The organism is Staphylococcus sp. HMSC062A01, from assembly GCF_001836805.1.
Classification (GTDB): Bacteria; Bacillota; Bacilli; order Staphylococcales; family Staphylococcaceae; genus Staphylococcus; species Staphylococcus haemolyticus.
On sequence record NZ_KV830603.1, the window covers coordinates 57,672 to 100,489 of the forward strand.

The following is a 42,818-nucleotide window of genomic DNA, read 5'->3' on the forward strand; positions in this document are numbered from 1 at the left end:
TATCGACATGACGTTCAAATTATGAACACAGTACTAAGCGCTGATCCAGATTGTTCCCCTGAAATGGCTGCAATGATAGGTTCTTCAATGGCATTAAGTGTTTCAGATATTCCTTTCCAAGGACCAATTGCTGGTGTTAATGTAGGTTATGTTGATGGTAAATATGTAATTAACCCTACCGTTGAGGAAAAAGAAGTTTCACGTCTAGATTTAGAAGTTGCCGGTCATAAAGACGCTGTAAACATGGTAGAAGCTGGTGCAAGTGAAATAACTGAGAAAGAAATGTTAGAAGCTATTTTCTTCGGACATGATGAAATCAAACGTTTAGTAGCATTCCAAGAAGAAGTGGTAGCTCACATTCAACCTGTTAAAAAAGAATTTGTACCTGTAGAACGTGATGAAACACTGGTTTCAAGAGTTAAAACACTTACTGAAGAAAAAGGCTTAAAAGAAACAGTTTTAACATTTGATAAACAACAGCGTGACGAAAACTTGGATTCGTTAAAAGCTGAAATTGCAACTGAATTTGTTGACGAAGCAGATCCTGAAAATGAATTGTTAATTGATGAAGTTTATGCAATTTTAAATGACTTAGTTAAAGAAGAAGTACGTCGTCTTATCGCTGATGAAAAAATTAGACCTGATGGGCGTAAACCAGATGAAATTAGACCACTAGAATCTGAAGTTGGTTTATTACCACGAGCACATGGTTCAGGTTTATTTACACGTGGACAAACACAAGCTTTATCTGTACTAACATTAGGAGCATTAGGTGATTATCAACTTATTGATGGACTAGGTCCTGAACAAGAAAAACGATTCATGCATCATTACAACTTCCCTAATTTCTCTGTTGGAGAGACAGGACCAGTTAGAGCACCTGGTCGTCGTGAGATTGGACATGGTGCATTAGGCGAGAGAGCATTAAAATACATTATTCCAGATACAACTGAATTCCCTTACACTGTACGTATTGTAAGTGAAGTATTAGAATCTAACGGTTCATCTTCACAAGCATCAATTTGTGGTTCAACTTTAGCTTTAATGGATGCTGGTGTGCCAATTAAAGCGCCTGTTGCAGGTATAGCAATGGGGCTAGTTACACGTGAAGATAGTTATACGATTCTTACGGATATCCAAGGTATGGAAGATGCTTTAGGGGATATGGATTTTAAAGTTGCAGGTACAAAAGAAGGTATCACTGCGATACAAATGGACATTAAAATTGATGGTTTAACACGTGAAGTCATTGAAGAAGCTCTAGAACAAGCACGACAAGGTCGATTAGCGATAATGGATCACATGTTACAAACAATTGATCAACCACGTAAAGAATTAAGTGCTTATGCTCCTAAAGTGGAAATAATGCATATTAAACCTGATAAAATTAGAGACGTAATTGGACCAGGTGGTAAGAAAATTAATGAAATCATAGATGAAACTGGTGTTAAATTAGATATTGAACAAGATGGTACAATCTTCATAGGTGCAATTGATCAAGACATGATTAACCGTGCTCGTGAAATTATTGAAGATATCACACGTGAAGCGGAAGTAGGTCAAGTTTACAATGCAAAAGTTAAACGTATTGAAAAATATGGTGCTTTTGTAGAATTGTTTGCCGGTAAAGATGCTTTATTACACATCTCTCAAATTTCAAAAGAACGTATTAATAAAGTAGAGGATGTATTAAGTATAGGCGATTCAATTGAAGTGAAAATAACTGAAATTGACAAACAAGGTCGCGTAAATGCTTCTCATAAAGCATTAGATGAAAATAAATAATATTTTAAGACTAGGAGATTATCTTCCTAGTCTTTTATTAGTTTATAGGAATCATTAAAATTAAGAATTATATAATATCTAATACTAAATTCGATTGTTACTATAATGCCTCAAGAAATACTTTAATAGTGTACATCCAACATAAATTAAACTATAATAAATTATGAGTTTATATGGACGGGGATTTTATAATAGGAGGTAACATTTTGAGTTTAGTGAAAAAAAAGAATGACGATATTCGCATCATTCCACTTGGTGGTGTCGGCGAAATCGCAAAAAATATGTATATCGTTGAAGTAGACGATGAAATGTTTATGTTAGATGCGGGGTTAATGTTCCCAGAAGATGAAATGTTAGGTGTAGATATTGTAATTCCTGATATTCAATATGTCATTGAAAATAAAGAAAAACTAAAAGGTATCTTTCTAAGCCATGGTCATGAACACGCTATTGGTGCAGTTAGCTACATTTTAGAACAAATTGATGCACCAGTATATGGCTCTAAATTAACGTTAGCACTTGTTAAAGAAAATATGAAGTCACGTAATGTTAAAAAGAAAGTACGTTATTATACTGTAAATCATGATTCAGTAATGAGATTTAAAAATGTTAATATTACGTTCTTTAACACTACACACAGCATTCCTGATAGTTTAGGAATTTGCATTCATACTTCATACGGTTCAATCGTTTATACAGGTGAATTTAAATTTGATCAAAGTTTACAAGGACATTACACACCAGATATCAAACGTATGGCTGAAATAGCTGAAGATGGTGTCTTCGCATTAATCAGTGACTCAACAGAAGCTGAGAAACCTGGATATAATACACCTGAGAATGTTATAGAATCGCACATTTATGATGCTTTTGCGAAAGTACAAGGACGCTTAATTGTGTCATGCTATGCTTCAAACTTTATTAGAATTCAACAAGTATTGAACACTGCAAGCAAATTAAATCGTAAAGTTTCATTTTTAGGTCGTTCACTTGAAAGTTCGTTTAATATTGCACGTAAAATGGGATATTTTGACATTCCTAAAGACTTGTTAATCCCTATTAACGAAGTTGGAAATTATCCTAAAAATGAAGTCGTAATTATTGCCACTGGTATGGAAGGCGAACCTATCGAAGCATTGAGCCAAATGGCCCAACAGAAACACAAAATAATGAATATTGAAGAAGGCGATTCAGTATATTTAGCAATTACAGCATCAGCTAATATGGAAGTTATCATTGCTGATACACTGAATGAATTAGTGCGCGCAGGTGCATATATTATTCCTAACAATAAAAAGATTCATGCATCTAGTCATGGTTGCATGGAAGAATTAAAAATGATGATTAATATTATGAAACCTGAATACTTTATCCCTGTTCAAGGTGAATTTAAAATGCAAATTGCGCATGCTAAATTGGCTAACGAATCTGGTGTGGCGCCGGAGAAAATTTTCTTAGTCGAAAAGGGAGACGTTATTCATTACGACGGTAAAGATATGGTATTAAACGAGAAAGTTAATTCTGGCAATATTCTTATCGATGGTATTGGTGTAGGAGATGTCGGTAATATCGTATTGAGAGATCGTCATTTACTTGCAGAAGATGGTATTTTTATTGCAGTTGTTACATTGGATCCGAAAAATAGACGAATTGCTGCTGGTCCTGAAATTCAATCACGTGGCTTTGTATACGTCCGTGAAAGTGAAGAACTAATGAAGGAAGCAGAAGATAAGGTTCGTGAAATTGTTGAAGCAGGTCTTCAAGAGAAACGTATTGAGTGGTCTGACATCAAACAGAATATGCGAGATCAAATCAGTAAATTACTATTTGAAAGTACAAAACGTCGTCCAATGATTATTCCAGTTATTTCAGAAATTTAAGATATATACAATCCAAAAGAGGTCGGGACAACATCACAGTTGTGTAATAATTTAAAAGGTTATGTAAACTCATTACTTAAATTATTCACTTTAGTTTATGACGATAAGTCTAAATGTGGTTGGTATTGTTCCAACCTCTTTCATACTTTTAAAAATACTATTAATACATATCGGAATACTATAAATATTTGTATAAAAAGAAATACTAAGTGAGAAATAAAGAAGGTGTACTATTTTGCCACAAACTAAGAAAAAAACAACAACTCGTAAAAAGGGTGCAACAGCTCGTAAATCGACTAAGAAAAAGCAACAGAAAAAAGATAGCTCAATTCGCTATATCGTTGCAATCATTATAGTCATTTTGTCGGTTCTGGGAATGTTCCAATTAGGAATTGTTGGTCGAATGATTGATAGCTTTTTCAATTATTTGTTTGGAATGAGTCGCTATTTAACATACATATTACTAAGTTTGATTACAGTCTATATTGCAATGCAGAAGAAATTTCCTAAAACAAGACGGACTTTTGGGTTAATATCATTACAATTTGTCTTATTAATTACAACACAAATTATTTATCATTTTCAAAAAGGTGCAGTATCTGAAAGAGAACCTGTTTTATCCTATGTCTATAAGGCTTATGAACATAGTCATTTTCCGAATTTTGGTGGGGGATTAATAGGATTTTATTTACTTAAAATATTTATTCCACTCATTTCAATTGCCGGTGTCATCATTCTTACATTAATTTTATTAAGTTCTAGTATTATTTTATTGCTTAAACTTAGACATAGAGATGTTGTTAAAGCATCAATTGATAAAATGAGAAACTCAAGTCAAAGTGCATCATCTAATTTCAAAGTAAAAAGAGAACAAAACAAACTTAAAAAAGAAGAACGTCAACGTGAAAAAGAAGAAGAGCGTGAACGTCTACGACAACATAAATTAGAACAAGAACAACTTAAGTCAGAACAAATCAAAGATGTTAGTGATTTCCCTGAAGTTAGTACTGAACCAGAAGATATTCCTATATATGGACATAGTGAATCGCAAGAAAGTAAACAAACAACAACTAATAAACGTAAGAAAAGACGTTTTGGTTTAAATAGTGAAGATATTGATAAAGAGAATAGTAGTAACGATGAAACAAATCTAGAGGATGAAAATTTACCAGAGTCGAATTCAAATGATAATCATCAAATGAAAGGAACAATTTCCGAAGCTGGTGAAGAGTCAAATATGGCATATCACATTCCTCCATTATCATTACTTAATCAGCCAGCTAAGCAACAATCTACATCTAAGTCTGAAGTTCAACGTAAAGGCCAGATACTCGAATCAACAATGAAAAATTTTGGTGTAAATGCAAAAGTTAAGCAAATTAAAATTGGTCCAGCTGTTACACAATATGAAATCCAACCAGCCCAAGGAGTTAAGGTTAGTAAAATTGTTAATTTGCATAATGATATTGCACTCGCTTTGGCAGCGAAAGATGTACGAATTGAAGCACCAATTCCAGGTCGATCAGCTGTTGGTATAGAGGTACCCAATGATAAGATTTCTTTAGTTACGCTTAAAGAAGTTCTTGAATCTAAATTCCCAGCGAGTAATAAGCTGGAAGTTGGACTTGGTAGAGATATTTCTGGTGAACCAATGACAATTCAATTAAATGAAATGCCCCACCTATTAGTTGCAGGATCAACTGGTAGTGGTAAGTCAGTATGTATCAATGGCATTATTACTAGTATTCTTTTAAATGCAAAACCTCATGAAGTTAAACTTATGTTAATTGATCCTAAAATGGTGGAATTAAATGTTTATAATGGGGTGCCACATTTATTAATACCGGTAGTTACAAATCCACACAAAGCTTCTCAAGCATTAGAGAAGGTAGTTGCTGAAATGGAACGACGATATGATTTATTCCAGCATTCATCTACACGTAATATTGAAGGGTATAATAAATTTATACGCCGTCAGAATGAAGAACTTGATGAAAAACAAGCAGAATTACCTTATATAGTAGTCATTGTAGATGAGTTAGCTGATTTAATGATGGTTGCAGGCAAAGAAGTAGAGAACGCAATTCAACGTATCACTCAAATGGCTAGAGCAGCAGGCATTCATTTAATTGTTGCTACTCAAAGACCATCTGTAGATGTAATCACTGGTATAATCAAAAATAATATACCATCACGTATTGCGTTCGCAGTAAGTTCTCAAACTGACTCTAGAACAATTATAGGCTCTGGTGGAGCTGAAAAATTACTTGGTAAAGGTGATATGTTATATGTAGGAAATGGTGAATCAGCTCAAACGCGTGTACAAGGTGCTTTCTTAAGTGATCAAGAAGTGCAAGATGTAGTTAACTATGTTGTTGAACAACAAAAAGCAAATTATGTGAAAGAAATGGAACCAGATGCGCCAGTAGATAAATCAGAAATGAAGAGTGAAGACGCTTTATATGAAGATGCATATATATTTGTAATTGAACAACAGAAAGCTAGTACTTCACTATTGCAACGACAATTTAGGATTGGCTATAATCGTGCTTCTAGATTAATGGACGATTTGGAACGTAACCAAGTTATCGGACCACAAAAGGGTAGTAAACCTAGACAAGTATTAGTAAATTTAGATGATGAAGAGGTGTAAATGATGACAGAGTTAAACTCAGCTTTTAAAGTGAAAGAATATATTCTTAAGCAGATTAAAGAACAATCTTTAAAACCTGGTGATAAACTACCTAGCAATTTATCTATTGCTAGAGAATTAAATGTAAAAACTGATGATGTCTATGAAGCGATTGGTGAACTCATAACTGAACAAGTCTTGACAGATAACTTTGAAGAAGGACCAAGCGTAAAAACATTGCACCCCTTCTTCTATCCATTGAATAAATTATTTAGCATCAACGATATGATTAAAGAAGCTGGCTACCACTCAGGCACGGAATATTTAAGTTTAGAGCAACAACCTGCCTCCGTACTGGATGCACAAATGTTAGGTATCAATGATAAACAACCTATTACAATCATTGAACGACTGCGTACTGCCAACCACCAACCAGTAATTTATTGTTTAGATAAAATCGCAGAAGATTATCTAACATGTGCAGACTATCAAGTGAGCGATGGTTCTATGTTAAATGCAATAGAGACTAATACGGGACATAAAGTCGCTTCAGCTGAAACAGAGGTTGAAGCCATTAGTTATGAACCACATATTTCTGATATTCTAAACGCATCTCCACATGAAGGTTTAATGCTATTAAAGGTTGTACATTATGACGAAATGGGTAAACCTATTTTATACTCATTAAATTATGTGAAAAGCAGTCTAGTTAAATTTAAATTGACGCGTACAAAAATATAGAAACAATATTAAGGAGTGTGGATGAATGTTAGAACAACAAACTAATAATGAGCATCAAATACATATTGATGTGTTACCTACAGATAAATTTAAGACAACTTTGATTACCTTTAAATTTATGGCACCTTTAGAATATGAAACTATTACAGCACGATCATTGTTAAGCAAGTTGTTAATACGTGCTACAAAAAAATGGTCCACGGATAAAGCATTTAGTAAACATCTATCTGAACTATATGGTGCATACATACATAGTTTTGTCTCAAAATTTAAAGATAAACACGTTATCACTATCTCGTTAGAAATAGTTAACGAACGCTATTTAAAAGATTCACCCCCCTTATTTGAAAAAGGATTAAATGTACTATATGAAGTGATAATGAATCCACTTATAGAGAATAATGCCTTTAACACAACGTTTGTAAATCAAGAAAAATCATTATTATCAAAGAAAATTGAAGCTGTAATTGATAATAAAGCACAATATTCTTTCTTGAATTTATTAAAATATATGTTTAAAGATGAACCTTATCGTCATTTAGCGACAGGTCAGATTGAAAAAATTAGTACAATCACACCTGAAAATTTATATAATACATATCAAAACATGATTAGTAATGACCTATGTTCCATTTATGTAGTAGGTAACGTAAATAAACAAGAAGTTAAACAATTAATTCAATCTAAATTTACGATTAATCCATTTACAATAGCGAAAACTAATCAACTTAATTTAAAAGATTCAAGTTCAGAAACACAATATATAGTTGAAGAAGATGAAGTTGATCAAGCTAAATTAAATATGGGTTATCGTTTTCCAACACGATTCGGGGCAAATGATTATTATGCATTGGTTGTATTAAACACGATGTTCGGTGGCGATCCATCATCTGTATTATTTAATGAAGTGCGTGAAAAACAAAGTCTAGCATATTCAATACACTCTCAATTAGATGGTAAAAACGGTTATCTTTTTGTATTAAGCGGTGTTTCAGCAGATAAATATGAACTTGCTAAAGATACAATTTTAGAGGAGTTTGATAAGTTTAAACGCGGTGAATTTGATATAGATAAATTAGAACTTGCTAAAAAAATTATCATTTCTCATAGGCACGAAATAACCGATCGACCTAAAAGTATCATTGAGGTCATGCAAAATCAACTACTGTTAGATTATAAACAAACAGATGAAAACTACATAGATCACATTCAAAAAGTAACAAAGGATGATGTGATATCAATGGCTAATAAAGCAGAACTAGATACCATATATGTACTTACAAAGGGGGATCATTCTTAATGAGGGAAACATACTATGAACTGATTGATGAACGTGTTTTTGAACATGAATTAACTAATGGTTTACGTTTATTTGTTATCCCCAAAAATGGATTCCAAAAGACATTTGTAACGTATACTACTCAATTTGGCTCTCTTGATAATACTTTCAAACCTCATAATCAAAATGATTTTGTGACCGTACCAGACGGTGTCGCTCACTTTTTAGAGCATAAGTTATTTGAGAAAGATGATACTGAAGATTTATTCACTGCATTTGCCAATGACAATGCTCAAGTAAACGCATTTACTAGTTTTGATCGCACTAGCTATCTGTTCAGTGCAACAGATAATGTTGAAAGGAATATTTTAAGATTACTAGAAATGGTTGAAACGCCTTTCTTTTCTAAGGAAACGGTAGATAAAGAAAAAGGTATTATTGCTGAAGAAATAAAGATGTATCAGGAGCAACCTGGTTATAAAATTATGTTTAATACTTTACGTGCTATGTATCAAAAGCACCCTATTAAAGTTGATATAGCAGGAAGCGTTGAAAGCATTTATAACATTACTAAAGATGATTTATATTTATGTTATGAAACATTTTATCATCCATCAAATATGGTGTTATTTGTCGTCGGAGATGTCAATCCTGAAAACATACGTGACATAGTTGAAACTCATGAAAATAAAAGGGATAAGACGAATCAGCCTAGCATTGAACGAGCAACTGTTGATGAACCAACAAATGTTATAACACCTTTTGTTTCAGAAGAAATGAAATTACAATCTCCTAGATTAATGTTAGGTTTTAAAAATGAACCAACTGAAGCGTCACCACATGAATATGTACAACATGATTTAGAAATGACACTATTTTTCGAATTAATATTTGGTGAGGAAACTGAATTTTATCAGACTTTATTAAATGAAGATTTGATAGACGAAACTTTTGGATATCAATTTGTACTCGAACCTACATATTGTTTTTCAATTATTACAAGTGCAACGCAATATCCAGATAAGTTAAAAGAAGTGTTGTTAAGTGAGCTAAACAAGTATTGTGGTAATCTTGATGATCAAGAAGCATTTGAATTGTTGAAAAAACAATTTATTGGGGAATTTATTTCAAGTTTGAATTCACCTGAATATATTGCAAACCAATATTCTAAATTATACTTTGAGGGCGTCAGTGTATTCGATATGTTAGATATTATAGATAATATAACATTAGATAGTATTAACGAAACTGCCACTAAATTTTTAAATATCAATAATATGGTTGATAGTCGATTGGAGCCTAAAGCTTAATGAGAGCGTTAGTACTTGGTGGGTCAGGCACTATTGGAACAGCAATTGTAGAGCGTTTATTAGAAGAAGGTAATGAAGTAATTATTCAATATTTTCAATCAGATTTAAAAGCATTACAAGATAAGTACAAAGGGGAAGCAGTCGAATTTATACAAGCTGATTTGACGCAAAATATTGATTTGGAAACTACCTTTGCTCATATCAAATATTTAGATTGTTTGATATACAGTAGTGGTACAGCTTTGTATGGCTTATTGCAAGATATGTCAGATATAGATATTGATCTTAGTTATAACATTCATGTTAAGCAGTTAATTAGATGTTGTCGTTATTTTATAGACTTAATACGTCAAAGTGAGTTTGGTCGAATTATTGTTATTTCATCCATTTGGGGTGAAACAGGTGCGAGTATGGAAACAATTTACTCGGCAATGAAAAGTGCACAAATCGGTTTCGTAAAAGCGTTAAGTCAAGAATTAGCGATGACTAATGTCACTGTTAATGCTATCACGCCTGGTTTTGTAAGTGGAAATATGTCACAAGTTTTTAATTCAGATGAATTGAAAGCTATATTAGAAGAATTACCTCAGCAAAGAATGATCAATCCTTGTGAAATTGCGCATACGTGTGCTTATCTATGGAATCCTTTGGCGAAAAGTATTACTGGAACTGTTCAAAAAGTAAACGGCGCTTGGTACATTTAAGTTGTGACAATTGAGGATGTGATAGCATTTAACGTCACTATTCTATTAGCTATAGTAAATTTCCCTTACACATTAAAAAAAGATTTTTGAACCAAGTTCTAAATGCTATAATATGATTACTAATTTTAATATTCCGATGGTAGGTTACCATTTAAAACAAGGGGCGGATATTGATGACAGTAGCCGAAAAGAAAGAATGGTATCTTGAATATGAAATCACAGTTAACCGAGCAGGTTTACTGGGTGATATTTCGAGTTTACTTGGTATGTTAGGTATAAGTATCATTACGATTAACGGGGTTGATCAAGGTCGACGAGGGTTATTAATTAAAACGGACAGTCTTGAGAAAGTTAATCGCTTTGAACATATAATCAATGAGCTTAGTGAGATAGAAATTACTAAATTAAGAGTACCTGAATTACGTGATAGATTGGCTGTTAGACATGGACGTTATATTGAACAAGACGCCGATGATAAAAAAACTTTTCGTTTTGAACGTGAAGATTTAGGTTTATTGGTAGATTTTTTGGCAGAACTTTTTAAAGAGGAAGGTCATAAATTAATTGGTATCAGAGGTATGCCACGTGTCGGAAAAACGGAATCAATCGTAGCAGGAAGTGTATGTGCGCATAAGCGATGGCTATTTATTAGTTCTACATTGATTAAGCAAACTGTACGAAGCTCTCTTATTAAAGGAGAATATGATTCTAACCATGTTTATATTATTGATGGCGCTGTCACTGCTAGAGAATCAAACCCTAAGCATCAAGAATTAGTGCGTGAAGTAATGACCTTACCATCAATCAAAGTGGTTGAACATCCAGATTTATTTGTGGAATCGGGTAATTATAGCATGGATGATTTTGATTATATTATTGAATTAAGAGAAAATGAAAATCAAGAAATTGAATATGATCAAATGAAACAACAAACAGTTAAAAGTAAAAACTCGCTAGACTTTGGAGAAGACATGTTTGGCGGAGGATTTGGATTTTTTGAATAGTGGTTGTGGAGGCTTTTAAAAGTGAAGACAATTGGTGAAACATTAAAAGGTAGACGTGAAAGGCTAGGAATGACGTTAGCAGAATTAGAAGAGCGCACTCAAATTAAACGTGATACGTTGAAATTAATCGAACAAAATCAGTTTGATAAATTAGCTAAAGTTGATTACGCAGAGGGTTTTATTCGACGTTATGCGAGTGTGGTAAATATTGATTCACAACAACTGATTCAAGCGCATCAAGAGGAAATACCAGATAGTCAACATCAATTGAATGAACTTTTATATAGATATCATAATGATGACGCGCCTACATATCGTACTAAGAGTAAAGAACATTTACAATTAATGATAATTATTGGTGGCATTATTATAATAACTTTTATCTTATGGGTCTTAGCTGTGTTACTATTATAAAATGAGAGATAAATTTAGAAATGAGGCTTTAACATGAATATTCCAAATCAAATTACGGTTTTCAGAGTAATATTAATTCCGCTTTTCATATTATTTGCTCTAGTAAACTTTGGATTTGGCAATGTATCTATTTTAGGTGGATTTGAAATCCGTATTGAACAACTTATTGCTGCTATCATTTTCATTGTAGCTTCTTTAAGTGATTTCCTAGATGGGTACTTAGCTAGAAAATGGCAACTTGTAACTAATATGGGTAAATTCTTAGATCCCCTAGCTGACAAATTATTAGTTTCCAGTGCATTAATTGTTATGGTTCAATTAGGACTTACAAATTCAGTAGTAGCAATCATTATAATTGCACGTGAATTTGCTGTTACAGGATTACGTCTATTACAGATTGAACAAGGGTTTGTTAGTGCTGCTGGTCAATTAGGTAAAATTAAAACTGCTGTAACTATGGTTGCAATTATTTGGATTTTATTAGGTGATTTGTTAGCAACATGGATAGGCATTCAAATTGGACAAGTATTACTTTATATTGGTGTTTTATTCACGATTTTATCTGGTATTGAATACTTTTATAAAGGTAGAGATGTTTTCAAACATTAAATTAGTGAAATACAACCAAGAATGATAGTGATAGAAAGATAATTCTATTCCTATTTATTCTTGGTTTTTTAGTTCAATTTTTAGAATAAATGTCATACTTTGCATTATAATGATAGATGTTGTGCAAGAATTATCGTTAGGGGGATAAATGGACATGAATATTTCAATAATAGCTGTTGGATCTGAGTTATTATTAGGACAAATTGCTAATACGAATGGACAATATTTATCAAGATTATTTAATAGTATTGGTAAAAGCGTAGTCGAACATACTGTGATTGGCGATAATCCTCAAAGATTAGAGTATGTTATCAAAGAGGGGTTAAAACGTTTTGATACACTCGTGTTTACTGGGGGATTAGGACCTACAAAAGATGACTTAACAAAGCATACTGTTGCGAAGGTGCTTGGTAAAAATCTTGTGACAGATACGAATGCATTAGAATATATTGAGAATTATTTTAAAGAACAAGGACAAGAAATGACGCCCAATAATAAGCAACAAGCTTTGGTTATTGAAGGTGCAAAAGTATTACAAAACAATTATGGGATGGCACCTGGTATGTTGGTGGAATATGAAGATAAGAAAGTCATTTTGTTACCTGGCCCACCAAGTGAAATGCAACCAATGGCAAAGAATGAGTTATTACCTTATTTAATGGATGAAGATAGAGTTATACACTCAGAACAATTAAGATTCGCTGGAATTGGAGAATCTCAAGTTGAAACAGAGTTAATGGATTTAATTGATAGTCAAGAAAATCCAACTATTGCTCCATTAGCTGGTACGCATGAAGTTTATATTAGATTAACTGCTAATGCCAATACAGAAAATGAATGCAAAAAGTTAATTGAACCTACTAAAGAGAAGATTCTTGCAAGAATAGGTGACTATTATTACGGTTCGGATGATATCGTTATAGAACAAGCTTTGATGAATATTATAAATAAAAGTTTCAGTATATATGATGGTGTGACAAATGGTGCACTATATACACGTTTGAAAAACCAAGATTTAAATCATTTATTGAAAGGACAACTACCTGATTCATCAGTCTTTGTTTCTGATTTTGATGATATTCTAGATAAATTAAAATATGTATCTCAATATGTAAAAGATTTATATAAAACTGATTGGGGTATAGCGTTATTACACAATCAAGAACAAGTTTATCTTGGGTACTATGATGACAGTGTGTTTAAATATGAGACATTTAAAATGCCTCTAAAACGAAATATTTTAAAAAGCAGAAGTCAAAATTATGCCATGATAAATTTAATAAATTGGTTTAAATAGTTAATATTTTTGAAAACTAGAGCACTTATTTAGTACGTTTGTTCGATTTTGTCTTGTCTTTTATCGTTAAAAGCGAACAAATATTCGCAAAATACTTGTAATTAGATTCAATTAAATGTATAGTATTAATTAAGATATTAATACGATGATTAACTCGTTAATAGGAGGTTTCGCTTTGGATAATGATCGTCAAAAAGCTTTAGATACAGTTATAAAAAATATGGAAAAATCATTCGGTAAAGGTGCCGTTATGAAACTAGGCGATAATAAAGGACGCCGTGTTTCAAGTGTTTCAAGTGGTTCAGTTACATTAGATAACGCATTAGGTGTAGGTGGCTATCCTAAAGGTAGAATTATAGAGATTTATGGACCTGAAAGTTCTGGTAAAACAACAGTAGCTTTACATGCTATTGCAGAGGTACAAAAGAACGGTGGCGTTGCTGCATTTATCGACGCTGAACACGCGCTTGATCCGGTATATGCAGAAGCATTAGGTGTAGATATTGATAATTTATATCTATCACAACCAGACCATGGTGAACAAGGTTTAGAGATTGCTGAAGCTTTCGTTCGAAGTGGTGCGGTTGATATTGTAGTAGTTGACTCTGTTGCCGCATTAACACCTAAAGCAGAAATTGAAGGTGAAATGGGCGATACGCATGTAGGACTTCAAGCTCGTTTAATGTCACAGGCGTTACGTAAATTATCTGGTGCAATTTCAAAATCAAATACAACAGCCATTTTCATTAATCAAATTCGTGAAAAAGTTGGTGTAATGTTTGGTAACCCAGAAACTACACCTGGTGGACGTGCATTAAAATTCTATAGTTCTGTTCGTTTAGAAGTTCGTCGTGCTGAGCAGTTAAAACAAGGCCAAGAAATTGTTGGTAACAGAACTAAAATTAAAGTTGTCAAAAACAAAGTTGCACCACCTTTTAGAGTCGCTGAAGTAGATATTATGTATGGTCAAGGTATCTCTAAAGAAGGTGAATTGATTGATCTTGGTGTTGAAAATGACATCGTAGATAAATCAGGTGCATGGTACTCATATAATGGTGATCGAATGGGTCAAGGTAAAGAAAATGTAAAAATATACCTTAAAGAAAATCCTCAAGTTAAAGAAGAAATCGATCGTAAGTTACGAGAGAAACTTGGTATTTTCGATGGAGATGTTGATGAAAAAGAAGATGCACCGCAAACCTTATTCGATGAAGAATAGTATTTACAATTTTAATTATTGAAGTGAATATTTCGCTAACTATATAGCAATAAAGTTTTAGTAAAATACGTCAGTTCACTAAAATTCACTTTTATTATATGAAATAAGCCTGCTACATTTGATAAGATACCCTAGTATTAAGCATTGAATAAATGAAATACTAGGAGGCATTTTTTATCACTTAACATTGTAGTAGGATTTTTGTTTTTATATAAACTTACATATAGTAAGTAATATATGTAAATTCGAAATACAGTGCAATTTCATATCTTGACACTAACAAGTTAATAAACGTACAATTAATATGTATAATTATTATACATTTATAAAAATCATAAAGAGATTTTGATATACAAAGCAAATACCTAGAAAAAGGAGGTGTTTATGTGAATTTATTAAACCTCCTACTCATTTTGCTGGGGATTATTCTAGGGGTTGTTGTGGGGTATTTTGTAGCCCGAAATTTATTGCATCAAAAGCAATTACAAGCTAGACAAACTGCTGATGATATTATCAAGCAAGGTCAAAAAGAAGCTGATAATATCAAAAAGGAAAAATTATTAGAGGCAAAAGAAGAAAACCAAATCATAAGAGAACAAACTGAATCAGAACTACGTGAAAGACGTGGTGAGCTTCAAAGACAAGAAGCCCGACTTCTTCAAAAAGAGGAAAATTTAGATCGAAAATCTGATCTTCTCGATAAAAAAGATGAGATTTTAGAACAAAAAGAATCTAAACTTGAAGAAAGACAACAACAAGTAGATGCAAAAGAGAGTAGTGTTCAGACATTAATAATGAAGCATGAACAAGAACTAGAACGCATCTCCGGTCTCACTCAAGAAGAAGCTGTAAATGAACAACTTCAAAGGGTTGAAGAAGAACTGTCACAAGATATTGCAGTACTTGTTAAAGAAAAAGAGAAAGAAGCTAAAGAAAAAGTTGATAAAAAAGCAAATGAATTATTAGCTACTACCGTTCAAAGATTAGCTGCTGACCATACAACTGAATCAACAGTTTCAGTAGTTAATTTACCAAATGATGAGATGAAAGGTCGTATCATTGGTAGAGAAGGTAGAAATATTAGAACTTTAGAAACATTAACAGGTATTGATTTAATCATTGATGATACACCAGAAGCGGTTATTTTATCTGGTTTTGATCCAATTAGACGTGAAATCGCGCGTACAGCATTAGTTAATTTAGTCTCAGATGGACGCATCCATCCAGGCAGAATTGAAGAAATGGTAGATAAAGCTAGAAAAGAAGTAGATGACATTATTAGAGATGCTGGTGAACAAGCAACATTCGAAATCAATGTTCATAATATGCACCCAGACTTAGTTAAAGTCTTAGGTCGTCTAAATTATAGAACTAGTTATGGTCAAAACGTCTTGAAACATTCTATTGAAGTGGCGCATTTATCTGGAATGCTAGCTGCTGAACTAGGAGAAGATGTTAGCTTGGCCAAACGTGCTGGATTACTTCACGATGTTGGTAAAGCGATAGATCATGAGGTTGAAGGTAGCCACGTAGAAATAGGTGTTGAATTAGCTAAAAAATATGCAGAAAATGAAACTGTAATTAATGCTATTCACTCTCATCATGGTGATGTTGAACCAACTTCTATTATTTCAATTCTGGTAGCAGCTGCTGACGCATTATCTGCGGCTAGACCAGGTGCTCGTAAAGAAACGCTTGAAAACTATATACGTAGATTAGAACGCTTAGAAACACTTTCTGAAGGTTATGATGGTGTAGAAAAAGCATTCGCTATTCAAGCAGGTCGAGAAATTAGAGTTATTGTTTCCCCTGATGAAATAGATGACTTGAAGTCATACAGACTGGCTAAAGACATTAAAACGCAAATAGAAGATGAATTACAATATCCTGGTCACATCAAAGTGACAGTTGTAAGAGAGACAAGAGCAGTAGAGTATGCGAAATAGTTTTTAACAGATCCAAATTTTGGGTCTGTTTTTTCTTTTCAGTTAAAATTCAATTATTAATTGAATTTAATAAAGTAGGTGAAATGTTGTCATTAAAAAAGAGTGAGATTGAATTCATTACGAATTCATAGTCTCACTCCAAATAAATGACTAGAACCAAAAAGTACAAACTGATTGAGGACATACTCAAAGTTCAATCATTTAATATAAATTTTCATTGTAAACTTAAACTATTTGATGTTCATGCTTATCCTTAATTGATAGTCTTATAAATTATTTAAGTTGTAAATCTGTTTTTCTTAATTCAGAAATTATTTCTGCTGTATCATAGCAATTAGTAGCAATATTTGAATATCTTTCAGCTAAACGATAAGCGTTGATGTATAATTCAAGACTTTCTTTAGCGATATCTTCTGCATCTTCAGATTTAGATGGATTAGATTTTACCACTAATTCTGCAAACTTCTCTGGATCAATATTAATTGACATGTAAATTTTACAACTCCTATTACTTTTGATAAACCTATCTTAACATATGTTGTATACATGCTAAAGAAAATAGATATCAAATTTAAAAAGAGTATGAATATCCTCTTTTATTATAGACCTATATGAATTAAACTATTTTTATGAGAGGATGAACATTCAATGAGGATATTATTTATTGGAGATATCGTAGGTAAAGTTGGAAGAAATGCGATTGCTGAATATTTACCTAAAATAAAAAAATCATATAGACCTACTGTAAGTATCGTTAATGCTGAAAATGCAGCGCACGGTAAGGGTCTAACTGAAAAGTTATATAAACAATTATTAAGAGATGGCGTTGATTTCATGACGATGGGTAATCATACATACGGCCAACGTGAAATTTATGACTTTATTGATGATGCAAACAGAATGGTAAGACCCGCTAATTTTCCAAGTGAAGCACCTGGTGTAGGCATGAGATTTATTCAAATTAATGATATTAAATTAGCAATTATTAATTTGCAAGGCCGTTCATTTATGCAAGATATCGACGACCCTTTTAAAAAAGCTGATCAACTTATTGAAGAGGCTAAAAAAGAGACTAATTTTATATTTGTTGATTTTCATGCAGAAACGACATCAGAAAAAAATGCAATGGGATGGTATTTAGATGGTAGAGTAAGTGCGGTAGTTGGTACGCATACACACATTCAGACTTCAGATGAACGTGTACTACCGAATGGCACAGGGTATATTACTGATGTTGGTATGACAGGATATTACGATGGTATATTAGGTATTAATCGTGATGAAGTAATAGAGAGATTTATCACAAGCTTACCACAGCGTCATGTTGTGCCGGATGATGGAAGAAGTGTTCTATCTGGTGTTATTATAGATTTAGATAAAGATGGAAAAACAAAGCAAATTGAAAGAATTTTAATTAATGATGATCATCCATTTAATAAATAATTTAAAAGAAATTTATAGATGAATGAATATAGTCCATTAGTATGAATTTAAATAATTGCCACTGTTGTCATAGTAAGACGGTGGTTATTTTTGTTATGATTTATTATGAATTAATTCCACAGGAGGCATATGATATGAAATCACAAATATCATGGAAAGTGGGCGGACAACAAGGTGAAGGTATCGAATCGACTGGAGAAATCTTTGCCACAGCAATGAACCGTAAAGGTTATTATTTATATGGATATAGACATTTCTCAAGTCGTATAAAAGGTGGACATACTAATAACAAAATTAGAGTATCTACTGCACCTGTACATGCAATCAGTGATGATTTAGACATTCTAGTGGCTTTTGATCAAGAAACGATTGAATTGAATCATCATGAAATGCGTGAAGATAGCATTATTATTGCTGATGCAAAAGTTAAACCGACAAAACCTGAACAATGTCGTGCTCAACTTATTGAATTACCTTTTACTAGCACAGCTAAAGAATTAGGTACTGCATTAATGAAAAACATGGTTGCTATAGGAGCAACATGTGCAATCATGGATTTAGATACTGCAACATTTGAAACCCTTATAACTAATATGTTTACTAAAAAAGGTGAAAAAGTTGTAGAAATGAACATTGAAGCTCTAAATCAAGGTTATACATTGATGAAAGAACAATTAAATGATTTACAAGGAGACTTCAAACTACAAACGACTGAAGAGAATCCACACTTATATATGATTGGTAATGATGCTATTGGATTAGGTGCGATTTCAGCTGGTTCTCGTTTCATGGCTGCTTATCCAATTACACCGGCATCTGAAATTATGGAATATATGATTGCAAACGTCCCAAAAGTAGGCGGTACCGTAGTACAAACTGAAGATGAAATTGCTGCAGCCAATATGGCAATTGGTGCTAATTATGCAGGTGTCAGAGCATTTACTGCTAGTGCTGGTCCAGGTTTATCACTTATGATGGAAGCCATAGGCCTATCAGGTATGACTGAAACACCTTTAGTCATTATTAATACTCAACGTGGTGGACCATCTACAGGTTTACCAACCAAGCAAGAACAATCAGATTTAATGCAAATGATTTATGGTACGCATGGAGATATACCTAAAATAGTAGTTGCTCCTACAGATGCTGAAGATGCATTCTATTTAACTGTTGAGGCTTTTAATTTAGCCGAAGAATATCAATGCCCAGTAATTATATTGAGTGACTTACAATTATCGTTAGGTAAACAAACAGTCGAACGCTTAGATTATAATAAAATTCAAATACATCGTGGCGAGTTATTACAATCTGATATTGAACGTGAAGAAGGCGATAAACAATACTTTAGAAGATATGCATTAACAGGAAATGGAATATCACCTAGACCAATTCCAGGCGTTAAAGGTGGCATACACCATGTAACTGGCGTTGAACATAATGAAGAAGGTAAACCGAGTGAAGTGGCTGAAAATAGACGTCAACAAATGGAAAAAAGAATGCGTAAAACATCAAATATACTAATTGAAAAGCCTGTTGAGTTAGATGAGCATCATGAAGAAGCGGATATTCTATTTATAGGATTCATATCTAGTAAAGGTGCAATTCAAGAAGGCGCAGAAAGACTAAATGCTCAAGGTATAAAAGTAAATACAATGCAGATTCGACAACTACATCCTATGCCGAAAGATGTCATTCAAGCAGCTATCGATAAAGCATCTAGAGTTATTGTTGTTGAACATAATTATCAAGGTCAACTTTCAAATATCCTTAAAATGAATACAACTATTCAAAATAAATTAATAAATCAAACTAAGTATGATGGAACACCTTTCTTACCTCATGAAATTGAATCTAAAGGACAAAAAGTAGTAAGCGAAAGTAAGGAGTTGGTATAATTGGCTACATTTAAAGATTTTCGAAATAATGTGAAGCCAAATTGGTGCCCCGGTTGTGGTGATTTCTCAGTTCAAGCAGCTATTCAAAAGGCGGCAGCTAATGTAGGGTTAGAGCCAGAGGAAGTAGCAATTATTACTGGTATAGGTTGTTCAGGACGACTATCTGGTTACATTAATTCATACGGTGTACATGGCATACATGGACGTGCTTTACCATTAGCGCAAGGTGTTAAAATGGCTAACAAGGATTTAACAGTTATTGCTTCTGGTGGTGATGGCGATGGATACGCTATTGGTATGGGTCATACCATACACGCATTAAGACGAAATATGAATATGACTTATATTGTTATGGATAATCAAATTTATGGCTTAACTAAAGGTCAAACGTCGCCTTCATCTGCAGTAGGTTTTGTTACTAAATCTACCCCTAAAGGTAATATCGAGAAGAATGTTGCACCACTCGAATTAGCTTTATCATCAGGCGCTACATTTGTAGCACAAGGCTTTTCTAGTGATATTAAAGCATTAACTAAACTAATTGAGGATGCGATTAACCATGATGGTTTTTCTTTTGTAAATGTCTTTTCACCATGTGTAACATACAACAAAGTAAATACATATGATTGGTTTAAAGAACATTTAACTAGTTTAGAAGATATCGAAGGCTATGATACTTCAGATAAACAATTAGCAATGAAGACTGTTCTAGATCATGAATCACTAGTTAAAGGTATTGTATATCAAGATACTGAAACACCATCATATGAGTCTCAAATTGAAGAATTAAATGAAAGTGCATTATCTAAACGCGATATTCATATAACAGAAGAAGATTTTAATAACTTAACTGCTCAATTTGTATAGAAATTGTATGAGCTCACTTTAAAACGCCTTAAGTTTTGAAGTGAGTTTTTTTATAACTTTAGATTTTTTTATGGAAAATAATAACACCATAGCTTAATGATGTATAGAAAATATTAAAATATTTTAGTTTAAGTAATCATTGTTAAAAATCATTTAAATACTTATTAGAATTTATAAAATGGGAAAGAATAATAATAACATTATACTTAAGAGAGGTTTTTACAATGGATAAATATCATTCTATGAAAGAATTACAAAATGAGACAATTGAGAATGAGGATTGGGAGATAATTACTGAAGATAGAGATAGTGACGTAACGATTTTGGCAATACATGGTGGTGGAATTGAACCAGCCACTTCTGAAATTGCTAGGGTCATTGCTAATGAAGGGCAATTTAATTATTTCGCCTTTAACGGTATTCGAACAAAAGGAAACAATGAATTGCATGTGACATCTATAAACTATGATAATGATATCGCAATGAACTTTGTAAAATCTAGTGAACGTGCTGTGACAATTCATGGATGTCTTGGTGAAGAAGACGTTGCTTATATCGGTGGTAAAGATAATCAATTAAAAGAGCGTATTGCTAATGAATTAAATCAAATAGGTGTAGAAGTTAAAGAAGCACCGAGTCACATGTCTGGTGTTCAAGATGATAATATAGTTAATTGCACCAAAAATGAAGTTGGGGTACAAATAGAATTAACATCTAGTTTAAGAAAGTCTTTATTTAAAAATAATAAGTTTAATCGTAAAAGTAGAATGGATGAATCAAATTGGGATGATAAAATGTATGATTTTGGCCAAGCAATTAACTCGGCAATTAATTAAGGAAAGTTAAATAAAGGCGTGGTAAAATTAAGGTAATAATATTGAATGAGGTGATTGTTGATGCAAGACACATTAATGAGTATTCAAATCGTTCCGAAAACGCCAAACAATGAAGACGTTATACCTTATGTAGATGAGGCAATAAAAATTATTGATGATTCTGGATTGCATTTTAGAGTTGGCCCGCTTGAGACCACAGTTCAAGGTGATATGAGCGAGTGCTTAATTTTAATCCAAAAATTGCATGAACGAATGGTTGAATTAGAATGTCCGAGTATTATAAGTCAAGTTAAGTTCTACCATGTACCAGCTGGCATCACAATTGAAACGTTAACAGGAAAATATGATAACGAGTAAGTAAAGGTTAAATGAAATAAGCCTAAGACATAAATCTGTGTCTTAGGCTATATTTTTTATAATGGCAGTAGTTGACTGATCTAAAAACACCTATAACAAGCTTTTTTAATGCTAGTCAATCTTGCTTTGCTAAGATTATATCTAAATAAATATTGTAAAAATATTATTTCTATCCCACCCCATTCCACTTTTTAAATGACAAATTTATTAACTATTTCAACTCTTTTTGCACTTTATTATTAATTTTAATATAATGAACTAATGATATAAGGGCATATAGAAAGGAATTTTTTAAAGTGAACGAAGAACAAAGAAAAGCTGGTACGATAAATATCCTTGATGAACGCGATAGAAAAGTAGAAAAAGATTATAGTAAATATTTCGAAAAAATTTATCAACCACCTAGTTTAAAAGAAGCACGTAAACGTGGAAAACAAGATATAAATTATAATCGTGACTTTCATATAGAAGACAAGTTTGAAGGGATGGGCAAAGGTCGCACATTCTTAATAAAAACATATGGCTGCCAAATGAATGCACATGATACTGAGGTAATGGCAGGAATATTACAAGCCTTAGGATATACTGCCACAGAAGATATCAACGAAGCGGACGTTATTTTGATAAATACATGTGCGATTCGTGAAAACGCTGAAAATAAAGTGTTTAGTGAAATTGGTAACTTAAAACATTTAAAAAAGAATAGACCAGAAGCATTAATTGGTGTATGTGGATGTATGTCACAAGAAGAGTCAGTAGTAAATAAAATACTTAAATCATACCAAAATGTGGATATGATTTTTGGAACTCATAATATTCACAAATTACCTGAAATTTTAGAAGAAGCATACCTATCTAAAGCAATGGTTGTCGAAGTTTGGTCTAAAGAAGGCGACATTATTGAAAACCTTCCTAAAGTACGTGAAGGTAGTACAAAAGCATGGGTTAATATTATGTATGGCTGTAATAAATTCTGTACATATTGCATTGTACCCTTTACTAGAGGTAAAGAACGCAGTCGTAGACCAGAAGATATTATTGAAGAAGTTCGCGGTTTAGCGAGAGATGGTTATAAAGAAATAACTTTGCTTGGTCAAAATGTAAACTCATATGGTAAAGATATTAAGGATTTAGAGTATGGATTAGGAGATTTATTAGAAGATATTTCCAAAATTGATATTCCAAGAGTACGTTTTACTACTAGTCACCCATGGGATTTTACAGATAGAATGATTGAAGTAATAGCTAAAGGTGGCAATATTGTACCTCATATCCATCTACCCGTGCAATCAGGAAATAATGCTGTATTGAAAATTATGGGACGTAAATATACAAGAGAAAGTTATTTAGATCTAGTTAATAGAATAAAAAAATCAATACCTAATGTAGCTTTAACTACTGATATCATTGTTGGATATCCAAACGAAACTGAAGAACAATTTGAAGAGACACTATCACTATATGACGAAGTTCAATTTGAGCACGCTTATACGTATTTATACTCTCAAAGGGATGGTACACCTGCCGCAAAAATGAAAGATAATGTACCTGAAGACGTTAAAAAAGAACGATTACAACGTTTAAATAAAAAAGTAGGACATTATTCAGAAAAAGCCATGAATCAATATGAAGGCAAAACTGTAACTGTTCTATGTGAAGGTTCAAGTAAAAAAGATGATACAGTTTTAGCAGGTTATACCGAAAAGAACAAGTTAGTTAACTTTAAAGGTCCACGTGAGGCAATCGGTAAGTTAGTAAATGTTGAAATTGATGAAACAAAACAATATTCATTAAATGGTACATTCAAAGAATTTAACGATGCACCATTGGTGACAAATTAAATGTATAGTAAAGATGATATTTTAAAACAAGCCGATCAACTCACGAGTAAAATTCAAAATTTAGATCTTATAAAATCTTATCAAAATATAGAGAAACAAATTCATGAAAATCATAATATTGAAAGTAAAATGAATCGCTTAAAAAAACAACAAAAGCAATCTGTTAATTTTCAAAATTATGGGAAACAACATGCTTATCAACAATCAGAAAATGAAATTGAAGCGCTAGAACATGAAATTAATGAATTACCAATAGTGGAAGAATTTCGTTCTGCTCAGTATGAAGCAAATGATTTATTACAACTAATGATAAGCACAATGGAAGATCGTTTGAATGAACATAATGAAGATGAACATAAGGATTAATGGAAGAAAGGGATAAGCACTATGAACAATAGAAAATTGACACTTACTGCACTGTTAATTGCCACTAATGTTGTATTAAGCAGTATTATTATCATACCCTTAGGTCCTGTCAAAGCAGCACCTGTTCAACATTTCATCAATGTGTTATGTGCAGTATTTGTAGGGCCATGGTACGGTTTAGCCCAAGCATTAATTTCATCAATCATAAGAAATTTATTTGGTACTGGTAGTTTTTTTGCATTTCCTGGAAGTATGATTGGCGTGCTATTGGCTAGTGTATTCTATATGTATAGAAAACATATCTTTATGGCTGCTGTTGGTGAAGTAATTGGTACAGGCATTATAGGAAGTCTTTTATGCATACCAATGGCGTGGGTTTTAGGTATGCAAGATTTCTTCGTCAAACCCTTAATGATAGCATTTATTATTTCAAGTTTTATCGGAGCTGCTATTAGTTATTTCTTACTTATAATGTTGAAAAAAAGAGGTTTACTAGATAGATTTAAAAAATAATAATTTGGAAATAAGAGATTGATTTAGTTGATTTGAGATTATCATTCCAAAATAAAGTACAGTCGTTTATGAAACGTATGTGTTCTATATTTTGTTGTGATAATCTTTTTTATTTGTAAATTAAGATGAATCATTTTTTAACTAAACTCTAAAAAATAAATAACATCAATAAAATGAACTCACGAGCGTTGTAACATTTCATATGTTAAAATATATGAGTTAAAAGCATGTAATAAATCGGAAAAAATTAGTAAGGTTGTGAAAATATGTCTAACACGACACCGATGATGCAACAATATTTAAAAATTAAATCGCAATATCAAGATTGCTTATTATTCTTCAGATTAGGCGATTTTTATGAAATGTTTTTTGAAGATGCTAAAGAAGCGTCAAGGGTATTAGAAATTACATTAACTAAAAGAGATGCTAAAAAAGAGAATCCAATACCTATGTGTGGCGTTCCGTATCATTCCGCTAATAGCTATATTGAAACATTGATAAATAATGGTTATAAAGTAGCAATTTGTGAACAAATGGAAGATCCTAAACAAACTAAAGGTATGGTAAAACGTGAAGTAGTTAGAGTTGTAACACCTGGAACAGTCATGGAACAAGGTGGTATGGATGAAAATCAAAATAACTACATTTTAAGTTTCATTAAACAAGATAGTAACTACGCCCTTAGCTATTGTGATATTTCTACAGGAGAGTTAAAAGCCACTCAAATTGAAGATCAAGATACATTGATTAATGAAATTGTAACTATTAATCCTAATGAAATCGTTGTTAACCAAGAAATTGATGAAAATCTTAAAAAGCAAATCTATTTAACTACAGAAACTATAACAATTAGAGAATCTATTTCCGATGCAAGCTATGAAGTGAATCAATTAACTAATAATCATATGTATCTAGCAACACAACTATTACTCGATTATGTTTATCATACTCAAAAACGAGATTTGTCTCACTTAGAAACTGCAATAACGTATGCTGCAGTGGATTTTATGAAGATGGACTACTATGCTAAAAGAAATTTAGAATTAACCGAAAGTATTAGATTAAAATCTAAAAAAGGAACACTTTTATGGTTAATGGATGAAACTAAAACGCCGATGGGAGCACGTCGCCTTAAGCAATGGATAGACAGACCATTAATCAATAAAGAAAGAATTGAAGAAAGACTAAGTGTAGTAGAATCATTCATGAATCACTTTATTGAGAGAGACACATTACGAGGATATTTAAATCAAGTATATGATATAGAAAGACTTGTTGGCCGTGTCAGTTATGGCAATGTCAATGCGCGTGATTTAATTCAACTTAAACATTCAATTTCAGAGATACCTAATATTAAATCTTTACTTGAAAGTATGAATGACGTAGCATCATATCAATTTAGTTCCCTTGAACCATTAGAAGACTTATTACAAGTGTTAGAAGATAGTTTAATCGAAGAACCGCCTATTTCCATTAAGGATGGTGGTCTATTTAAACAAGGCTTTAGTAAACAATTAGATGAATACTTAGAAGCTTCTAAAAATGGAAAAGATTGGTTAGCACAATTACAAGCTAAAGAAAGAGAGCGTACAGGTATTAAATCTCTTAAAATTAGTTTTAACAAAGTGTTTGGTTATTTTATAGAAATTACACGAGCAAATTTACAAGGATTTGAACCTAGTAAATTTGGCTATCATCGTAAACAAACATTGTCCAATGCCGAACGCTTCATTACAGATGAATTGAAAGAAAAAGAAGATATTATTTTAGGTGCAGAAGATAAAGCGGTAGATCTTGAATATCAACTATTTGTTCGCCTAAGAGAACACATTAAAACGTACACTGAAAGACTACAAAAACAGGCTAAAATCATTTCTGAACTTGACTGCCTACAAAGTTTTGCTGAAATTGCACAAAAATACAACTATGTTAAACCTGAATTTAGTGATAATAAAACGCTAAGCTTAGAGAACTCTCGCCATCCTGTTGTTGAACGTGTGATGGACTACAATGACTATGTACCTAATGACTGTAAATTAGATAAAGATAACTTTATATATCTAATAACTGGTCCTAACATGTCTGGTAAGTCAACTTACATGAGACAAGTAGCAATCATAAGCATCATGGCTCAAATGGGAGCTTATGTTCCTTGTGATAAAGCAGAATTACCAATATTTGATCAAATATTCACTCGTATAGGTGCTGCAGATGATTTAGTATCAGGAAAAAGTACATTTATGGTAGAGATGTTAGAAGCACAAAAAGCATTAACTTACGCAACAGAAGATAGTTTAATAATCTTCGATGAAATTGGTAGAGGAACTTCAACATATGATGGGCTAGCGTTAGCTCAAGCAATGATTGAATATGTTGCTCAAACATCTCATGCGAAAACTTTATTCTCAACACACTATCATGAACTTACGACTTTAGATCAAGAACTACCAAATCTTAAAAATGTTCATGTGGCTGCAGATGAATATCAAGGTGAATTAATCTTCTTACATAAAGTAAAAGATGGTGCTGTAGATGATAGTTATGGTATTCAAGTAGCGAAACTAGCTAACTTGCCAGATGAAGTTATTAACCGTGCACAAGTTATATTAGATGCTTTTGAACAAAGTCAAAAGGCTTCTGATAATGAAGAGTATTCTAACATTACTGTTCTTAAAGATTCAGCCTCAGTGGAAGGGTTTGCAGATGATGACGCACAAAATGCAAATAACAATGATAAAAAGTCTCAAACAACAAAGTATGCAAATGAGAATGAATTTGAGCAAGCGTCTTTCGATTTATTTGATTCAGAAACAATGACTAGTAAAATTGAGGAACAGATTAAAAATCTTAATATATCAAACATGACGCCTATTGAAGCATTACTAAAACTAAGTGAATTACAAAACCAATTGAGATAGAGGTGTTTGAAAATGGGCAAAATTAAAGAACTACAAACCTCTTTAGCTAATAAAATAGCAGCAGGCGAAGTAGTAGAGCGTCCAAGCTCAGTTGTGAAAGAATTGCTAGAAAATGCAATCGATGCTAAATCGACAGAAATTAATATTGAGGTAGAACAATCAGGTATATCCTCAATTAGAGTAGTAGATAATGGTACTGGAATAGAACAAGATGATTTAGATTTAGTGTTTCATAGACATGCCACGAGTAAATTAGATGACGATGACGATTTATTTCATATCAGAACGTTAGGATTTCGTGGAGAGGCATTAGCAAGTATATCTTCAGTTGCTAAAGTCACACTTAAAACTTGCACTGATAGAGAAAATGGATATGAAATCTATGCAGAAAACGGAGAGATTTTAAGTCGTAAACCTGCTAAAGCTAAAAAAGGTACAGATATTACTGTTTCATCACTTTTCTACAATACACCAGCTCGCTTAAAATATATTAAAAGCTTATACACAGAGTTAGGTAAAATTACAGATATTGTGAATCGGATGGCAATGAGTCATCCTGATATACGGATTTCATTAATATCTGATGGAAAAACGTTATTAAAAACGAATGGTTCAGGTAAAACAAATGAGGTTATGGCAGAGATTTATGGTATTAAAGTAGCTAAAGATTTAGTGCACATTCAAGGTGATACAAGCGATTATCACCTTGAGGGCTTTGTGGCTAAGCCAGAACACTCAAGAAGTAACAAACATTATATATCAATTTTTATAAATGGAAGATATATTAAAAATTTTGTACTAAATAAAGCTATTATTGAAGGTTATCATACATTACTGACAATAGGACGCTACCCGATATGTTATTTAAACATAGAAATGGATCCTATATTAGTAGATGTGAACGTCCATCCAACTAAATTAGAAGTCAGATTATCTAAGGAAGAGCAATTGTATCAATTAATAGTTGAGAAAATACGTTATGCATTCAAGGATAGAATTTTAATTCCACAGAACGATTTGGATAGAACGCCTAAAAAAAATAAAGTCTTAAATCAATTTGAACAACAAAAATTAGACTTTGAAAGAAGGCAGCGTAACTCTAATCAAGACAAAACAAATTCTCAATATTATGATATGAGTGAATCTGAAGTACAAAATCCAAATTTAGATAATAATGAGTTAATTAATGAAAGTACGGAAAGCTTCGTACATAATAATAAACGTTCAGATGACAAAGATTACTTCCAAATTCAAAAAGAAATTTTGAATGATTTAGACAAAGGTGATGCATCATCATTAAATGACGAATCTACAAACGATTCAGAAGAAGTTGTAACTGAACAAAACAATAGTGATGAAGCGTCATCGAAATCTTATCAAACATTATACAGTCAGCAAGATAATAATGATATTAAAGGTAAAGTGAGTAACACACCATCTCGACGCGTTCCATATATGGAAGTCGTAGGACAAGTGCATGGCACTTATATTATTGCTCAAAATGAGAATGGCATGTTTATGATAGATCAGCATGCTGCACAAGAACGTATCAAATATGAATATTTTAGAGAAAAAATTGGCGAAGTGACTAATGAAGTTCAAGATTTATTAATACCCCTAACATTCCACTTTTCAAAAGATGAACAAATGATTATTGATCAATATCAAGATGAATTAGACAAAGTGGGTGTTCATTTAGAGCACTTTGGCGGTCATGATTATATCGTTAATAGTTACCCAGTTTGGTTCCCAAAAGCTGAAGCTGAAGAAATTATTCAAGATATGGTTGAGTTAGTATTAAACGATAAAAAAGTAAATGTTAAAAAAATGCGTGAAGATGCTGCCATCATGATGAGTTGCAAAAAATCAATAAAAGCAAATCATTATTTAAAAAATAATGAAATGGCGGATTTGATAGATCAGTTACGTGAAGCAGAAGATCCATTCACTTGTCCTCATGGCAGACCTATAATTATCAATTTCTCAAATTATGAACTTGAAAAACTATTTAAACGTGTAATGTAGAGAGGAAAATGCCGCATGAAGGAATATGTTTTACCAGCGATACGCAACATGAAAGATTTAGAGAAATTAATAAAAACAGATTATAAGATGTGCGTATTATTAGATATGCATATCGGTCATTTGAAAAGTGTTATGGCTTTGCTTAAAGCGAATCAAATTGAAACTTATATTCATATTGATTTAATTAAAGGAATGGCTGTCGATGAATTTGCTTGTGAGTATATAATTCAAACTTATAATCCTAAAGGGATCGTTTCTACCAAATCTAAAGTAATTCAGAAGGCTAAATCGTTAAATAAGTTAACGATTTTTAGGGTGTTTATTATAGACAGCCAAGCATTAAGTAGAAGCATCAACTTAATTAAGAAGGTTGAACCAGATTTCGTTGAAGTATTACCTGGGATTGCACATAAAATAGTTAAAATTATTGATGAAGAAACCCCTTCAAAAGTTATAGCAGGTGGTTTAATTAATGAAGAAAGTGAAATTGTTCAAGCACTTGATAGCGGGGCAAGTTACGTTACAACAAGCAATCGTTTATTATGGTAGATATCATCGTAAACAATTTTGCTGTAATTTAAAATCTTAAAAAAACGATCATAACAATTTTTCAAACAATTTAAATGTGACAAATTTTTAACAAAAGTATTGACAACGCTTACAAACTTTTTGTATTATTTAAACAAGTTAATATTAGATTAAGAGACGAAGAGATTTCTGCAATGCCTTTATTAGCGCTTTTGTAGGAATCTTTTTGTCTTATAGGAGGATTCGTCATGAATGTATATTTAGCAGAATTTATTGGTACTGCTATTCTTATCCTTTTCGGTGGTGGCGTTTGTGCCAACGTCAATTTAAAGCGAAGTGCTGGACAGGATTCTGATTGGATAGTAATTGCAGCAGGTTGGGGATTAGCCGTGTCAATGGGCGCTTACGCAGTTGGTAAATTTTCAGGTGCACATTTAAATCCAGCGGTTTCAATTGCTTTAGCGATGGATGGAAGTTTTAGTTGGGCTCAAGTACCTGGCTATATTATCTGTCAAATGCTTGGAGGTATCTTTGGCGGTGTATTAGTTTGGTTAATGTATTTACCACATTGGAAGGCAACTGAAGATCAGGGTGCAAAGTTAGGTGTATTCTCTACAGCACCTGCTATTAAGAATTATTTTGCAAACTTTTTAAGTGAGATTATTGGTACAGCAATCTTATGTTTAGGTATCTTATTTATCGGTGTAAATAAAATTGCAGATGGAATGAATCCACTTATTGTTGGTGGCTTAATCGTGGCTATTGGCTTAAGCTTAGGTGGTCCGACTGGATATGCAATTAATCCAGCACGTGATTTAGGACCAAGAATCGCTCATGCTATATTACCAATTGCAGGTAAAGGTGGTTCTAATTGGGGATACGCGATAGTACCTGTATTAGGACCTATAGCTGGAGGTATGCTTGGAGCAGTTATTTATAAAGTATTTTATAAAGGTCAATTTGATTTAATTTGTGCGGTAGGTATTTTACTAGTAATAGCAACATTAGTATTAGGTTTAGTTTTAAACAAATCTAATAAATCAAATGATATTGAGTCTATTTATTAATTTAATAAATATCTTAAATTAGTGGTTAATTTTTTTGGAAAAGTGCTATACATATAGTACACTTCCTTATTATTCAAAATTAAAAAATAAATGTTTTTATTCACATATCAGAAAGGGAGAAAATTTATGGAAAAATACATCATGTCGATTGACCAAGGAACAACAAGTTCAAGAGCCATTCTATTTGATAAAGAAGGCGATATTAAAGGTGTTGCACAAAGAGAATTTAAGCAATACTTCCCTAAATCAGGTTGGGTAGAGCACGATGCTAATGAAATTTGGACTTCAGTATTAGCAGTTATGACTGAAGTATTAAATGAAAATGAAATTAATGCTGACCAAATTGAGGGTATTGGAATTACCAACCAACGTGAAACTACAGTTATTTGGGATAAAAATACTGGACGTCCAATATACCATGCAATTGTTTGGCAATCCCGTCAAACACAATCAATTTGTCATGAATTAAAGGAACAAGGTCATGAAGAAACATTCCGCAATAAAACTGGATTATTGTTAGATCCTTACTTCGCTGGTACAAAAGTTAAATGGATTCTTGATAATGTTGATGGAGCTAGAGAAAAAGCTGAAAATGGTGATTTATTATTCGGTACAATTGATACATGGCTAGTTTGGAAGTTATCTGGTGGAGAAGCACATATTACAGATTATTCAAATGCTAGTCGTACTTTAATGTATAATATTTACGATTTAAAATGGGATGATGAGCTACTTGATTTATTAAATGTACCTAAACAATTATTACCGGAAGTTAAAGAATCTAGTGAAATTTACGCTCACACTAAAGATTATCATTTCTTCGGTCAAGAGGTACCGATTTCAGGTATTGCTGGTGACCAACAAGCAGCACTATTTGGACAAGCTTGTTTCGAACGTGGAGATGTTAAAAATACTTATGGTACAGGCGGCTTTATGTTAATGAATACTGGTGAAGCCCCAGTTAAATCTGAAAGTGGGTTGTTAACTACTATTGCATACGGCTTAGACGGTAAAGTCAATTATGCACTTGAGGGTTCTATCTTTGTTTCAGGTTCAGCAATTCAATGGTTACGTGATGGATTAAGAATTATAAATTCTGCACCTCAATCAGAGAATTATGCTACACGTGTTGATTCTACAGATAATGTTTACTTCGTACCAGCATTTGTAGGATTAGGTACACCTTATTGGGATTCAGAAGCTAGAGGTGCTATATTTGGTTTAAGTCGCGGTACTGAAAAAGAACACTTTATTCGTGCGACTTTAGAATCTTTATGCTATCAAACTCGTGATGTTATGGAAGCTATGTCTAAAGACTCTAAGATTGAAGTGAACAATTTACGTGTTGACGGTGGCGCAGTTAAAAATAACTTTATCATGCAATTCCAAGCTGATATTGTAAATACTGCTGTAGAACGCCCTGAAATACAAGAAACGACAGCATTAGGTGCAGCTTATTTAGCAGGATTAGCTGTTGGTTTCTGGGATAGTAAAGATGAAATAGCAAATAGATGGCAATTAGAAACAGAATTTACACCACAGATGTCTGAAGAAGACAGAACTAAGTTGTATAAAGGTTGGAAAAAAGCAGTTGAAGCTACTCAGGTCTTTAAATTGGAAGATTAATCTCTAAACATGGCTTAGTTTATTGAAGTGTGATATGATTAAATTAAGTTAATACATCAGTCGAGATTTGAGAGACCTGTTACATACAGTTTGATTCTGTATGGATAGGTCTCTCTTTTTCGCATAAATAAAATATCGGAGGGGTATATTTATGGCTTTATCAACATTAAATAGAGAAGTGATTAAGAAAAATTTACAAAATGAAGAATACGATGTCGTTATTATAGGTGGCGGTATTACAGGTGCAGGTATTGCATTAGATGCGTCTCAACGAGGAATGAAAGTAGCTTTAGTAGAAATGCAAGATTTTGCTCAAGGTACAAGTTCTCGTTCTACTAAACTTGTTCACGGTGGTTTAAGATATTTAAAACAAGCTCAAATCAAAGTTGTAGCTGAAACGGGTAAAGAACGTGCGATTGTTTATGAAAATGGCCCTCATGTAACTACTCCTGAATGGATGTTATTACCAATGCACAAAGGCGGAACGTTTGGTAAATTCACAACTAATTTAGGTTTAACTGCTTATGATCGTTTAGCAGGCGTAAAAAAATATGAACGCAAGAAAATGTTAAGCAAAAAACAAACATTAAATAAAGAGCCATTGGTAAAAAAAGATGGACTTAAAGGTGGCGGTTATTACGTTGAATACCGTACTGATGATGCACGTTTAACAATTGAAGTTATGAAACGTGCTGAAGAAAATGGTGCAGAGATTTTAAATCACACGAAATCTACAGATTTCATTTACGATTCTAAATCAAAAGTAAGAGGTATTGAAGTTCAAGATCAACTTACTGGTGAAATGTATGAAATTAACGCTAAAAAAGTTATTAATGCAGCAGGCCCTTGGGTAGATGAAGTTCGTAAAAAAGATTATACACGTAACAATAAACAATTACGTTTAACTAAAGGTGTCCATGTAGTCATTGATCAATCTAAGTTTCCATTAAGACAAGCTGTTTATTTTGACACTGAAAAAGATGGTCGAATGATCTTTGCAATTCCACGTGAAGGTAAAGCATACGTTGGAACTACAGATACTTTCTATGATAATGACAAAACAAAACCTTTAACAACACAGGAAGATAGAGATTATCTAATTGATGCGATTAACTATATGTTCCCAGATGTTAATGTGAAAGATGAAGATATCGAATCAACTTGGGCAGGAGTTAGACCTTTAATTTTAGAAGATGGAAAAGACCCTTCTGAAATTTCACGTAAAGATGAAATTTGGGAAGGTAAATCAGGCTTATTAACAATCGCTGGTGGTAAATTAACAGGTTATCGTCATATGGCGCTTGAAATCGTAGATTTATTAGCTAAGCGCTTGAAACAAGAATATAAATTGACATTTGCTGAATGTAAAACAAAACATACACCAATTTCTGGTGGTGATGTAGGTGGTAGCGCTAACTTTGAAAGTTTCGTGGAACGCAAAGTTGAAGAAGGTAAAGCGATTGGACTTCAAGCCGAAGTTGCCAAACGTTTAGCTTCTAAATATGGTTCTAACGTAGATAAACTATTTAACATCGCACAAATTGCACAAGACAAAGATTTAAATTTACCATTAGAATTGTACGTTGAGTTAGTATATAGTGTACAAAATGAAATGGTGTTTAAACCAACTGATTTCTTAATTCGCAGATCTGGTAAACTTTATTTCAATATGAATGAAGTTAAACAATATAAAGATGCAGTTGTTGAAGAACTTGCTAAATTACTAAATTATACACAAAGTCAACAAAACGAATTTACTAAAGAAATTAATGTTGCAATTGAAGAAGCAACTCGTGGAAATGAACAACTTGCAGTATTAAAATAAATTTAGTATTTATGTTTTGAAATTTAACATTTTTGATTAAATTCAAATATGATACTGCTAACTAACTAGTAAATTAATTTTAAACTTCAAATTCGCAGTTAATATCTGAACTGAGGGAGCTTAAATATGAAGCTCATCTCAGTTCATTTTTTATAAAATAAAGTAATTTTATGTTATAAAGCTTTAGTTGTTAAAATGAGTCTAACAATTTGATAACATTAAGAATGAAAGGTATATTAAAAAGAATATAAGCTTTAAGGATTAAGTTATAATTTCACAAGGAGGCATATGCGTGAGTCAACAATCATTCAAAATTACCGTTGAAGACGGCACTATGATTGAAGTAAAAGTAGATAAGGCTAAGATTGCAACATTTGGTGTCGTCCATATTTTTCACGGTATGGCTGAGCATATGGATCGATATGAAGCACTTGTGCAAGCTTTAACACATCAAGGATATGATGTTATTCGACATAATCATCGAGGGCATGGTATTGATATTGATGAAAACGAAAGAGGTCATTACGATGAAATGAATATCATTGCACAAGATGCATATGAAATAGCTCAAACACTTCACGGTTCAGATAACAATATTCCATATATCGTTTTGGGACATTCAATGGGCTCAATTATTGCGCGTTTATTTGTAGAGAAATATCCAGATATTGCGCAAGGTTTAATTCTCACTGGTACTGGTCAATATCCAAAATATAAAGGGATTCCAGCCATCATCGTTTTAAAATTAATAACTTTAATTTTTGGGAAGCGCAGTTGCCTAGAATGGGTAAATCAATTTGTTTATAAATCGTTTAATAAAAAGATAGACCAACCTGAAACAAGTAGTGATTGGCTATCATCTAAACGCGATGAAATTAAAAAATTTGTTAAGGATGATTACACTGGTTTCTTAGTGTCAAACCAATTAATTTACCAAACCGTTAAGAATATGATACGTACAGCTAATAATAATCAACTTAAAAAAATGAATGAACTATTACCAATACTTCTAATTTCTGGTAAGGATGATCCATTTGGAGATTATGGGAAAGGTATACGTAAATTAGGAAAGAAATTCAAACGTGCTGGAATAAATCATATAACAGTCCAACTATATGCTAATAGAAGACATGAAATTTTATTTGAAGATGAAAAAGAAATGATTTGGAGTCATATGTTTGAATGGATCCAAAAACAAGTGTTAAAGAAAAAAATAAAGTGAGGGATAACTATTGAGTAACGTCAATAAACCGTTTTTAGTAGTTATAGTAGGTCCAACTGCATCAGGTAAAACAGAGTTAAGTATTGAACTTGCTAAACAAATTAACGGTGAAATCATTAGTGGGGATTCCATGCAAGTTTATAAACAAATGGACATTGGTACAGCTAAAGTTACTAATGAAGAGATGGATGGAATTCCTCATTATATGATTGATATTTTAAATCCAGATGACTCATTTTCTGTGTACGATTTCAAATTACGAGCTCAAGCACTAATAGAAGATATAACTTCAAGAGGAAAGATACCGATCATAGCAGGAGGAACAGGGTTATATATACAATCGTTAATATATGATTATCCTTTTGATGATGAGACAGTTTCAAAAGAAGTTGAACAGAAAACACAGTTACAATTACAAAAATTAGAACAATTAACTAATCAAGAAGTGCATGATTATTTAGCTACATTTGATCCACAATCTGCTAAAGACATACATCCAAATAATAGAAAAAGAGTGCTTAGAGCGATTGAATATTACTTAAATACAAAAAAACTTATAAGTTCTCGCAAGAAAGTACAACAATTTACAGAAAATTATGATACATTATTAATAGGGATTGAAATGTCGCGCAAAACATTATATTCAAGAATAAATAAACGTGTAGATATTATGTTGGGCCACGGATTATTTAATGAAGTGAAGAATCTAGTAGAACAGGGTTATGAATCTACTCAAAGTATGCAAGCAATTGGTTATAAAGAGCTGGTACCTGTTGTGAATGGTGAGTCATCAATAGACCAAGCAGTTGAAACGTTAAAACAACATTCTAGACAATATGCTAAGCGACAATTGACATGGTTCAAGAATAAATTGACTGTTCAATGGTTTAATAGAGAGACAATGCCACTTCAAATGATGTTAGATGAGATTACAACCCAAATAAATAAAAGGAGTTCTAAACATGATTGCAAACCACAACATCCAAGATCAAGCACTAGATAACTTTAAATCACAACAAACAGAAGTTACAGTTTTCTTTTTAAACGGCTTTCAAATGAAAGGTGTTATTGAAGACTTTGACAAATATGTTGTAAGTTTAGTTTCTCAAGGTAAACAACATTTGATATACAAACATGCGATCAGCACATTTACTGTAGAGACTGAAATTTCAGATTCTGAAGAATCAGTAAATAGTGAAGAATAAGTTGTAATTAAAGTGCAACGTTGCAAGTTCTTAAGAGCGTAGACAACGGTCTTAATGAAAGTGTAACTTGTAATAAACTCATCAAATTTTAGCACTTTTGACAAATAGAGGAATGTTTGTAATATAAAAAGCTTCATTATAGAGTTGCTATTTCACTCTATAATGAAGCTTTTTATTGTATTAAAACAATATCTATAATAATTTTTCAATATCTTTTTCGATTTGTGCTGGTTTCTTTTGAGGTGAGAAACGGCTTACAACGTTACCATCACGATCAACTAAGAATTTAGTGAAGTTCCATTTGATTTTTTCACTTAACATTCCTTTAGCTGCATCAGTTAAGTAGCGGAATAAAGGATGTTGATTTTCACCTTTGACATCTACTTTTTCATGGATAGGGAAAGTCACACCGTAATTAATTTTACAGTTTTGATTAGCTTCTGCACCTGAACCAGGTTCTTGGCCACCAAATTGATTACATGGAAAACCTAATATCACAAAACCTTGGTCTTTGTATTTTTCATACAATGCTTGTAAGCCTTCAAATTGTGGCGTGAAACCACATTCACTAGCAGTATTAACGATTAGCATTACTTTGCCTTTGTATTCTTCTAATTTATAATCTTCACCATTGGACTTTTGTACAACAAAATCATATATATTTTCCATAGTATCACCCTTTCGATATAAGTTTAATGTAACATAATTTTAGTGGATAGTCTTTGCATAGACACTATGATAGAATATTTGAGAAACATATAAGAAGGAGATGTATAACATGACTCAGCAAATTACTCATGAAACAAAGAAAAAATTGGAAACTGCTGTATTAGTCGGTGTACATGCTCAAAATGATAACGAATTTAATTTTGATTCAACGATGGAAGAATTAGAAGCTCTATCTTTAACTTGTCAGCTAGATGTTAAAGGACAAGTTACTCAAAATAGAGAACAAGTCGATCATAAATATTACGTTGGTAAAGGTAAGATTGATGAACTTAAAGCTTTTATTGAATTCCATGATATAGACGTCGTAGTAACGAATGATGAGTTAACTACCGCTCAATCAAAAACATTAAATGATAATTTGGGCATTAAAATTATCGATAGAACACAATTGATTTTAGAAATATTTGCCTTAAGAGCTAGCAGTCGCGAAGGTAAATTACAAGTCGAATTAGCGCAATTAGATTATTTATTGCCAAGACTTCAAGGACATGGTAAGAGTTTATCAAGACTAGGTGGTGGCATAGGTACACGTGGTCCTGGTGAAACGAAGTTAGAAATGGACAGACGTCATATTCGAACACGTATGAATGAAATTAAACATCAATTAAAAACTGTAGTGGAACACAGGGAACGTTATCGTAGCAAACGTGAACAAAATCAAGTCTTTCAGATTGCACTCGTTGGTTATACGAATGCGGGGAAATCGTCATGGTTTAATGTATTATCTGGCGAAGGAACCTTTGAAAAAGATTTACTCTTTGCAACATTAGATCCTAAAACACGTCAAATTCAAATAAATGATGGATTTAATTTAATTATTTCAGATACTGTAGGTTTCATTCAAAAGTTACCAACGACCTTGATTGCCGCCTTCAAATCAACTTTAGAAGAAGCAAAAGGTGCAGATTTATTATTACATGTTGTTGACGCAAGCCATCCAGAATACCGTTCTCAATATGATACAGTAAATCAATTGATTAATGATTTAGATATGAATCAAATACCACAAGCGGTTATATTTAATAAGAAGGATCAATGTGGTGATAGTGATGATAAACCATTACCTGCGTCTACATCCATCTTTGTCTCTAGCCGTGATGAAGAAGATAAATTAAAAGTAAAGGCATTTTTAATAGATCAAGTTAAATCAACACTGAGTTTCTATGAAGAGATTGTCCCTAGTACAAACGCAGATAGACTTTATTTCTTAAAGCAGCATACACTCATAGAAGAAATGAATTTTGATGCTGAAAATGAAACTTACGTCATTACTGGATATAAAAAATGATAAAAGGAAGTATATGAAAATGTCAGATATTACATCAATGGTTAAAGACGTAGAGAAGACGTTGGTACCATATTTTAAAGAAATAGAAGAAATTGCATATAGTAATCAGGAAAAAGTTCTGAATGCTTTTCATTACGTTAAAGCTACCGAGAGTGATTTAGTTGGAAGTACAGGATATGGATATGATGATTTTGGTCGGGACCATTTGGAAGAAATCTATGCACATACTTTTAAAGCTGAAGATGCTATTGTGCGCCCGCAAATCATTTCTGGTACACATGCGATTACTCTAGCACTTCAAAGTACACTTAAATACGGAGATGAATTATTATATATTACTGGAAGTCCATATGATACGTTGCTTGAAGTTATAGGGGTAAATGGAAATGGCATTGAAAGCTTGAAAGAACACGGTGTCGAATTTAAAGAAGTCCCTTTAAAAGATGGACAAATAGATATAAATACTACAATTGAAACCATTTCAAACAAAACAAAAGTAGTGGCAATTCAACGTTCCAAAGGATACGACCAAAGACCTTCAATCACTATTGACGAAATTGAATCAGCTATTCATGCAATTAAAAAACAATATCCGAACGTCACTGTTTTTGTAGATAACTGTTATGGAGAATTTGTCGAGGAACGTGAACCTATTGAAGTTGGTGCAGATCTGATAGCAGGTTCACTAATCAAGAACCCAGGCGGTGGTCTAGCTAAGATTGGTGGTTATATAGCCGGACGTAAAGATTTAATCGAACGTTGTGGTTATCGATTAACAGCTCCTGGTATCGGTAAAGAGGCCGGCGCTTCTTTATATTCATTACAAGAAATGTATCAAGGATTCTTCCTAGCACCACACGTAGTTAGTCAAAGTTTGAAAGGTGCATTATTTACAAGCTTACTCCTTGAAAAAATGAAAATGAAAACAGTTCCTAAATATAATGTTAAACGTACTGATTTAATACAAACTGTCCAATTTGATACTAAAGAACAAATGATAGCATTTTGCCAAAGTATTCAACATGCTTCACCAATTAATGCTCATTTTAGTCCAGAACCAAGCTATATGCCTGGTTATGAAGATGATGTCATTATGGCAGCCGGTACTTTTGTTCAAGGGTCTTCAATTGAATTGTCTGCAGATGGACCTATTAGACCACCGTATGAAGCTTATGTACAAGGCGGATTAACATATGAACATGTTAAATTAGCTGTTACACGTGCAGTTACTTATTTAAAAGAACAAAACTTGATATAGAAAAATGTATCCCTACTTGAATTGAGTAGGGATTTTTTGAAAAATTTATAATTCAATATAAATTACCTGGTATAAAAGACCTTGTAATTACAATTAAATATAGCTTTTGAAATCACATGTAAGAAAACCTGACATATTTTTGTAATACGCTTTAAACTATGCTAAATTAGTATCAAGTTCAAAAGTAGAGGTGAGGTTATTAATGTCTAACGATAAAATCAGACGTAATATGGCCGTGTTCTCTATGAGTGTTGTTTGTAAATTAACAGAACTTACTGCAAGACAAATCCGCTACTATGAAACACATGAACTTGTCATGCCCGAGCGTACAGAAGGAAATAAGCGATTATTCTCGTTAAATGATTTAGAACGTCTCCTCGAAATTAAATCTTTGATTGAGAAGGGATTTAACCTTAAAGGAATTAAACAAATCATAACTAATAATCAAGGGCATTTAACATCAGATGAGCAAGAGATTAGAAAAAGAATGATTGTAGACGCAACGCAGAAACCACCTGGTGAAGCTTTGCCAATAAATCGTGGCGATTTATCACGGTTTATTAAATAAATTTTTGGAGGATTTCTACCATGCCTAAACGTACATTTAGTAAAGATGACATTCGTAAATTTGCAAAAGAAGAAAACGTAAGATATCTAAGATTACAATTCACTGATATCTTAGGCACAATTAAAAATGTTGAAGTTCCAGTAAGCCAATTAGAAAAAGTGTTAGATAATGAAATGATGTTTGATGGTTCTTCAATCGAAGGTTTCGTACGTATCGAAGAATCTGACATGTATTTATGCCCAGATTTAGATACTTGGGTTATCTTCCCATGGACTGCCGGTCAAGGTAAAGTAGCTCGTTTAATTTGTGATGTTTATACTACTGACGGTGAACCATTTGCTGGTGATCCACGTAACAACCTAAAACGTGTGTTGAAAGAAATGGAAGATATGGGCTATACAGATTTCAACTTAGGGCCTGAACCAGAGTTCTTCTTATTCAAATTAGATGAAAAAGGTGAACCAACATTAGAATTAAATGATAATGGTGGTTACTTCGACTTAGCACCAACTGACTTAGGTGAAAATTGTCGTCGTGACATCGTCCTTGAATTAGAAGATATGGGCTTTGATATCGAAGCAAGTCACCATGAAGTAGCACCAGGTCAACACGAAATTGACTTCAAATATGCAGATGCAATTTCAGCATGTGACAACATTCAAACATTTAAATTAGTTGTTAAAACAATTGCACGTAAACATAATTTACATGCGACATTTATGCCAAAACCATTATTTGGTGTAAATGGAAGTGGTATGCACTTCAACGTATCTTTATTCAAAGGGAAAGAAAATGCATTCTTTGATCCAAACGGTAAAGACCAATTAACTGAAGATGCTTATCACTTTACTGCGGGCATCTTAAATAATGCACGTGGATTTACAGCAGTATGTAACCCATTAGTTAATTCATATAAGCGTTTAGTACCTGGTTACGAAGCGCCATGTTACATTGCTTGGAGTGGTAAAAACCGTTCTCCATTAGTACGTGTACCTACTTCAAGAGGTTTATCAACTCGTATTGAAGTACGTTCAGTTGACCCAGCTGCTAACCCTTACATGGCATTAGCAACAATCCTACAAGCTGGTTTGGATGGTATTAAGAACAAAACTAAAGTCCCAGAACCAGTCAACCAAAATATTTATGAAATGAACCGTGAAGAACGTGAAGCTGTAGGTATCCAAGATTTACCTTCAACACTTTACACTGCATTAAAAGCTATGCGCGAAAATGACACAGTTAAAAAAGCGTTAGGTAATCACATTTACAACCAATTTATTAACTCTAAATCAATTGAATGGGATTATTATAGAACTCAAGTGTCTGAATGGGAACGCGATCAATACATGAAACAATACTAATCGCTAAGCAAAAAGGGGAAAGACTTAGGGATACAAGGAGTTAAGGCACTTGCCTTAGCTTCTTTTTTATGTTTGAAAAGTTAAATTTACTTGACCATTTTTGTGAAGAAATTAAAATTGGTCAAATTTTGGTCAAGTACACTTTAAAATACATTCTTAATATACTTCTCAAAATTTTCTTTAGCATCATCATTCATTGTTTGTTAAATGACTATACTTTTTAGGGTCTATAATAAATTGGACTGATGACTAAAAACCAT

General features: G+C 32.6%; 36 protein-coding genes (1 of these 36 only partly in view). 34 read left to right on the top strand and 2 right to left on the bottom strand.

Annotated elements, in window-relative coordinates:
* The 13 genes from pnp to rny all read left to right on the top strand — a co-directional run.
* Window positions 1-1,785, top strand: the 3' portion of a protein-coding gene (pnp, locus tag HMPREF2715_RS02470) for a polyribonucleotide nucleotidyltransferase (protein WP_070442333.1). Its footprint begins 318 nt before the window's first position; 1,785 of the gene's 2,103 nt are visible here — the last part of the coding sequence; its start codon lies beyond the left edge, outside the window; it ends in the stop codon at window positions 1,783-1,785.
* A 206-nt stretch (window positions 1,786-1,991) separates the two neighbouring features.
* Entirely contained in the window at window positions 1,992-3,665 is a 1,674-nt protein-coding gene (rnjB, locus tag HMPREF2715_RS02475; protein ID WP_070442334.1) for a ribonuclease J2, read from the top strand.
* Window positions 3,666-3,900: 235 nt separating this feature from the next.
* A complete protein-coding gene (locus HMPREF2715_RS02480; protein WP_070442336.1) occupies window positions 3,901-6,318 on the top strand; it encodes a DNA translocase FtsK in 2,418 nt (805 codons plus the stop codon).
* 3 nt (window positions 6,319-6,321) lie between these two features.
* A complete protein-coding gene (locus HMPREF2715_RS02485) occupies window positions 6,322-7,038 on the top strand; it encodes a GntR family transcriptional regulator (protein WP_070442363.1) in 717 nt (238 codons plus the stop codon).
* 25 nt (window positions 7,039-7,063) lie between these two features.
* Window positions 7,064-8,338: an EF-P 5-aminopentanol modification-associated protein YfmF gene (gene yfmF / locus HMPREF2715_RS02490; RefSeq protein WP_070485028.1), complete on the top strand. Its 1,275-nt coding sequence runs from the start codon at window positions 7,064-7,066 to the stop codon at window positions 8,336-8,338.
* A complete protein-coding gene (gene yfmH / locus HMPREF2715_RS02495; protein ID WP_016930682.1) occupies window positions 8,338-9,627 on the top strand; it encodes an EF-P 5-aminopentanol modification-associated protein YfmH in 1,290 nt (429 codons plus the stop codon). The genes yfmF and yfmH overlap by 1 nt, the downstream gene beginning before the upstream one ends.
* Entirely contained in the window at window positions 9,627-10,331 is a 705-nt protein-coding gene (gene ymfI / locus HMPREF2715_RS02500; RefSeq protein ID WP_011275919.1) for an elongation factor P 5-aminopentanone reductase, read from the top strand. Before yfmH ends, ymfI begins: the two co-directional genes overlap by 1 nt.
* Window positions 10,332-10,504: 173 nt before the next feature.
* Complete coding sequence (locus tag HMPREF2715_RS02505) at window positions 10,505-11,335, top strand: YmfK family protein (protein ID WP_070442341.1); 831 nt, start codon at window positions 10,505-10,507, stop codon at window positions 11,333-11,335.
* A gap of 21 nt (window positions 11,336-11,356) precedes the next feature.
* A complete protein-coding gene (locus tag HMPREF2715_RS02510; RefSeq protein ID WP_033080070.1) occupies window positions 11,357-11,749 on the top strand; it encodes a helix-turn-helix domain-containing protein in 393 nt (130 codons plus the stop codon).
* Window positions 11,750-11,782: 33 nt separating this feature from the next.
* Complete coding sequence (gene pgsA / locus HMPREF2715_RS02515; protein WP_011275916.1) at window positions 11,783-12,358, top strand: CDP-diacylglycerol--glycerol-3-phosphate 3-phosphatidyltransferase; 576 nt, start codon at window positions 11,783-11,785, stop codon at window positions 12,356-12,358.
* A gap of 154 nt (window positions 12,359-12,512) precedes the next feature.
* Window positions 12,513-13,655, top strand: a complete 1,143-nt coding sequence (locus HMPREF2715_RS02520; protein ID WP_070442366.1) for a CinA family nicotinamide mononucleotide deamidase-related protein — start codon at window positions 12,513-12,515, stop codon at window positions 13,653-13,655.
* Window positions 13,656-13,830: 175 nt separating this feature from the next.
* Window positions 13,831-14,874 (top strand): recombinase RecA, encoded by a 1,044-nt coding sequence (gene recA, locus HMPREF2715_RS02525; RefSeq protein WP_070442342.1) that lies wholly within the window; start codon window positions 13,831-13,833, stop codon window positions 14,872-14,874.
* Between the two features lie 386 nt (window positions 14,875-15,260).
* A complete protein-coding gene (gene rny, locus HMPREF2715_RS02530; RefSeq protein WP_070442345.1) occupies window positions 15,261-16,820 on the top strand; it encodes a ribonuclease Y in 1,560 nt (519 codons plus the stop codon).
* A gap of 273 nt (window positions 16,821-17,093) precedes the next feature.
* Here the strand turns inward: rny and HMPREF2715_RS02535 are convergent, their stop codons facing one another.
* Window positions 17,094-17,309: a hypothetical protein gene (locus HMPREF2715_RS02535; RefSeq protein ID WP_037537291.1), complete on the bottom strand. Its 216-nt coding sequence runs from the start codon at window positions 17,307-17,309 to the stop codon at window positions 17,094-17,096.
* 159 nt (window positions 17,310-17,468) lie between these two features.
* On the opposite strand from HMPREF2715_RS02535, the gene HMPREF2715_RS02540 reads away from it, so the two are divergent.
* The 17 genes from HMPREF2715_RS02540 (at window position 17,469) to hfq (ending at window position 37,354) form a co-directional block, all read left to right on the top strand.
* A complete protein-coding gene (locus tag HMPREF2715_RS02540; RefSeq protein WP_070442348.1) occupies window positions 17,469-18,263 on the top strand; it encodes a TIGR00282 family metallophosphoesterase in 795 nt (264 codons plus the stop codon).
* A 134-nt stretch (window positions 18,264-18,397) separates the two neighbouring features.
* A complete protein-coding gene (locus HMPREF2715_RS02545) occupies window positions 18,398-20,158 on the top strand; it encodes a 2-oxoacid:acceptor oxidoreductase subunit alpha (protein WP_070442351.1) in 1,761 nt (586 codons plus the stop codon).
* Entirely contained in the window at window positions 20,159-21,025 is an 867-nt protein-coding gene (locus HMPREF2715_RS02550; RefSeq protein WP_037537287.1) for a 2-oxoacid:ferredoxin oxidoreductase subunit beta, read from the top strand. It abuts the gene before it with no gap.
* Window positions 21,026-21,249: 224 nt separating this feature from the next.
* On the top strand, window positions 21,250-21,861 hold the full coding sequence (locus HMPREF2715_RS02555) for a poly-gamma-glutamate hydrolase family protein (RefSeq protein WP_070442354.1): 612 nt from the start codon (window positions 21,250-21,252) through the stop codon (window positions 21,859-21,861).
* 60 nt (window positions 21,862-21,921) lie between these two features.
* Window positions 21,922-22,218, top strand: a complete 297-nt coding sequence (locus tag HMPREF2715_RS02560; RefSeq protein WP_011275907.1) for a thiamine-binding protein — start codon at window positions 21,922-21,924, stop codon at window positions 22,216-22,218.
* 296 nt (window positions 22,219-22,514) lie between these two features.
* Entirely contained in the window at window positions 22,515-24,059 is a 1,545-nt protein-coding gene (gene miaB, locus HMPREF2715_RS02565; RefSeq protein ID WP_070839267.1) for a tRNA (N6-isopentenyl adenosine(37)-C2)-methylthiotransferase MiaB, read from the top strand.
* Window positions 24,060-24,425: a YlbF/YmcA family competence regulator gene (locus HMPREF2715_RS02570; protein ID WP_070442360.1), complete on the top strand. Its 366-nt coding sequence runs from the start codon at window positions 24,060-24,062 to the stop codon at window positions 24,423-24,425. It begins immediately after the preceding gene.
* Window positions 24,426-24,446: 21 nt separating this feature from the next.
* Window positions 24,447-24,938 carry an energy coupling factor transporter S component ThiW gene (thiW, locus tag HMPREF2715_RS02575; protein ID WP_011275904.1) on the top strand — a complete coding sequence of 164 codons (492 nt, stop codon included), beginning with the start codon at window positions 24,447-24,449 and terminating at the stop codon, window positions 24,936-24,938.
* Window positions 24,939-25,204: 266 nt separating this feature from the next.
* On the top strand, window positions 25,205-27,856 hold the full coding sequence (gene mutS, locus HMPREF2715_RS02580; RefSeq protein ID WP_070581169.1) for a DNA mismatch repair protein MutS: 2,652 nt from the start codon (window positions 25,205-25,207) through the stop codon (window positions 27,854-27,856).
* Between the two features lie 12 nt (window positions 27,857-27,868).
* Window positions 27,869-29,881, top strand: coding sequence for a DNA mismatch repair endonuclease MutL (mutL, locus tag HMPREF2715_RS02585; protein WP_070439954.1), 2,013 nt, complete (start codon window positions 27,869-27,871; stop codon window positions 29,879-29,881).
* 15 nt (window positions 29,882-29,896) lie between these two features.
* Window positions 29,897-30,430 (top strand): glycerol-3-phosphate responsive antiterminator, encoded by a 534-nt coding sequence (locus tag HMPREF2715_RS02590; protein WP_037558038.1) that lies wholly within the window; start codon window positions 29,897-29,899, stop codon window positions 30,428-30,430.
* Between the two features lie 227 nt (window positions 30,431-30,657).
* On the top strand, window positions 30,658-31,476 hold the full coding sequence (locus HMPREF2715_RS02595; RefSeq protein WP_011275900.1) for an MIP/aquaporin family protein: 819 nt from the start codon (window positions 30,658-30,660) through the stop codon (window positions 31,474-31,476).
* A gap of 126 nt (window positions 31,477-31,602) precedes the next feature.
* The gene (glpK, locus tag HMPREF2715_RS02600; protein WP_070439950.1) at window positions 31,603-33,102 is read left to right on the top strand and encodes a glycerol kinase GlpK; all 1,500 of its coding nucleotides are present in this window, start codon (window positions 31,603-31,605) and stop codon (window positions 33,100-33,102) included.
* 151 nt (window positions 33,103-33,253) lie between these two features.
* Window positions 33,254-34,927 (top strand): glycerol-3-phosphate dehydrogenase/oxidase, encoded by a 1,674-nt coding sequence (locus tag HMPREF2715_RS02605; protein ID WP_070678548.1) that lies wholly within the window; start codon window positions 33,254-33,256, stop codon window positions 34,925-34,927.
* 292 nt (window positions 34,928-35,219) lie between these two features.
* Window positions 35,220-36,149 (top strand): alpha/beta fold hydrolase, encoded by a 930-nt coding sequence (locus HMPREF2715_RS02610; RefSeq protein WP_070439946.1) that lies wholly within the window; start codon window positions 35,220-35,222, stop codon window positions 36,147-36,149.
* 10 nt (window positions 36,150-36,159) lie between these two features.
* A complete protein-coding gene (gene miaA / locus HMPREF2715_RS02615; protein ID WP_070581171.1) occupies window positions 36,160-37,152 on the top strand; it encodes a tRNA (adenosine(37)-N6)-dimethylallyltransferase MiaA in 993 nt (330 codons plus the stop codon).
* On the top strand, window positions 37,112-37,354 hold the full coding sequence (gene hfq / locus HMPREF2715_RS02620) for an RNA chaperone Hfq (RefSeq protein WP_070439942.1): 243 nt from the start codon (window positions 37,112-37,114) through the stop codon (window positions 37,352-37,354). The genes miaA and hfq overlap by 41 nt, the downstream gene beginning before the upstream one ends.
* A gap of 192 nt (window positions 37,355-37,546) precedes the next feature.
* On the opposite strand, the gene HMPREF2715_RS02625 is transcribed toward hfq, so the two are convergent.
* The gene (locus HMPREF2715_RS02625; RefSeq protein WP_033079986.1) at window positions 37,547-38,023 is read right to left on the bottom strand and encodes a glutathione peroxidase; all 477 of its coding nucleotides are present in this window, start codon (window positions 38,021-38,023) and stop codon (window positions 37,547-37,549) included.
* A 109-nt stretch (window positions 38,024-38,132) separates the two neighbouring features.
* On the opposite strand from HMPREF2715_RS02625, the gene hflX reads away from it, so the two are divergent.
* From hflX to glnA, 4 genes are all read left to right on the top strand, one after another.
* Complete coding sequence (gene hflX / locus HMPREF2715_RS02630; protein WP_070581172.1) at window positions 38,133-39,371, top strand: GTPase HflX; 1,239 nt, start codon at window positions 38,133-38,135, stop codon at window positions 39,369-39,371.
* 19 nt (window positions 39,372-39,390) lie between these two features.
* Window positions 39,391-40,629 (top strand): methionine gamma-lyase family protein, encoded by a 1,239-nt coding sequence (locus tag HMPREF2715_RS02635; protein ID WP_070439937.1) that lies wholly within the window; start codon window positions 39,391-39,393, stop codon window positions 40,627-40,629.
* Window positions 40,630-40,831: 202 nt separating this feature from the next.
* Window positions 40,832-41,197, top strand: coding sequence for a MerR family transcriptional regulator (locus HMPREF2715_RS02640; RefSeq protein ID WP_011275891.1), 366 nt, complete (start codon window positions 40,832-40,834; stop codon window positions 41,195-41,197).
* Between the two features lie 20 nt (window positions 41,198-41,217).
* On the top strand, window positions 41,218-42,558 hold the full coding sequence (glnA, locus tag HMPREF2715_RS02645; protein ID WP_070439935.1) for a type I glutamate--ammonia ligase: 1,341 nt from the start codon (window positions 41,218-41,220) through the stop codon (window positions 42,556-42,558).
* Window positions 42,559-42,818: the final 260 nt, after the last annotated feature.

Coding starts and splice junctions, on each gene's coding strand:
- HMPREF2715_RS02545 (WP_070442351.1), top strand. CDS start 18,398: ATGAAATCACAAATATCATGGAAAGTGGGCGGACAACAAGGTGAAGGT.
- mutS (WP_070581169.1), top strand. CDS start 25,205: ATGTCTAACACGACACCGATGATGCAACAATATTTAAAAATTAAATCG.
- HMPREF2715_RS02540 (WP_070442348.1), top strand. CDS start 17,469: ATGAGGATATTATTTATTGGAGATATCGTAGGTAAAGTTGGAAGAAAT.
- HMPREF2715_RS02605 (WP_070678548.1), top strand. CDS start 33,254: ATGGCTTTATCAACATTAAATAGAGAAGTGATTAAGAAAAATTTACAA.
- HMPREF2715_RS02590 (WP_037558038.1), top strand. CDS start 29,897: ATGAAGGAATATGTTTTACCAGCGATACGCAACATGAAAGATTTAGAG.
- HMPREF2715_RS02635 (WP_070439937.1), top strand. CDS start 39,391: ATGTCAGATATTACATCAATGGTTAAAGACGTAGAGAAGACGTTGGTA.
- HMPREF2715_RS02570 (WP_070442360.1), top strand. CDS start 24,060: ATGTATAGTAAAGATGATATTTTAAAACAAGCCGATCAACTCACGAGT.
- ymfI (WP_011275919.1), top strand. CDS start 9,627: ATGAGAGCGTTAGTACTTGGTGGGTCAGGCACTATTGGAACAGCAATT.
- thiW (WP_011275904.1), top strand. CDS start 24,447: ATGAACAATAGAAAATTGACACTTACTGCACTGTTAATTGCCACTAAT.
- HMPREF2715_RS02560 (WP_011275907.1), top strand. CDS start 21,922: ATGCAAGACACATTAATGAGTATTCAAATCGTTCCGAAAACGCCAAAC.
- mutL (WP_070439954.1), top strand. CDS start 27,869: ATGGGCAAAATTAAAGAACTACAAACCTCTTTAGCTAATAAAATAGCA.
- HMPREF2715_RS02640 (WP_011275891.1), top strand. CDS start 40,832: ATGTCTAACGATAAAATCAGACGTAATATGGCCGTGTTCTCTATGAGT.
- glpK (WP_070439950.1), top strand. CDS start 31,603: ATGGAAAAATACATCATGTCGATTGACCAAGGAACAACAAGTTCAAGA.
- HMPREF2715_RS02505 (WP_070442341.1), top strand. CDS start 10,505: ATGACAGTAGCCGAAAAGAAAGAATGGTATCTTGAATATGAAATCACA.
- HMPREF2715_RS02625 (WP_033079986.1), bottom strand. CDS start 38,023: ATGGAAAATATATATGATTTTGTTGTACAAAAGTCCAATGGTGAAGAT.
- yfmH (WP_016930682.1), top strand. CDS start 8,338: ATGAGGGAAACATACTATGAACTGATTGATGAACGTGTTTTTGAACAT.
- hfq (WP_070439942.1), top strand. CDS start 37,112: ATGATTGCAAACCACAACATCCAAGATCAAGCACTAGATAACTTTAAA.
- hflX (WP_070581172.1), top strand. CDS start 38,133: ATGACTCAGCAAATTACTCATGAAACAAAGAAAAAATTGGAAACTGCT.
- yfmF (WP_070485028.1), top strand. CDS start 7,064: ATGTTAGAACAACAAACTAATAATGAGCATCAAATACATATTGATGTG.
- HMPREF2715_RS02595 (WP_011275900.1), top strand. CDS start 30,658: ATGAATGTATATTTAGCAGAATTTATTGGTACTGCTATTCTTATCCTT.
- glnA (WP_070439935.1), top strand. CDS start 41,218: ATGCCTAAACGTACATTTAGTAAAGATGACATTCGTAAATTTGCAAAA.
- HMPREF2715_RS02535 (WP_037537291.1), bottom strand. CDS start 17,309: ATGTCAATTAATATTGATCCAGAGAAGTTTGCAGAATTAGTGGTAAAA.
- HMPREF2715_RS02520 (WP_070442366.1), top strand. CDS start 12,513: ATGAATATTTCAATAATAGCTGTTGGATCTGAGTTATTATTAGGACAA.
- HMPREF2715_RS02485 (WP_070442363.1), top strand. CDS start 6,322: ATGACAGAGTTAAACTCAGCTTTTAAAGTGAAAGAATATATTCTTAAG.
- pgsA (WP_011275916.1), top strand. CDS start 11,783: ATGAATATTCCAAATCAAATTACGGTTTTCAGAGTAATATTAATTCCG.
- HMPREF2715_RS02555 (WP_070442354.1), top strand. CDS start 21,250: ATGGATAAATATCATTCTATGAAAGAATTACAAAATGAGACAATTGAG.